At 56.3% G+C, this 56,458-nt stretch carries 58 protein-coding genes (1 of these 58 cut by a window edge); 20 read left to right on the top strand and 38 right to left on the bottom strand.

The annotated features are described in order from the left end of the window. Both ACB040_RS16385 and trmL read left to right on the top strand, forming a co-directional pair. On the top strand, positions 1-8 hold the 3' portion of the coding sequence (locus tag ACB040_RS16385; protein ID WP_245099239.1) for an ATP-binding protein. Its footprint begins 1,363 nt before the window's first position; only the last 8 of its 1,371 coding nucleotides appear in the window; the start codon falls outside the window, past its left edge; it ends in the stop codon at positions 6-8. 74 nt (positions 9-82) lie between these two features. Then, complete coding sequence (trmL, locus tag ACB040_RS16380) at positions 83-547, top strand: tRNA (uridine(34)/cytosine(34)/5-carboxymethylaminomethyluridine(34)-2'-O)-methyltransferase TrmL (protein ID WP_005339545.1); 465 nt, start codon at positions 83-85, stop codon at positions 545-547. 13 nt (positions 548-560) lie between these two features. On the opposite strand, the gene dinF is transcribed toward trmL, so the two are convergent. The 4 genes from dinF to lexA all read right to left on the bottom strand — a co-directional run bounded on the left by dinF (position 561) and on the right by lexA (position 4,085). Beyond that, positions 561-1,922 carry an MATE family efflux transporter DinF gene (gene dinF, locus ACB040_RS16375; RefSeq protein ID WP_371155603.1) on the bottom strand — a complete coding sequence of 454 codons (1,362 nt, stop codon included), beginning with the start codon at positions 1,920-1,922 and terminating at the stop codon, positions 561-563. Positions 1,923-1,924: 2 nt separating this feature from the next. After that, positions 1,925-2,551, bottom strand: a complete 627-nt coding sequence (locus ACB040_RS16370; RefSeq protein WP_279460172.1) for an SCO family protein — start codon at positions 2,549-2,551, stop codon at positions 1,925-1,927. Positions 2,552-2,761: 210 nt separating this feature from the next. Continuing rightward, positions 2,762-2,977 (bottom strand): hypothetical protein, encoded by a 216-nt coding sequence (locus ACB040_RS16365; RefSeq protein ID WP_019446524.1) that lies wholly within the window; start codon positions 2,975-2,977, stop codon positions 2,762-2,764. Positions 2,978-3,461: 484 nt separating this feature from the next. Further along, positions 3,462-4,085 carry a transcriptional repressor LexA gene (gene lexA, locus ACB040_RS16360; RefSeq protein ID WP_005339540.1) on the bottom strand — a complete coding sequence of 208 codons (624 nt, stop codon included), beginning with the start codon at positions 4,083-4,085 and terminating at the stop codon, positions 3,462-3,464. A gap of 204 nt (positions 4,086-4,289) precedes the next feature. Between lexA and plsB the strand changes: the two genes are divergently transcribed. After that, complete coding sequence (gene plsB, locus ACB040_RS16355) at positions 4,290-6,713, top strand: glycerol-3-phosphate 1-O-acyltransferase PlsB (protein WP_371155600.1); 2,424 nt, start codon at positions 4,290-4,292, stop codon at positions 6,711-6,713. A 68-nt stretch (positions 6,714-6,781) separates the two neighbouring features. Here the strand turns inward: plsB and ubiA are convergent, their stop codons facing one another. Beyond that, a complete protein-coding gene (ubiA, locus tag ACB040_RS16350; RefSeq protein WP_005339536.1) occupies positions 6,782-7,651 on the bottom strand; it encodes a 4-hydroxybenzoate octaprenyltransferase in 870 nt (289 codons plus the stop codon). After that, positions 7,648-8,184: a chorismate lyase gene (locus ACB040_RS16345; RefSeq protein ID WP_236382746.1), complete on the bottom strand. Its 537-nt coding sequence runs from the start codon at positions 8,182-8,184 to the stop codon at positions 7,648-7,650. Before ACB040_RS16345 ends, ubiA begins: the two co-directional genes overlap by 4 nt. Positions 8,185-8,329: 145 nt before the next feature. Here ACB040_RS16345 and ACB040_RS16340 point away from each other — a divergent pair, with 145 nt between their 5' ends. After that, positions 8,330-8,764: a flagellar basal body-associated protein FliL gene (locus ACB040_RS16340; protein ID WP_040069400.1), complete on the top strand. Its 435-nt coding sequence runs from the start codon at positions 8,330-8,332 to the stop codon at positions 8,762-8,764. Between the two features lie 112 nt (positions 8,765-8,876). After that, the gene (locus ACB040_RS16335; protein WP_005339525.1) at positions 8,877-9,041 is read left to right on the top strand and encodes a hypothetical protein; all 165 of its coding nucleotides are present in this window, start codon (positions 8,877-8,879) and stop codon (positions 9,039-9,041) included. Between the two features lie 20 nt (positions 9,042-9,061). Here the strand turns inward: ACB040_RS16335 and ACB040_RS16330 are convergent, their stop codons facing one another. The 5 genes from ACB040_RS16330 to waaF all read right to left on the bottom strand — a co-directional run bounded on the left by ACB040_RS16330 (position 9,062) and on the right by waaF (position 13,107). Next, a complete protein-coding gene (locus tag ACB040_RS16330) occupies positions 9,062-9,394 on the bottom strand; it encodes a DUF2799 domain-containing protein (RefSeq protein WP_005339523.1) in 333 nt (110 codons plus the stop codon). Positions 9,395-9,531: 137 nt separating this feature from the next. Beyond that, positions 9,532-9,657 carry a hypothetical protein gene (locus tag ACB040_RS16325; RefSeq protein WP_005339521.1) on the bottom strand — a complete coding sequence of 42 codons (126 nt, stop codon included), beginning with the start codon at positions 9,655-9,657 and terminating at the stop codon, positions 9,532-9,534. Positions 9,658-9,731: 74 nt separating this feature from the next. Then, positions 9,732-10,712: an MDR family oxidoreductase gene (locus ACB040_RS16320; protein WP_115522532.1), complete on the bottom strand. Its 981-nt coding sequence runs from the start codon at positions 10,710-10,712 to the stop codon at positions 9,732-9,734. Positions 10,713-10,805: 93 nt separating this feature from the next. Beyond that, positions 10,806-12,071 carry a lipid IV(A) 3-deoxy-D-manno-octulosonic acid transferase gene (gene waaA / locus ACB040_RS16315; RefSeq protein ID WP_371155596.1) on the bottom strand — a complete coding sequence of 422 codons (1,266 nt, stop codon included), beginning with the start codon at positions 12,069-12,071 and terminating at the stop codon, positions 10,806-10,808. A gap of 1 nt (position 12,072) precedes the next feature. Next, entirely contained in the window at positions 12,073-13,107 is a 1,035-nt protein-coding gene (gene waaF, locus ACB040_RS16310) for a lipopolysaccharide heptosyltransferase II (RefSeq protein WP_064335094.1), read from the bottom strand. A gap of 276 nt (positions 13,108-13,383) precedes the next feature. Between waaF and ACB040_RS16305 the strand changes: the two genes are divergently transcribed. After that, positions 13,384-14,160: a glycosyltransferase family 2 protein gene (locus ACB040_RS16305; RefSeq protein ID WP_005357395.1), complete on the top strand. Its 777-nt coding sequence runs from the start codon at positions 13,384-13,386 to the stop codon at positions 14,158-14,160. Between the two features lie 51 nt (positions 14,161-14,211). Here the strand turns inward: ACB040_RS16305 and ACB040_RS16300 are convergent, their stop codons facing one another. Continuing rightward, the gene (locus tag ACB040_RS16300; RefSeq protein WP_058059076.1) at positions 14,212-15,249 is read right to left on the bottom strand and encodes a glycosyltransferase family 9 protein; all 1,038 of its coding nucleotides are present in this window, start codon (positions 15,247-15,249) and stop codon (positions 14,212-14,214) included. 134 nt (positions 15,250-15,383) lie between these two features. Here ACB040_RS16300 and coaD point away from each other — a divergent pair, with 134 nt between their 5' ends. Further along, positions 15,384-15,866 (top strand): pantetheine-phosphate adenylyltransferase, encoded by a 483-nt coding sequence (coaD, locus tag ACB040_RS16295; RefSeq protein WP_040069411.1) that lies wholly within the window; start codon positions 15,384-15,386, stop codon positions 15,864-15,866. A gap of 106 nt (positions 15,867-15,972) precedes the next feature. On the opposite strand, the gene ACB040_RS16290 is transcribed toward coaD, so the two are convergent. The 6 genes from ACB040_RS16290 to radC all read right to left on the bottom strand — a co-directional run bounded on the left by ACB040_RS16290 (position 15,973) and on the right by radC (position 19,635). Next, positions 15,973-16,845, bottom strand: a complete 873-nt coding sequence (locus ACB040_RS16290; RefSeq protein ID WP_371155592.1) for a VirK/YbjX family protein — start codon at positions 16,843-16,845, stop codon at positions 15,973-15,975. A gap of 177 nt (positions 16,846-17,022) precedes the next feature. Next, positions 17,023-17,835, bottom strand: a complete 813-nt coding sequence (mutM, locus tag ACB040_RS16285) for a bifunctional DNA-formamidopyrimidine glycosylase/DNA-(apurinic or apyrimidinic site) lyase (protein WP_021231536.1) — start codon at positions 17,833-17,835, stop codon at positions 17,023-17,025. A 24-nt stretch (positions 17,836-17,859) separates the two neighbouring features. Further along, positions 17,860-18,315: a hypothetical protein gene (locus ACB040_RS16280; protein WP_371155590.1), complete on the bottom strand. Its 456-nt coding sequence runs from the start codon at positions 18,313-18,315 to the stop codon at positions 17,860-17,862. A 93-nt stretch (positions 18,316-18,408) separates the two neighbouring features. Continuing rightward, complete coding sequence (rpmG, locus tag ACB040_RS16275; protein WP_005307500.1) at positions 18,409-18,576, bottom strand: 50S ribosomal protein L33; 168 nt, start codon at positions 18,574-18,576, stop codon at positions 18,409-18,411. Between the two features lie 11 nt (positions 18,577-18,587). Then, complete coding sequence (gene rpmB, locus ACB040_RS16270; protein WP_005307492.1) at positions 18,588-18,824, bottom strand: 50S ribosomal protein L28; 237 nt, start codon at positions 18,822-18,824, stop codon at positions 18,588-18,590. A 136-nt stretch (positions 18,825-18,960) separates the two neighbouring features. Continuing rightward, positions 18,961-19,635: a DNA repair protein RadC gene (radC, locus tag ACB040_RS16265; protein WP_047434157.1), complete on the bottom strand. Its 675-nt coding sequence runs from the start codon at positions 19,633-19,635 to the stop codon at positions 18,961-18,963. A 147-nt stretch (positions 19,636-19,782) separates the two neighbouring features. Here radC and coaBC point away from each other — a divergent pair, with 147 nt between their 5' ends. The 5 genes from coaBC to pgi all read left to right on the top strand — a co-directional run bounded on the left by coaBC (position 19,783) and on the right by pgi (position 25,190). After that, on the top strand, positions 19,783-20,985 hold the full coding sequence (gene coaBC, locus ACB040_RS16260) for a bifunctional phosphopantothenoylcysteine decarboxylase/phosphopantothenate--cysteine ligase CoaBC (protein ID WP_371155588.1): 1,203 nt from the start codon (positions 19,783-19,785) through the stop codon (positions 20,983-20,985). Positions 20,986-21,066: 81 nt separating this feature from the next. Continuing rightward, complete coding sequence (gene dut / locus ACB040_RS16255) at positions 21,067-21,525, top strand: dUTP diphosphatase (RefSeq protein WP_005339498.1); 459 nt, start codon at positions 21,067-21,069, stop codon at positions 21,523-21,525. Between the two features lie 69 nt (positions 21,526-21,594). Then, positions 21,595-22,191 carry a nucleoid occlusion factor SlmA gene (slmA, locus tag ACB040_RS16250; RefSeq protein WP_005339495.1) on the top strand — a complete coding sequence of 199 codons (597 nt, stop codon included), beginning with the start codon at positions 21,595-21,597 and terminating at the stop codon, positions 22,189-22,191. 165 nt (positions 22,192-22,356) lie between these two features. Further along, complete coding sequence (locus ACB040_RS16245; RefSeq protein ID WP_005339493.1) at positions 22,357-23,193, top strand: mechanosensitive ion channel domain-containing protein; 837 nt, start codon at positions 22,357-22,359, stop codon at positions 23,191-23,193. Between the two features lie 347 nt (positions 23,194-23,540). Next, the gene (pgi, locus tag ACB040_RS16240; protein WP_005339491.1) at positions 23,541-25,190 is read left to right on the top strand and encodes a glucose-6-phosphate isomerase; all 1,650 of its coding nucleotides are present in this window, start codon (positions 23,541-23,543) and stop codon (positions 25,188-25,190) included. 56 nt (positions 25,191-25,246) lie between these two features. On the opposite strand, the gene ACB040_RS16235 is transcribed toward pgi, so the two are convergent. The 7 genes from ACB040_RS16235 to ACB040_RS16205 form a co-directional block, all read right to left on the bottom strand. Continuing rightward, a complete protein-coding gene (locus ACB040_RS16235; RefSeq protein ID WP_371155584.1) occupies positions 25,247-26,575 on the bottom strand; it encodes an IS4 family transposase in 1,329 nt (442 codons plus the stop codon). Positions 26,576-26,720: 145 nt separating this feature from the next. Beyond that, on the bottom strand, positions 26,721-27,233 hold the full coding sequence (locus ACB040_RS16230) for a cupin domain-containing protein (protein WP_236293487.1): 513 nt from the start codon (positions 27,231-27,233) through the stop codon (positions 26,721-26,723). A gap of 278 nt (positions 27,234-27,511) precedes the next feature. Next, positions 27,512-28,168 carry a DUF3313 domain-containing protein gene (locus tag ACB040_RS16225; RefSeq protein ID WP_021230722.1) on the bottom strand — a complete coding sequence of 219 codons (657 nt, stop codon included), beginning with the start codon at positions 28,166-28,168 and terminating at the stop codon, positions 27,512-27,514. Positions 28,169-28,558: 390 nt separating this feature from the next. Further along, positions 28,559-29,689 carry a spermidine/putrescine ABC transporter substrate-binding protein gene (locus tag ACB040_RS16220; protein ID WP_371155582.1) on the bottom strand — a complete coding sequence of 377 codons (1,131 nt, stop codon included), beginning with the start codon at positions 29,687-29,689 and terminating at the stop codon, positions 28,559-28,561. 57 nt (positions 29,690-29,746) lie between these two features. Then, entirely contained in the window at positions 29,747-30,382 is a 636-nt protein-coding gene (locus ACB040_RS16215) for a LysE family translocator (protein WP_058059345.1), read from the bottom strand. Between the two features lie 40 nt (positions 30,383-30,422). Beyond that, complete coding sequence (locus ACB040_RS16210) at positions 30,423-31,244, bottom strand: AraC family transcriptional regulator (protein ID WP_005357044.1); 822 nt, start codon at positions 31,242-31,244, stop codon at positions 30,423-30,425. Between the two features lie 60 nt (positions 31,245-31,304). Next, on the bottom strand, positions 31,305-32,003 hold the full coding sequence (locus ACB040_RS16205; RefSeq protein ID WP_371155579.1) for a substrate-binding periplasmic protein: 699 nt from the start codon (positions 32,001-32,003) through the stop codon (positions 31,305-31,307). Between the two features lie 316 nt (positions 32,004-32,319). On the opposite strand from ACB040_RS16205, the gene ACB040_RS16200 reads away from it, so the two are divergent. Further along, entirely contained in the window at positions 32,320-32,859 is a 540-nt protein-coding gene (locus ACB040_RS16200; RefSeq protein ID WP_371155577.1) for a hypothetical protein, read from the top strand. Positions 32,860-32,902: 43 nt separating this feature from the next. On the opposite strand, the gene ACB040_RS16195 is transcribed toward ACB040_RS16200, so the two are convergent. The 11 genes from ACB040_RS16195 to rfaD all read right to left on the bottom strand — a co-directional run bounded on the left by ACB040_RS16195 (position 32,903) and on the right by rfaD (position 45,248). Then, positions 32,903-34,102 carry a 3-deoxy-D-manno-octulosonic acid transferase gene (locus ACB040_RS16195; RefSeq protein WP_338773104.1) on the bottom strand — a complete coding sequence of 400 codons (1,200 nt, stop codon included), beginning with the start codon at positions 34,100-34,102 and terminating at the stop codon, positions 32,903-32,905. 198 nt (positions 34,103-34,300) lie between these two features. After that, entirely contained in the window at positions 34,301-35,899 is a 1,599-nt protein-coding gene (locus ACB040_RS16190) for a phosphoethanolamine transferase (RefSeq protein ID WP_338773105.1), read from the bottom strand. 38 nt (positions 35,900-35,937) lie between these two features. Beyond that, positions 35,938-36,873, bottom strand: a complete 936-nt coding sequence (locus ACB040_RS16185; RefSeq protein WP_371155574.1) for a WavE lipopolysaccharide synthesis family protein — start codon at positions 36,871-36,873, stop codon at positions 35,938-35,940. Then, the gene (locus ACB040_RS16180) at positions 36,860-37,615 is read right to left on the bottom strand and encodes a glycosyltransferase family 2 protein (RefSeq protein WP_338773107.1); all 756 of its coding nucleotides are present in this window, start codon (positions 37,613-37,615) and stop codon (positions 36,860-36,862) included. Before ACB040_RS16180 ends, ACB040_RS16185 begins: the two co-directional genes overlap by 14 nt. Further along, positions 37,615-39,189, bottom strand: a complete 1,575-nt coding sequence (locus tag ACB040_RS16175) for a hypothetical protein (RefSeq protein WP_338773108.1) — start codon at positions 39,187-39,189, stop codon at positions 37,615-37,617. Before ACB040_RS16175 ends, ACB040_RS16180 begins: the two co-directional genes overlap by 1 nt. Beyond that, complete coding sequence (locus ACB040_RS16170; RefSeq protein ID WP_338773109.1) at positions 39,180-39,560, bottom strand: capsular biosynthesis protein; 381 nt, start codon at positions 39,558-39,560, stop codon at positions 39,180-39,182. Before ACB040_RS16170 ends, ACB040_RS16175 begins: the two co-directional genes overlap by 10 nt. 54 nt (positions 39,561-39,614) lie before the next feature. Next, positions 39,615-40,328 carry a glycosyltransferase family 32 protein gene (locus ACB040_RS16165; protein WP_371155571.1) on the bottom strand — a complete coding sequence of 238 codons (714 nt, stop codon included), beginning with the start codon at positions 40,326-40,328 and terminating at the stop codon, positions 39,615-39,617. A gap of 10 nt (positions 40,329-40,338) precedes the next feature. Next, positions 40,339-41,061: a glycosyltransferase family 25 protein gene (locus tag ACB040_RS16160; protein ID WP_136502392.1), complete on the bottom strand. Its 723-nt coding sequence runs from the start codon at positions 41,059-41,061 to the stop codon at positions 40,339-40,341. Then, positions 41,058-42,374, bottom strand: coding sequence for an O-antigen ligase family protein (locus ACB040_RS16155; RefSeq protein WP_338773111.1), 1,317 nt, complete (start codon positions 42,372-42,374; stop codon positions 41,058-41,060). The genes ACB040_RS16160 and ACB040_RS16155 overlap by 4 nt, the downstream gene beginning before the upstream one ends. A 38-nt stretch (positions 42,375-42,412) precedes the next feature. After that, the gene (locus ACB040_RS16150; RefSeq protein ID WP_338773112.1) at positions 42,413-44,173 is read right to left on the bottom strand and encodes a polysaccharide deacetylase family protein; all 1,761 of its coding nucleotides are present in this window, start codon (positions 44,171-44,173) and stop codon (positions 42,413-42,415) included. A gap of 118 nt (positions 44,174-44,291) precedes the next feature. Then, complete coding sequence (gene rfaD, locus ACB040_RS16145; protein WP_338773114.1) at positions 44,292-45,248, bottom strand: ADP-glyceromanno-heptose 6-epimerase; 957 nt, start codon at positions 45,246-45,248, stop codon at positions 44,292-44,294. A gap of 158 nt (positions 45,249-45,406) precedes the next feature. Here rfaD and ACB040_RS16140 point away from each other — a divergent pair, with 158 nt between their 5' ends. The 5 genes from ACB040_RS16140 to ACB040_RS16120 all read left to right on the top strand — a co-directional run bounded on the left by ACB040_RS16140 (position 45,407) and on the right by ACB040_RS16120 (position 51,455). Further along, on the top strand, positions 45,407-46,051 hold the full coding sequence (locus tag ACB040_RS16140) for a TetR/AcrR family transcriptional regulator (protein WP_005340848.1): 645 nt from the start codon (positions 45,407-45,409) through the stop codon (positions 46,049-46,051). Between the two features lie 115 nt (positions 46,052-46,166). Further along, the gene (locus ACB040_RS16135) at positions 46,167-47,357 is read left to right on the top strand and encodes a glycine C-acetyltransferase (RefSeq protein WP_005342487.1); all 1,191 of its coding nucleotides are present in this window, start codon (positions 46,167-46,169) and stop codon (positions 47,355-47,357) included. 55 nt (positions 47,358-47,412) lie between these two features. After that, positions 47,413-48,441, top strand: coding sequence for an L-threonine 3-dehydrogenase (tdh, locus tag ACB040_RS16130; protein ID WP_338773115.1), 1,029 nt, complete (start codon positions 47,413-47,415; stop codon positions 48,439-48,441). Positions 48,442-48,638: 197 nt separating this feature from the next. Beyond that, a complete protein-coding gene (locus ACB040_RS16125; protein ID WP_323876011.1) occupies positions 48,639-49,094 on the top strand; it encodes a c-type cytochrome in 456 nt (151 codons plus the stop codon). 84 nt (positions 49,095-49,178) lie between these two features. Then, positions 49,179-51,455 (top strand): bifunctional diguanylate cyclase/phosphodiesterase, encoded by a 2,277-nt coding sequence (locus tag ACB040_RS16120; protein ID WP_019444986.1) that lies wholly within the window; start codon positions 49,179-49,181, stop codon positions 51,453-51,455. A gap of 2 nt (positions 51,456-51,457) precedes the next feature. On the opposite strand, the gene rep is transcribed toward ACB040_RS16120, so the two are convergent. Continuing rightward, on the bottom strand, positions 51,458-53,470 hold the full coding sequence (gene rep, locus ACB040_RS16115) for a DNA helicase Rep (RefSeq protein ID WP_371155566.1): 2,013 nt from the start codon (positions 53,468-53,470) through the stop codon (positions 51,458-51,460). Between the two features lie 180 nt (positions 53,471-53,650). Between rep and ACB040_RS16110 the strand changes: the two genes are divergently transcribed. Both ACB040_RS16110 and ACB040_RS16105 read left to right on the top strand, forming a co-directional pair. Beyond that, the gene (locus tag ACB040_RS16110; RefSeq protein ID WP_371155564.1) at positions 53,651-54,871 is read left to right on the top strand and encodes an aminotransferase class V-fold PLP-dependent enzyme; all 1,221 of its coding nucleotides are present in this window, start codon (positions 53,651-53,653) and stop codon (positions 54,869-54,871) included. Positions 54,872-54,884: 13 nt separating this feature from the next. Then, on the top strand, positions 54,885-55,319 hold the full coding sequence (locus tag ACB040_RS16105; RefSeq protein WP_201948443.1) for a SufE family protein: 435 nt from the start codon (positions 54,885-54,887) through the stop codon (positions 55,317-55,319). A 21-nt stretch (positions 55,320-55,340) separates the two neighbouring features. On the opposite strand, the gene tcdA is transcribed toward ACB040_RS16105, so the two are convergent. Beyond that, positions 55,341-56,177 carry a tRNA cyclic N6-threonylcarbamoyladenosine(37) synthase TcdA gene (gene tcdA / locus ACB040_RS16100; protein WP_040069899.1) on the bottom strand — a complete coding sequence of 279 codons (837 nt, stop codon included), beginning with the start codon at positions 56,175-56,177 and terminating at the stop codon, positions 55,341-55,343. Positions 56,178-56,458 lie beyond the last annotated feature (281 nt).

Below are 56,458 nucleotides of genomic sequence, written 5' to 3'. Positions count from 1 at the left end.
TCGCCTGATCCTTTTCATCCGGACGGGCGCTGGGTATGCTGGCGCCCCTTCTTGGCTTTACATCTCTTTGCAGGAGCTCGTCATGCTCGATATCGTCCTCTACCAGCCGGAAATTCCGCCCAACACCGGCAATATCATCCGGCTCTGCGCCAATACCGGTTACCGGCTCCACCTGATCGAGCCGCTGGGATTTGAGTGGGATGACAAGCGGGTAAAGCGGGCGGGACTCGACTATCACGAGTTTGCCGAGGTGAAGCGCTGGCCGAGCTATGAGGCTTTTCTGGCCGCCGTGGCGCCCAAGCGGGTGTTTGCCTGCACCACCAAGGGGCGCACCGCGCACTCGGCAGCACAATATGCCCTTGGCGACGCCCTGCTGTTTGGCCCGGAGAGTCGCGGCCTGCCCATCGAGATCATCGAGAGTCTGCCATTCGAGCAGCGGCTACGCATCCCTATGGTGCCCCAGAGCCGCAGCATGAACCTCTCCAACGCGGTATCTGTATTTGTCTACGAGAGCTGGCGCCAGCTCGGCTACGACGGTGCCATGTAAGCGCCACCGATGATCAGTGGCGGGCGTCGAGCAGATGCCCGCTGCGCTCCAGCCGCCAGCAAGTGACCCCCAGCGACAGACCGCGCCCCACCATCAGCGCCGCCATCGCCGCCCATAACGCGGCCACGCCCCACGCCTGACAGAGCCACCAGATCGGGAAGAAGCCGCCAAACGCGGCCAGCAACATGCTGTTGCGCATCTCCCGTGCCCGGGTCGCCCCGATGAATACACCATCCAGCAGGAAACACCAGACCGCCAGCAAGGGCATGGCGATCAGCCAGGGAAGCTGACGATTTGCCTCCGCCACCACGGCCGGAATGTCGGTGATATAGCCGATAAGGTGGGCACCAAAGAGGGCAAACACCAGGGTAAAACCACTGGCGATGAGGACGGCCCAGCCTAGATTGAGCACGATGGCCTCCTGCAGTTTCTGCCGATCCCGCTGACCGATGGCTCGTCCTACCATGGCCTCCACCGCATAGGCAAAACCATCGAGCCCGTAGGAGATGAGCATCAGGAAGTTGAGCAGCACCGCATTGGCGGCCACCGCCACATCCCCCAGCCGTGCCCCTTGCAGAGTCATGAAGGCGAAGCAGAGCTGCAAACAGAGGGAGCGCAGGAAGATATCGCGGTTGAGGCCGAGCAGCCGCACCATGGGCGCAAGCTGCCGCCAGCGCTGCCAGCCATCCTGCCACACCGTCGGCGCCAGTTGCCCCAGCTGACGGCGTACCAGCCAGATACCGACTGCCAGTGCGCAGTAGTCCGCCATGACCGAGGCCGCCGCCACACCCCGCACCTGCCAGCCGAGCCCCAGCACAAACAAGGCATCGAGCGCCATATTGACCAGATTGGTGAGGATCAACATCACCATGGGACTGCGGGCATCCTGCATCCCCAGCAGCCAGCCCATGATCACCAGATTGCAGAGCGCCGCCGGGGCGCTCCAGATCCGTACCGCCACATATTGGCCCGCATAAAGCTGCACCTCGGGCGAGCCGCCACTCAGGGCGATCAGTCGTGGCAACAGGGGGAAGAGCAACAACAGCAGCGCCAGACCGAGAGCAATGGCCAGCCCCAGCGCCCGCAGCAGGGTATCGAGCTGGGCACGACCATCAGCTGCGCCGTGCGCCTGCGCCGTCAGGCCGGTGGTCGACATCCGCAAAAAGCCGAGCAGCCAGAAGATGAGGTTGATCAGGGTCGCGCCGACCGAAACGCCCCCCAGAAACCAGGCCTGACCGAGATGACCGATCACCCAGGTGTCCACCAGCCCCAACAAGGGGGTGGTGATATTGGAGAAAACCATGGGCAGGGCGAGCGCAAAAACAGCGCGGTGGCGAGAGGGATCTCGCCACCAGGGGGCAACAGCTGGGGTCACGCTCAGTAACCTGCCAACTTCAGGATGCGGGCGAAGTCAGAGAGCATGGTGGCCATCTGCACCCGTGGCACCTGACCCGGCGCCACTTGCGGACGGAATACCGCCTGCAGCTTGCCCTTGGGATTGATGAGCACGATAGAGGCGGAGTGATCGATCAGGTAATCCTTCTCCCCCTGATTGGCGATGGAGTAGATCAGCCCCAGATTGCGCACGAACGGGAACAGCTTGTCGTGGGGGGCAGTGGCCGCCTTGAATTCGGGATTGAAGAAGGCGGTATAGGTCTTGAGGCGTGGAATGTCGTCACGCTGGGGATCCGCCGAGATAAACACTACCTGACTGTCGGGCGCCATCTTCTTCAGCTGGTCATAGACGGAACGCATATCTGCCAGGGTGGTGGGGCAGATATCGGGGCAGAAGGTGTAGCCGACAAACAGGAAGGTCCAGTGCCCCTTCAAGTTGGCAGGAGTGAACGGCTGGTTGTCCGCATCGGTAAAGGCGAAATCATTGATGTCCCGCCCCGCCGGATAGTAGTCAGCCTGTTCCGGCTGCTCTGGCTGCGTGGCGTAGAACACCAGGATCAGGCAGGCTGTCAGCAGCAGAAAGAGCAGGGGATAGCGGAGCTTCATCATAACAAGAGACCCTTTCAGTTCGAGGCAGATGGCCAGCAGTGACCGGACAAGAGGGGGGCATTGTACCCCAGCGAGCCGCCAAGGTGGTTCAACCTTGTGCAACGCCCTGTCAGGAGTCGACCATTTGGCATAATTAATCGCCAATCTCAACCATAAAAAAACCGGCCCCCTCGGGTGCCGGTTATGGGTGGATTTTTTTGTCTCTTCTGCTCAGGGGCGAGCGTTACGCCCCTGCTGCAACATCTTGCCGATGGCCCGCACGCCGATGGGAATCACGGGGGCCAGCCAGCCCTCTTCCCCCTGGCGATCACCGTGACCACGCTTGAACAGCAGCACCAGACGCACCACCTTCTCTTTCGGGCATCCCAGCCAGAGCGTCCAGTGCGAACCACGATGGTGCAGCCAGAGACCGTAAAACCAGGTCATCCGGCTACCTTTGACGAAACGGGTGATTGACGATTCCGCTGGCGCAGCCCCAGCCTCTGAATCCCATGGCGATCTTGATGCCATACCAGTCCTCCTTGACCGACAGGTCATGTTGCTTCGTCGGCCTGAACTGGGAACAGGCCCGTCACGACTATCTGCAACCATTACGAGTGGTCCCCTTTGCCTGACAAGGCTCGGGATCTCCCCACTCTCCCTTCATATCCCGTGAAGGTGTACTGCCCGATTCTCGTTGTTACCGGCCCTCCCGTCCCGGCGCATTGCGATGGTCAGAGGGAGGCGCCAAGGCCTGTCTCGGCGACAGGGCACTGATCTGAGCATATATCTGAAATGGATGATTGGTAGCCGGTCGCGCAGGACAAAAATGCCGCCGCCGATGATCTGTTTGATATGACAGGGAAAGTGCGCCAGAAACAGCACGGCCTCCCGAAGGAGGCCGTGTGGCAAACGCAGTTGGCGGGGATGATTACATCCAGTCAGCGTTGCGGATCACCCCGACAGCCAGTCCTTCGATGGTGAGCTGCTGGCAAGAGAGATCCACCTCGATGGGGGAGAGCTCTTCATTCTCTGGCAGCAGCCATACCTGACTGCCCTTGCGCTGGAAGCGCTTGACGGTGACATCCTCATCGAGACGGGCGACCACTACCTGACCGTTGCGCACTTCCTGGGTCTTGTGCACCGCCAGCAGATCGCCATCCAGAATGCCGATGTTCTTCATGCTCATCCCCTGCACCCGCAGCAGAAAATCTGCGCGCGGATGGAACAGGGCGGGATCAACCTGATAGTGGCTCTCGATATGCTCCTGAGCCAGGATGGGTTCACCGGCGGCAACCTTGCCGATGAGCGGCAAGCCGCTCTCTTCCAGCACCTCTTCCTCTTCGAGCAACAGGCGAATGCCGCGGGACGTGCCCGGCATGATCTCGATGACCCCTTTTTTGGCCAGGGCCTTCAGATGTTCTTCGGCCGCATTGGCCGACTTGAAACCAAGCTTCTGGGCGATCTCGGCACGAGTCGGCGGCATACCGGTCTCGCTCATGTTCACCTTGATCAGCTCCAGCACTTCGGCCTGGCGGGGGGTAAGGGGTTTCATAGAATTGGCACCTGTCTTTTTATACAGCACACTGGCAGTATATACAGTGCAGTGGCCAAGGCAAGGCGCAGCTGACATTTGTCGCGACCAACCCCTCATTTACTGCTGTTTTGATCCTGCGCAGCTGACTCATCGTACCTCTCGGCGACAAGGGGCTGTCGATTTGCTATGCTCACGCCGCATTTTTTTGGAGAGCAGACGCACATGTCCCTAGGACAGAAGATTTCCAGAGCCATCTTGCAATGGCCGGTCAGCGGCTTGGTCAATCACAAGAGCCTGCCGGAAAATCCCATCACAGAACTCAATCTGGATCCGGCCAGACCCATCGTCTATGCCCTGAAAACCAGTTCGATCACCGACCTGATGACCCTGCAGCAGTGCTGCGAGGATCTCGGTCTGCCCGGCCCCTTCACGCCGCTGGAACTGAACGGCCAGCTGCTGCCGCGCTATGTCTGTCTGGATCGTCCGCCTCCCCTGTTTGGCAAACGCAGCAAACCGCTCCCCTTCCTGCAGGAGTTCCACCAGCTGCTGGATCTGCACAAGCAGGATCCCGAGCTGGATATCCAGGTAGTGCCCGTCACCCTGTTCTGGGGCCGCGCTCCGGGTCGGGAAGGGGAAGAAGCCTCCGGCCTCAACATCATCAGTAGCCTGGCGCCGAACCGGCTGAAGAAGGCACTCATCGTGATCCTCAAGGGTCGCGAAAATCTGGTGCGCTTCTCGCCGCCGCTCTCCCTGCGCTACATGGCGGACAAGCACGGCACTGACGAGGCCATCGCCCACAAGCTGGCACGAGTGGCCCGTACCCACTTCAGCCGCCAGCAGCTGGCTGCCACCGGCCCGAAACTGCCGAACCGCAACCTGCTGTTCAAGCAGCTGCTCGACTCCGCGGTGATCCAGCAGGCGATTGAAGAGGAGGCCCAGCGCGAAGGGATCAGCCTCGAGAAGGCGCAAAAGCGTGCCCATGGCTACATGGACGAGATCGCCTCCAACTTCTCCTACCGGCTGATCCGCCTGGGCGAGAGCTTCCTCGGCTGGCTGTGGAACAAGCTCTACCGCGGTTTGTCGGTCAATGGCGCCGAGAAGGTGCGCCAACTGGCGCAGGAAGGGCACGAGATCGTCTACGTTCCCTGCCACCGCAGCCACATGGACTACCTGCTGCTCTCCTACGTCATCTACCACCAGGGGATGGTGCCGCCCCATATCGCGGCAGGCATCAACCTCAACTTCTGGCCGGCGGGCCCGATTTTCCGCCACGGCGGCGCCTTCTTCATTCGCCGCACCTTCAAGGGCAACCCGCTCTACAGCACGGTATTCCGGGAATACCTCAACCTGCTGTTTGCCAAGGGTTACTCGGTGGAGTTCTTCACCGAAGGCGGTCGCTCCCGTACCGGTCGCCTGCTGCCGCCCAAGACCGGCATGCTGGCGATGACCCTGCAGGCGATGATGCGCGGGCTGGACAGGCCGGTCACTCTGGTGCCGGTCTATCTGGGTTACGAGCACGTGATGGAGGTGAACACCTACCACAACGAGCTCAAGGGGAGTCGCAAGGAGAAAGAGAGCCTCCTGCAGGTGCTCGGCATCCTGCGCAAGCTGCGCAACTACGGCCGTGGTTTCGTCAACTTCGGCGAGCCGCTGACCCTCAACAGCTACCTGAGCGAACATATCCCCGACTGGAAAAAGCACATCGGGGAAGAGGAGCGTCCGGAATGGATGGCGGGCACCGTCAACAATCTGGCCGAACTGCTGATGACCCGCATCAACGGCGCGGCCGCGGTCAACGGCCTGACCCTGAGCGCGCTGGCGCTGCTGGCCGCCGAGCGCCACGCCCTGACCCGCGACGAGTTGCAGGCCCAGCTCAACACCTATCTGGATCTGCTCAAGGCGGTGCCCTACAGCCCGCAGAGCACCATTCCGGATGAGGATGCCAAGACCCTGCTGGATCAGGCGATGGAGCTCAACAAGTTCGAGGTCAGCGAGGACAAGCTGGGGCAGATCATCAGTCTCGACCGCTATCAGGCGATCCTGCTGACCTACTACCGCAACAACATCCTCCACCTGTTTGCCATGCCCTCTCTGGTGGCGGCGCTGATCGAACGGTGCGAGGGGATCTCCCGCAGCGAGATCATGGCCCGCTGCATCGACATCTATCCGCTGCTCAAGACCGAGCTGTTCCTGCGTTATGAAGAGGATGAGTTGCCGGCGCTGGTCGACAGCCTGCTCGATGCCCTGCAGGCCCAGCAACTGATCGAGACCCGCGATGACGGCTACTGGGTCAATCCGGCCAACCAGATGCGCCTGCTGCTGCTGGCGGAGAGCATTCAGGAGACCCTGCAACGCTACGCCATCGTGCTGACCCGGGTGCTGGCCCAGCCTCATATCGAAGCAGAGCAACTGGAAGCGGACGGCCTGATGATGGCAGAGCGCCTCGGCACCCTGCACGGCATCAACGCCCCCGAGTTCTTCGACCAGAAGCTGTTCAGCACCCTGATCCACACCTTGCGCAAAGAGGGTTACCTCTCTCCCGAGTGCAAGCCGGATCTCGGCCGCTTCCAGGCGCTGGCCGACAACATAGTACCGCTGCTGAGCAACAAGATCCGCCGCACCATTCAGGCGGGCAATCAGCTCTAATCTGCAACGCAAACAAAGAAGGCCGCATGATGCGGCCTTCTTTTTATCCAGTTTTACTCGGGGCGCAATCACGCCAGCAGGTAGTCAAGCACCAGACCGGCAAACACCAGCGCCCCCACATAGTTGTTGTTGAGAAACGCCTGGAAGCAGGCTTCCCGCTGCCGCTCGCGAATGAGCCGCTGCTGATAGACAAACAGCACCGCCGCCCCCAGCAATCCCCAGTAATACCAGCCCCCCAGCGTCATCAGCTGCCCGACCGCCAACAGCAGCAGCAAAGTCGAGAGTTGCAATGCGCCGATGATCCGTTTGTCGTAACGACCAAACAGGATGGCGCTGGATTTGAGGCCGATCTTGAGGTCGTCATCCCGATCCACCATGGCGTACTGGGTGTCGTAAGCCACGGTCCAGAGCAGGTTGGCGAAGAAGAGCAGCCAAGCCACCAGCGGCAGGGCATCCGCCTGCGCCGCATAGGCCATCGGGATCGACCAGGAGAAGGCCATCCCGAGCACCAGCTGGGGATTGGAGATAAAGCGCTTCATGAAGGGGTAGCTCACTGCCAGCAGCAGGGCGACAAACGACAGACCGATGGTGAGCGGATTCATGGTCAGCACCAGACCAAACGAAATAAGCGCCAGCACGAAGAAGAGCGCCAGCACCTCCCACGGCTTGACTCTGCCCGTGGGCAAGGGGCGACCAGCGGTGCGTTTGACATGACCGTCGAAGTTGCGATCCGCATAGTCGTTGATGACGCACCCTGCCGAGCGCATCAGAAAGACGCCGACCACAAACACGGTCAGCACCCAGAGATTGGGCAGGCCACCAGCGGCCAGCCAGAGCGCCCACAGGGTTGGCCACAGCAGCAGCAGAGTGCCTATGGGTTTGTCGACGCGGGCCAACTGCATATAGGCAAGTCCCCGCTCCTTGGTTAACAGATTCACTCCAGCTCCTTGTCACAGACGAGAGAGGGCAGAAACAGCTCGTGCACCAGCAGTGGCCACTGCCCCAGAAACAGACGGGAACGACGCCCCCAGACAGTGGCGGCCGGACAACGGGGATTGGCGGCAATATCGAAACGGGCCAGTTGCAGGTGATCGCGACGGGCAGGCTCGTGGCCAAATACCCGCTCACCCAGTGGCTGCTCGCCAAGCTCGGCAATGCCGCTCTCTTGCAGTGCGTCATCGGCAAACAGGGTCCAGCCCAGCACGGCGGGCCCACGATCCCCATGCAGGATCACCTCGCGGCAGGTACCGGCCGGCGAGGCCGAATCCACCAGCCACTGTTCATCGGCAGTAAGGGCGACCGGGTGATTGCCCAGCCACTCCACCGAAAAGTGGCGATTGTGCTGACGCAGCCGCCGGGTCATGGAGCCGGGCTCCAGCAGCCAGGGGCGCAAGCTGGCGGGCAATTCGCAACATTCGGGGGCCAGCCACCCGCTTAACTGCGTGAGGGGAACAGTCAACTCGGACTTCACAGCTTCACCATCCAGAGATTTCCGTGTTCAGGTTAAAATCCGGTTTATTATCCGTAAATCAATAGCGAAATGTAAGAACATCCGTGCTTGACGGCCCCGATGGCAACATCAAAAATGGGTTATCTCTTGCTGATGAGCCATCTATATGAAGATATTCAAAATTCTGCTGGTGTTGTTACTGAGCTGTGGCGCCCTGCAGCAGCAAGCTCTGGCTGAAGATGAGCCGCCCGCCGAGGGCACAGAGGGGGCTGCCAAGCCCGGTTTCTCCTACCATGCACTCGATCCCGACATCATCACCAACTACCTGAGTGATAGCAAAACCCTCGGTTATATCCGGGTCACAGTAGAGCTGATGGCGGAAAACGAAGCCGATCTCAAGCTGCTGGAGCAGCATGACCCGCTGATCCGCGATGCCATCATCCGCCTGATTGGCAGCAAAAATGCCGATCAAGTGAAGTCCCTGACCAACCGAGAAGAGCTGCGCAAGGAGTGCGAGACAACCGTCAACGAACTGCTGGTGAAAGAGACCGGCAAGAAAGCGGTACGCGAGCTTATCTTCACCAAGTTCCTCTACCAGTAATCCCTCTCGAAACAATCGCTTATTGGCATATCGGCCAATAAGCGAGCTTTGTCGGTTTATTCGAAATGAAAATCGATTACAATACGGCCGTCAAGTCGTAGAGGTAGTCGTTATGGGCAGCAAAACCCTGTGTGAATGGCGCCGTCACGAGATCCCCACCGATCTCAAGGCGTTGCGCAAGATAGTCCGCAAACCCAAGTTTGTCTGCAGCAAGTGCGCCCGCAGTGCCAATGACAAGGGTTACCTCTGCCAGCCGCTGCGTTTGAAAGAGGAGTAACGCCCCTCCCTGTCAGGGCGTTATTGATCGGTCCACCCCTGACGCCCCTGTTCGAACAATCTGCGTGCCTGGGTATCATTCGGGCAAACGCCGCGATACTCCTCGCCTGAGCGGCCAGCCAGATAGAGATGCTCAGGGCGGCAATACCATGCCAATCCCTTCTGATGTCCCTGCTTCCACAGTTCGGCATCCACCTTCTTGCCACATTGCCCCTGATGGAACTCGATCCGCTCGGTGGTGAAGCCCAGCTTGCCATCCGCCTCCCCCACCTCACTCCACACCTTCTCGCAGGGATCATCGTTGGAGACACAGCCACCCAGCAGGGCAGCCAACAATATGATGGTGAGTCGCATAGTCATCCTTGAGCGTCATTTGGGCAGTTCATTCTACCCAGCGCCCCGCCCCTGACCAAGGACGAACGCTCAGCCATGTGAGCGCGGCAAAAAAATCAGGCGGGCCCAAAGCCCGCCTGTTCGTTCAATGCCGTGGTTCACTGGTCATCGAAAGTGTCATCATCTTGCCAGCTTTCATCTTCCCACTGATCCAGCTCTTCTTCCCAGGAATCCGGCTCCCAATCATCATCAGAGGAGTCGTAATCCGGCTTGTGTCCACCCATCTTCACTCTCCTTGGATAGTTCACCCGCACTCCAATTTTATCCGGAATTGTCGGGCTCGCCAGTCAGAGAGAGTTCAAAGTTTGACCAGAGTGCGACCTGCGATCTGGCCTTGCGTAATGGCCTCGGCGGCCTCCACTACCTGCTCCAGCCCAATCTCGGTAACCGCCTGCTCAAAGAAGCTGGCGGGCAGATCCCGTGCCAGTCGCTGCCACGCCAGTTGACGACGTTCAAACGGGCACATCACCGAATCGACCCCCTGCAACCGTACATTACGCAGGATAAAGGGCATCACACTGGTCGGCAGATCGAAACCGCCCGCCAACCCACAAGCTGCCACAGCGCCGCCATAGTTCATCTGGGCCAGCAGCTTGGCCAGCACCTGACTGCCGACGGTATCGATGGCACCGGCCCATAGCTGCTTCTCCAGCGGTTTGGCGGGCACCAGCAGTTCGCTGCGCGGCACGATGCGGCTGGCACCCAGCGCAGTGAGCATGGCGCCCTGCTCTTCGGGCCGACCGGTCAGCGCTGCCACCTGATAGCCAAGGGCCGCCAGCAGGGCAACCGAGGTGGAGCCAACACCGCCTGCCGCGCCGGTGACCAGCACCTCGCCACTTGCGGGAGTAATGCCCGCCTCTTCCAGCGCCAGCACGCAGAGCATGGCGGTGAGACCGGCGGTACCGATGCACATGGCCTGGCGCTCATCCAGCCCGGCGGGCAACGGCACCAGCCAGTCCCCCTTGACCCGCGCCTGTTCGGCCATACCGCCCCAGTGGCCTTCGCCCACGCCCCAACCGGTCAGCACCACCTTGTCGCCGGGCTGATAGCGGCTGTCGGCAGATTCGAGCACGGTACCGGCGAAGTCGATACCGGGCACCAGCGGCCACTGGCGCACGATCTTGCCCTTGCCGGTGATGGCCAGCCCATCCTTGTAGTTGATCGAGCTGTAAGCGACCGCCACCCGCACTTCACCTTCCGGCAACTGGCTTTCGGCCAGCCGGGTCAGAGTCGGTACAGTCTTGCCGTCTTGGTTTTCCAGTAACAGAGCCTTGAACATGGTTGCCTCTTTGATGACGTGTGAAACGGGGATCAGCTGCTTTGACGCTTTTGCAGTTGAAAATCGAGAGCCAGTGCGGTGCTCATCATGGGTTCAGTCGTTTTCCAGCGCAGTGAGGCAGTGCGAGAGGGTGCGCGCCAGCGCACCCTGATTGCGCAGCACCACGGCGCGGGCCTGCTCGCCCATCTCGCGGCGGGTGCTCTCGTCGGCAAACAGCTGGCTCACCTGCTCGCCCAGCTCGGCGGCATCGGCCACGATGGCGGCGCCCCCCTGAGCCACCAGCTGGCGGGTGATGTCGCTGAAGTTGAAGTAGGCGGGGCCGGTAAGGCAAGGCTTGCCGAGCGCTGCCGGTTCCAGCAGGTTGTGACCGCCGATCTTCACCAGACTGCCGCCGACGAAGGCCACATCGGCCGCCGCCAGCATCAGCGGCAGCTCACCCATGGTATCGCCGAGATAGACCTTATCCTGTGCTCCAACCGCAGCATGACTGGTGCGCCGCACGCAGCCGTAAGGGGCACAAAGCTCGGCCACCCGGTCGAACCGCTCGGGGTGGCGTGGCACCAGAATGAGCAGCGCATCGGGATGGCGTTTGAGCAGCAGATCGAAGGCGGCCAGCACCTGCTCGTCCTCACCCAGATGGGTGCTGGCGGCGATCCAGACCGGCCGCTCGGCGCCCAGCTGCTGGCGCAGGGCGCGCCCCTTGGCCTGCACCTCGGCACCAAACTGGATATCGAACTTGATGGAGCCGGTCACCGCCAGCCGCGAACGATCGATGCCGAGGCGGGCGAAGCGGTCGGCGTCATCCTGATGCTGGCAGAGCAGATGGGTCAACGGCCGGCTCAGGGCGTCGAAGGCGCCGTGGAAGCGGGCATAACGCTGGCAGGAACGCTCGGAGAGGCGGGCATTGATGATGGTCACCGGCAGATGGCGCGCCTCGCAGGCGGCCAGCCAGTTCGGCCACAGCTCGGTCTCCATCACCCAGAGCGCGCGCGGCTTGAAGGTGTCGAGAAAGGCGGCAATGGCCCAGGGGTAGTCGAGCGGCGCGTAGCGATGGATCACCAGCTCCCCCAGCTTGGCAGCCTGATCGGCACCGGTGCGGGTGGTAGTAGTGAGCAGGATCGGCAGATCGGGCCGCTCCGCCTTGAGGGCACGAATGAGCGGTGTAATGGCCAGCGTCTCCCCCACGCTCACCGCATGGATCCAGAGCGGCGCCTCCTGTCCGGTGACGGGCAGCCGCCCGAGATGCTCGGCCCAGCGCTTGCCAAAGCCGGGCTTGCCTTTCTTCGGCTTGTAGAGGGCCAGCAGCGCCAGCGGCAATCCCAGATGGATCAGCAGGTTGTAGAGCAGACGGTAGGGCATCTTACTGACTCTGCTCCAGCTTCTTGCAGGCATCGACCACCTGCTCCGGCGCCAGGTCGATCAGGCACTTGAGATGGCCGAACTTGCAGGTGCGCTTGAAGCAGGGGCGGCACTCGATGTCGGTGTGAACGATCTCGACCCGATCCGCCAGCGGCGGGGTGTAGAGCGGCGAGGTGGAGCCATAGACGCCCACCAGCGGCCGGTTGAGGGCGGCGGCGATGTGCATCAGGCCGGAGTCGTTGGAGATGACCCGGCTGGCCAGCGCCATCAGATCGATCGCCTCGTGCAGGCTGGTCTTGCCCGCCAGCACGTGGCAGTTGGGGCGAGTCAGCAGGTTGACCCGATCCCGGATGGTGTTGGCCACCGGCACATCCTTGTTGGAGCCGAAGATCCACACCTGCCATCCTTCGTCCAGATGCTGCTGGGCCACCACGGCGTAGTGCCCCTCCGGCCAGCGCTTGGCCGGGCCGAACTCGGCGCCGGGACAGAGCACCAGCACCGGGCGGGCGCGATCCAGCCCCAGCCGCTCCAGCGCCTTGCTCTGGTTTATCAGATCGACATGGAGCGCCGGATGCGGAATGGTCGGAATATCGGCCCGGCTCTTCATCTGCTCCTTGGGATAAGCGAGCGCCAGATAGCCCTCCACCATCAGCGGGAAGGCGGACTTGTTGCTGCGCAGGTCGTTGAGCAGGCCGTAGCGGCTCTCGCCCTTCCAGCCGGTACGCACCGGAATGCGAGCAAACCAGGGGATCAGCGCCGACTTCATGGAGTTGGGCTGGACGATGGCCTGATCGTATTTTTCGGCGGCCAGCTGCTTGCCGAGGCGGCGGCGTGCCACCAGCTTGAAGTCACCGTGGCCAAGGGGCATGGTGATCGCCTTGTCCACCTCCGGCATCCGCTCCAGCAGGGCGCAGCACCAGGCGGGGGCCATCACGTGCAGTTCGCACTCCGGATGGTTGGCCTTGATCGCCTTGTAGAGGCTCTGGGACATCACCATATCGCCGACCCAGGAGGGGCCGATCACCAATATTTTCATTACGCGTCTTCTCTCGGGTCTGGCCCGGCTGTTAATCATCACTGGGCGAGATTATGCCCCAAGAATGACTGGATAAATAACAGAAGATCCTTGGCAATCCCCCCTGCCGTCTCATTTTTCCACAGGTCTTCTGAAGAGATGCAACGCCAGCCGAGCAGGCAAACAGCTGATAGAAACGGGCAATGGCGGCTCTCTCTTTGGCCCGTTTTTCCGTTAGAATGGCCCATCAATACGCATTCGACCCGCCAGCCGGGCAATAACCGTGAGCCCACATTCGTGAAAAAACCGACTCTGGCTGCCGTTCTGATCGTCAAGAATGAAGCCGACAACCTGCGCAAGTGCCTCGCCTCCCTCGACGGACTGGTGGACGAGATCGTCATTCTGGACTCAGGCAGTCAGGACGAGACCCCGGCCATCGCCGCCGAATTTGGCGCCCGCTTCTTCGTCAACGCCAAGTGGCCGGGCTTTGGCAAACAGCGCCGGCTGGCCCAATCCCACGTGCAATCCGACTGGGTGCTGTGGCTGGATGCCGACGAGCGGCTCACCCCCGAGCTGAAAACCGCCATCGCTGAGGTGATGGCCAATCCGGCCAGCGATACCATCTACTCGATCCCGCGCCTCTCCTGGGTGTTTGGCCGCTTTATCCGCCACAGTGGCTGGTATCCGGATCGGGTGCTGCGCCTCTATCCCAAGGCACTCACCAGCTACAACGAGGCGCTGGTGCACGAAAAGGTGGAAGTACGGGCCAACATGAAGATCGTCAATATTCATGGCGACCTGCTCCACTTCACCTATCGGGATCTGGAGCACTATCTGGTCAAATCGGCCGGTTATGCCCGCGCCTGGGCCGATCAGCGCACCGCTCGCGGCAAGAAGGGCTCCCTCAGTCAGGGGCTGATCCATGCTGTTGGTTGCTTCCTCAAGATGTACCTGCTCAAAGCGGGCTTCCTCGATGGCAAGCAGGGGCTGCTGCTGGCGATCCTCTCCGCCCACTCTACCTTCGTCAAATACGCCGACCTCTGGGTGCGCCAGCAACCGCAGCAGCCGGAATAACCGTCATACGAAACAGGGCCCCGAGGGGCCCTGTTTGCATTGCTGCATACGTTATTTGCGCCAGAAAGGCGCCGCCCAGCGGGCCATCACCGGCACCATGGTCTTGGGATCGAGCTGACTCATATCCTCAGGATGGTCGCTATCCTCCGGCGGGCTGAAGGCGAGGTGACGACCTTCGCTGTTGAGGGGCTTCCAGCGCAGCGGAGTAGCGGAGCGGCGCATCGGGAAGAAGCCGATGGTCGGCACATCGAGCGCGCCAGCGATATGGAGCGGGCCAGTACTGCCAGCGATAAACAGGGCGGCGTTGGCCAGCACCTGACAGAACATCGGCAGACCATCGCTGGAGCGGTAGATCCAGCCGTTGCCACCGTGGGCCAGCAACTCGGCCGCCAGCTGTTCGGCCATCTTCTCCTCGCCCGGGCCTGCGGTCAGCACGCACTGCAGCTCGGGGCAGGCCTGGTTCAGCTTGATGATGATGCGGGCGTACTGCTCGATGGAGAGGTTGTTGGCCGAGCCACCGCTGCCGGCGTGTACCATCAGCCAGGGGCGGCTGGCATCGAGCTTGAGCTTGAGTGCCAGCTGTTCGCGCACCTGCCGCAGAGTCTCCTCATCGAACTGCAGGAAGGGGGTCTTGGGCTCCACCACGGCCACCTGCTGATCGGCCAGGAAGCGGCGGATCAGCTCCAGGTTGTACTCGGACTCCGGCTTTTGGGAGCGGGAGCGGCGCTGTACCAGTCGCTGGTTGTAGAGCACCTGCGCCAGCTTGGTCGCCGGTGCCAGCCGGTAAGGGATGTGCGCCTTCCACACCAGCATGGCGTTGCGGGAGTTGGAGAAGAGGCAGATGGACGCGTCGAACGCCGCCGCCTTGATCCGCGCCAGCAGCGCTCGCTGTTGCTCCTTGTCGGCCCGCACGCCCGGATCGATGATCACCTCGTCAATCCAGGGGCAGAGCCGGGCCAGCGGCGCCGTGTAGGCCGGAACCAGGGCAGTCACATGACACTCCATGGAGCCTTTGAGCATGGCGAAGCTAGGCCACGCCAGCATGAAGTCACCAATCTTGTCATTGCGAACGACCAGAATACGTTTCATAAAAAATCCCTTTGCTCCCTGTCACCAATGCAAGGAGGCTTGATGCGCGATGGCGTATTCTTGCCTGATGCACTGCTATTCTCAAGCGACGACCTTATAATGCGACCAAATTTCCAGGTTGCAGGACCACAAAGATGACTACCAGGGTGATCTATCCCGGGACGTTTGATCCCGTTACCAATGGCCACGCCGATCTCATCGGCCGCGCCGCCAAGCTGTTTGACGAGGTGGTGGTCGGTGTCGCCAACAGCCCGAGCAAGCGCCCGCTGTTCGATCTGGCAGAACGTGTCCAGCTTGTCCAGCAAGTGACCAGCACGCTTCCCAACGTCAAGGTGGTGGGCTTCTCCGGTCTGCTGGTCGATTTCGCCAAAGAGCATCAGGCCAACGTGCTGATCCGCGGCCTGCGCGCCGTCTCCGACTTCGAGTACGAGTTCCAGCTGGCCAATATGAACCGCCGCCTGATGCCGGAGCTGGAAAGCGTCTTCCTCACCCCGGCGGAGGAGAACTCCTTTATCTCCTCCACTCTGGTGAAAGAGGTGGCGCTGCACGGTGGCGACATCCGCCAGTTTGTCGATCCCGTGGTGGCCCAAGCCATCGCCGCCAAACAGAAAGGGTGATCCCCTTCCACACTGGCCATTCCCGACGGCAACAACGAACAAGGGCTACCCACGGGTAGCCCTTGTTGTATCTGTCTCGTTATAGAGAGGTCAGCCTGCTTGCCGGTTACTGACGGGCAAACCGCTCATTCATCTCCTGCACCAGCAGATCGAGCCACTCGTAGCGGCGCCGATACATGGCCCGCTTCTTGGAGGCGATCTCCTCCAGCGGCTTGCGCGGCTGGGCTTGCAGAGCGACGAAGTTGGCATCCACATCCTGCGCGCCGAACTCCTGCCACAGCTCGTCGTAATCGGCCTGCAGGTTGGCTTTCTGCTTGCTGCTGTAGCGCTTGGCCTGAAACACGTGGGCCCGCTTGCGCACCGCCAGCACCTCTGCCGCCCCCATGGCCTGCGCCAGTTGCAGCACCAGCTGCACCAGCAGGGATTTGGGCCGCAGGCCGTGTCCCTCTTTGGTCAGCTCGCGCACCCGATCCTGGGCATTGTCGACCGCAGGCTCCGGCCCCTGCATGGAGCCGATCATCAGAATCAAACGATCCACGCTGCCCGCCAGCGAAAAGGCACAGCTGTAGAGGCGCTGTCCCTCGCCATTGACGATGGATAGCGCCAGCTCGGCCTCGCGGCGGAAGGTGCCATCGTGGCGCAGCAGAATGCGGCAGCCGCTCTGGGGATAGTGCCCCAGCGCGATCCCCTCGCCCAGATAGAGGGGGTCGATCAGCTGCGGGTAGCACTCCAGCAGCAACCGATAGTGATTTTCCAGCATCTCGGCCCGCTCACGGGCGCTGGCACAGGCGAAGCGATAGGGTCGCATCGGCTTGTCGAGCAGCTCGGGATAGACCGCTGGCAGCGCCTTGAGCGAGTCGCACTGAAACAGACTGAAGACCCGACTCAGCGACTTGCGATAGAGCAGGCTGCGCAGCACGAACTTGCCGCGATTGAAGGTTTTCCGGTCACATCCCTCGGGGTAGAGGAAGCGGGCCATGGATTTTGCGCAATAGCGCTCCTGCCGGGATAAATATTCCCAGTCTATTGATTTAACTGTCATTTTTATATTCTCAAACCGCCTGAACGGTCGGGATACTAGTGACAGCTGTGCAAATCTTCAACAGAGTGGAAATACGCTGTTACAACTTCCCCCGGATCGGGGCAAAAAGTGCGCTCAGCGCTGGCAATGACTGCAAAAAACCGTGGTGCGCTGGCCCATTCTTGTCTCGGTCAGCAGGGTGTGGCAGTGGAAACAGGGCTGACCGCCACGACCATAAACCTGCAACTGCTGCACGAAATAGCCCGGCTTGCCATCGGCGCTGGTGAAATCCTTGAGGGTAGTGCCGCCCTGGCGAATCGCCTCGGCCAACACGCGCTTGATCTCGGCCACCAGGGTTCCCAGCCGCTCGGCACTGATATTGCCCGCCGCCCGTTTGGGGTGAATGCCGGCAGCATAGAGCGCCTCGTTTGCGTAGATGTTGCCCACCCCGACCACCACCTGATTGTCCATCAGGAACTGTTTGATGGCGGTGCTGCGTCCCTTGGCGCGCTCACGCAGGTAATCAGCACTGAAGGCATCGGTGAGCGGCTCGGGCCCCAGCTTGGCGAGCAGCGCATGGGCTTCGGCCGGTTCCCTGGTCCAGAGCAGGGCGCCGAAGCGGCGCGGATCGTTGAGCCGCAGCAGCTTGCCATTCTCCAGCTCGATATCCACGTGGTCGTGCTTCTCGGCCGGGGTGCCGATATCCAGTACACGCAGGCTGCCGGACATCCCCAGATGAAGGATGGCGGTGCCGAAATCGGTCTCCAGCAGCAGGTATTTGGCACGGCGACGCACCCGATGGATGGTGAGGTCCACCAGCTCCTGAATCTCACCGGGGATCGGCCAGCGCAGGCGGCCATCCCGCACCACCACGCGCGTCACCTTGATACCGGTGAGCCAGGGGGAGATCCCCTGACGACTGACTTCAACTTCTGGCAATTCAGGCATTGGCACCTCGCAAGGAAAAGGAACTCAGGGGGCAGGACGCAGCAGATCGCGATACTGTTCGGCAGTGAGGGCGAGCCAGAGACCGGACGGCAGCTGGGCGCCATATTGGCCGCTGTTCTGATAGAGGCCGATCTCGACCGGATCGCTCTGGCCGGCAATCCACACCTTGATGGTCACCGGGGTACCGCGCACCACCTCGCCGGGGGGCATCAACCAGCTCTGCCAGCGTGCCAGACGGGCATCCAGCTGAGCCGTGTCGAGCCCCAAATCCGGCACGCTGCGCCAGCCCTGACCGATCCGCTCAATCTGCCAGCTCGGCCCCTGCCAGGTGAGCACCACGGACGCATCCGGCAGCAAGGGGCGAGCCCGCTTGGCGCTGTTCTCCTGCTGGGCAGTCTCCATACGATGCAACAGGGTGATCACGATCAGCACCACCACGATGATCACGTTATTCCAGCCTTTGCGGCTCAATTTGAACATGGCAAGCCTCCCTTTGAACCGGCAGTGTACTGAATTCGGCGCATAAAAAAACCCGGCACGAAGCCGGGTTTTTGGGAATGCAGCATCAAGTAATTACTTGATTTTGCCTTCCTTGTAGATCACATGCTGACGAACAACGGGATCAAACTTTTTGATCTCCATTTTTTCGGGCATGGTGCGCTTGTTTTTGGTAGTGGTATAGAAGTGACCAGTACCGGCGCTGGAGTTCAGGCGAATTTTCTCGCGAATACCTTTAGCCATGATCTAATTCCTTATACCTTAACACCGCTGGCGCGCAGTTCAGCCAGAACCACTTCAACGCCACGCTTGTCGATGATACGCATGCCTTTTGCGGATACGCGCAGGCTTACGAAGCGTTTTTCACTCTCAACCCAGAAACGGTGAGTGTGCAGGTTCGGCAGGAAACGACGCTTGGTGGCGTTGTTAGCGTGCGAACGGTTGTTACCAACTGCCGGGCGCTTGCCGGTTACTTGGCATACTCTAGACATGTCAGTCTCTCCAAATCTTACTTCATTGCTCGAGCAAATATCTGCCCCGCTGGCCTTCGATTGCGGGGCAAACAGAAGGCGGCATTTTATACAGCATCCGTGATCAAAGATCAACTAATACGGTGCCAGAGCACAGTTATAGCCAACCGCGCTCGGCAAAAGAAACCGTGATGCCATCACCGATCACCAAGTGATCCAGCACTCTGATATCGATCAGGGCCAAAGCGGCCGTGATCCGATCCGTGATCTGGCGGTCGGCCCTGCTGGGCTCGGCGACGCCGGACGGGTGATTATGCGCCAGAATCACCGCGGCTGCATTATGTTTGAGCGCGATCTGCACGATTTCTCTTGGCCAGACGCTCGCCGAATCGATTGTGCCGAAAAAAAGCTCAACAAATTGAATGACTCTGTGCTGATTGTCGAGCAACAGCAGGGCAAACACCTCGCGCGGCCGATCCCGCAGTTGGGCCTGCAGATAGTCGCGGGTCAGCTGGGGCGAGGTGAGGGCATCACCCCGTTGCAACTGCTCGGCCAGATGGCGTCTGGCCATCTCCAGCACCGCCTGCAACTGGGCATATTTGGCCGGGCCAAGGCCGTGCGCCTCGCAGAATGCCCGTTGATCCGCCCCCAGCAAACTGCGTAAAGAGCCGAATTGATTCAATAGATTACGTGAAAGATCCACTGCACTCAGGCCATTGACGCCGGTGCGCAGAAAGATGGCGAGCAGCTCGGCATCGGAGAGCACAGCAGGCCCCTGACGCAGCAGCTTCTCTCTGGGGCGTTCATCTTCCGGCCACTCTTTGATGCTCATTTGTCTCTCCCTCATCCCTGTTGAGAAAAAACATAGCAAAAAATTGCGCGCGCCCGACCACACCCCTTGATGCCAACCCCTGTCGTCATCCATTGCCTGTGGTATCTTAGCCGACCAGTCAGAATGAGCCGGATAGAGAAACAGCAGATGAGATTGGCCGATAAACGCATCCTGTTGGGTGTCAGTGGCGGGATCGCCGCCTACAAGAGTGCCGAGCTGGTACGCCGCCTGAAAGATCAGGGCGCCGAAGTGCGGGTGGTGATGACCCGCTCCGCCAAGGAGTTCATCACCCCGCTGACCCTGCAGGCGGTCTCCGGTCATCCGGTGGCCTACAGCCTGCTGGATCCCTCTGCCGAAGCGGGCATGGGCCATATCGAGCTGGCCAAGTGGGCCGATCTGGTACTGATCGCCCCCGCCAGCGCCAACCTGATGGCGCGGATGGCTGCAGGCATGGCCGACGAACTGCTGACCACCCTCTGTCTGGCCACTCCGGCGCCCATCGCGCTGGCGCCCGCCATGAACCAGCAGATGTATCTCAACGCTGCCACCCAGGCCAACCTCAAGACCCTGGCCAGCCGCGGCATTCTGCTGTGGGGACCGGATGCCGGCAGCCAGGCCTGTGGCGATGTGGGCCCGGGCCGGATGCTGGACCCCCTCGAACTGGTGGAGCGCTGCTGCCAGCAGCTGGCCGCCGAGCCCTTGCTGGCGGGCGTCAAGCTGCTGCTGACCGCCGGCCCGACCCGCGAGGCGCTCGATCCGGTCCGCTACATCAGCAACCACAGCTCCGGCAAGATGGGCTACGCCATCGCCCGCGCCGCTCGTGAAGCGGGCGCAGAAGTGACGCTGGTGAGCGGCCCGGTAGCGCTGGCCACTCCGGCAGGGGTCACCCGCGTCGATGTCGAGAGCGCCGAGCAGATGCACCAGGCAGTAATGAGCCGGGTGGGCGAATGCGACCTCTTCATCGGCTGCGCCGCGGTTGCTGACTATCGCCCCGAGCAGGTCGCCAGCCAGAAGATAAAGAAGAGCGGTGACAACGATCAGATGGTGGTGAAGCTGGTGAAAAACCCCGACATCATTGCTGCCGTCGGCGCCCTTTCAGATAAACCCTTCACTGTCGGATTTGCCGCCGAAACCGTGGATGTGGAACAATACGCCCTCGATAAATTGCAGCGAAAGCGGTTGGACATGATCGCCGCCAACGATGTATCCCGCGAGGGGCAAGGCTTCAACGCCGATGACAACGCCCTGACCGTGTTCTGGCAAGGGGGCCAGGCGCCTCTGCCGCTGGCCGACAAGCTGACGCTGGCCCGTCATCTGGTTGCCCTGATTGCGTGTCACTATCGGCGCTAAGCGTCCCGAAAGAACAAGACTCACGGCGCCCCGCCTTGCCAAGAGGGGCGCCAACACAAGATCCAACTGAAAAAGCGATTCATGACAACACAAATTGAACTGAAGATTCTGGATGCCCGTATCGGTACCGAGTACCCGCTGCCCGCCTACGCTACTCCCGGCTCTGCCGGCATGGACCTGCGCGCTCTGCTGGATGCACCGCTGACTCTGGCTCCGGGCGATACAACTCTGGTACCGACCGGTCTGGCCATCCACATCCAGGATCCGGGTCTGTGTGCCACCATTCTGCCCCGCTCCGGTCTCGGCCATAAGCACGGCATCGTGCTGGGCAACCTGGTCGGTCTCATCGATTCCGACTATCAGGGTCAGCTGATGGTCTCGGTCTGGAACCGCGGCAAGGATGAGTTCACCATGCAACCCGGCGAGCGCATCGCCCAGCTGGTGATCATGCCGGTAGTTCAGGCCAGCTTCCAACTGGTCGATGAGTTCAACCAGAGCGAACGGGGTGAAGGTGGTTTTGGTTCTTCTGGTCGCCAATAACAGACCACACCAGCCTGATGGGCGGTGTCTAATAACAGAATCAAGCCATTGTTTTTTTTAGGGGAATCCATGGCAAGCAGTAATCAGAAACAGAGTCGGCGCGATCAGATCCTGCAGGCGCTCGCCCATATGCTGGAAACCAGTCCCGGCCAGCGCATCACCACGGCCCGTCTGGCGGCCGAGGTCGGCGTCTCTGAAGCAGCCCTCTATCGACACTTTCCCAGCAAGGCGCGGATGTTCGAAGGGCTGATCGACTTTATCGAGGATTCCCTGCTGTCACGGGTCAATCTGATCATGGCGGAAGAGAAAGACACCATGGCGCGCTGCCACCACATCCTGCAGCTGCTGCTGGTGTTCGCCGAGCGCAATCCCGGCATCACCCGCATCCTCAATGGCGATGCCCTGCTGGGCGAGCACGACCGGCTGCGGGATCGCATCAGCATCCTGTTTGACAAGCTGGAGACCCAGATCAAGCAGGTACTGCGCGAAAAGCGGCTGCGCGAGGGTCAAGGCTTCCAGCTCGACGAGACCATGCTGGCCAATCTGCTGCTGGCCTACACCGAAGGCCGCATCAGCCAGTTCGTGCGCTCCGAGTTCAAGCTCAAGCCGACCGCCGGTTTCGAAGATCAGTGGCAATTTATCCGCAGCCAATTGCTGCAGAGCTGATGGTTTTTTCGCATCATTCAGCAAAAAGAAGGGAGGCTTTGGCCTCCCTTCTTTTTTGTGTCAGGTTTTTATGGCAGAAAAGAAGTACCAGATGCGACCCGTACTGTCGCGCTGCGGTGTTAGATTTATCCACCATAAACCTTTTAGAACCTGACAGGACATCCTATGGAACCCGAAATCATTACCGAAGCGCAGACCTGGCTGGTCAATAATCAGGGACTGCTGATCGAATACGGCGTCAATATCGCCGCCGCCCTGCTGACCCTGCTGGTCGGCTATATCGCCGCCAACCTCATCAGCGGTGGCGTGGTCAAGGTGATGCAGGCCCGCAAGCTGGACACCACAGTCACCCACTTCGTCGGCAGCATCCTCAAATACGCCATTCTGGTGTTCGTAGTGATCGCCGCGCTGGGCCGTGTCGGCGTGCAGACCGCCTCCTTCGTCGCCATTATCGGTGCCGCCGGTCTGGCCATCGGTCTGGCGCTGCAAGGCTCGCTCTCCAACTTCGCTGCCGGCTTCCTGCTGATCATCTTCCGCCCCATCAAGGCGGGCGAGTTTATCGAAGTGGCAGGTACCGCGGGTGTAGTACAGTCCGTTCAGCTCTTTACCACTACCCTCACCTCAGGTGACAACAAGATGGTGGTAGTCCCGAACTCCGCCATCCTCAACGGCACCATCGTCAACTACTCGCGTATGGATACCCGCCGCGTCGATATGACCTTTGGCATCGGCTACGGTTCTGACCTGCGCAAGGCCAAACAGATCCTGGAGCGTCTGGTAAGCGAAGAGCCGCGCATCCTGAAAGATCCGGCCGCTACCATCGCCGTTGCCGCGCTGGCCGACTCCTCGGTCAATATCGTGGTGCGCCCCTGGGTGAAAACCGCTGACTACTGGGGTGTCTGGTTCGACTTCCACGAGAAGGTGAAACTGACCTTTGATGCCGAAGGGATCGAAATTCCCTTCCCGCAGATGGTGATGCACATGCAAAAACCGCAGGCGTGATCGCGGTTCTGCTGCAACAGACAATGCCAGCCCTCGGGCTGGCATTGTCGTTTCTGGCCCCAGCCCATGGCAATGTCGATGCATAACCACGCCAACCGGATGAAAACAATTTCAGGCTATCGGGGTGGCCCCAATCATGAGCAAGCGCAAGATCCGCCTTGCTTTCGTGACACATAATCCCAATGTTCTGGTTGTATGCTCCCGACAGTGACCCATTGCGGTAAAAGACAATCGGTAAAACTCTGTTACACGGGCCGCCCGATCGGCTCGCTATAATGCTCGGATAATAAGGTTTGGCGGGACCTTGCCTGCAAGGTTCAAACACAACTTGGCATTTCAGGAATCCTATGAAAAATATCAATCCAACCCAAACCCAGGCCTGGCAGGCACTGGAAGCCCACTTTGCAGCAAACAAAGAGACCCGACTCAAGGATCTGTTCGCACAGGACCCGAAGCGCTTTGACAAGTTTTCCCTTACCTTCGGCGGCGACATCCTGGTTGATTACTCGAAGAACCTGATCACCGAAGAAACCCTCAAGTTGCTGGTTGATCTGGCCAAAGAGACCGATCTTCGCAGCGCGATCGATGCCATGTTCAATGGCGACAAGATCAACATGACCGAAGGCCGCTCCGTACTGCACGTGGCCCTGCGCAACCGCTCCGACCGCCCCATCGAGTGCGATGGCAAGGACGTGATGCCGGAAGTGAACGCCGTACTGGCCAAGATGAAGGGCTTCTGCGAGAAGATCATCTCCGGCGAGTGGAAAGGCTACACCGGCAAAGCGATCCAGCATGTGGTCAACATCGGTATCGGTGGCTCCGATCTGGGCCCGGTAATGATCACCGAGGCACTGCGCCCCTACAAAAACCATCTGCAGATGCACTTCGTCTCCAACGTCGATGGCACCCACATCGCCGAGACCCTGAAGAAGATCGATCCGGAAACCACCCTGTTCCTGGTGGCCTCCAAGACCTTCACCACCCAGGAGACCATGACCAACGCCCTGACCGCCCGCGACTGGTTCATCAACATCGCCGGTGACAAGGCCCACGTTGCCAAGCACTTCGCAGCCCTCTCCACCAACGGCAAGGCCGTGGCCGAGTTCGGCATCGACACCAACAACATGTTCGAATTCTGGGACTGGGTTGGCGGCCGCTACTCCTCCTGGTCTGCCATCGGCATGCCCATCGCCCTGTCTGTCGGTTTCGAGAACTTCGAAGCCCTGCTGCAAGGCGCTTTCGAGATGGACATGCACTTCGCAACTGCCTCCTATGAGCAGAACGTGCCGGTACTGCTGGCGCTGATCGGCCTGTGGTACAACAACTTCTACGGTGCCGAGTCCGAAGCCATTCTGCCGTACGATCAGTACATGCACCGCTTCCCTGCCTACTTCCAGCAGGGCAACATGGAATCCAACGGCAAGTACGTGGATCGCAACGGCAAGCCGGTTGACTACCAGACTGGCCCCATCATCTGGGGTGAGCCGGGCACCAACGGCCAGCACGCCTTCTACCAGCTGATCCATCAGGGCACCAAGTTGATCCCCTGTGACTTCCTGGCACCAGCCATCAGCCACAACCCGATCGGTGACCACCATCCGAAACTGCTGGCCAACTTCTTCGCCCAGACCGAGGCACTGGCCTTCGGCAAGAGCAAGGAAGAGGTTGAAGCCGAGTTTCTGGCGGCTGGCAAAACCCTGGAGCAGGTCAAGGATCTGGTGCCGTTCAAGGTGTTCGAAGGCAACCGCCCGACCAATTCCATCCTGTTCAAGAGCCTGACCCCGAAAACCCTGGGTGCCCTAATCGCCATGTACGAGCACAAGATCTTCGTACAGGGCGCAATCTGGAACATCTTCTCCTTCGACCAGTGGGGTGTGGAGCTGGGCAAACAGCTGGCCAACAAGATCCTGCCGGAGCTGGGCAACAACGAGGCTGTCACCAGCCACGACTGCTCCACCAACGGTCTGATCAACACTTGGAAAGCGTGGAAAGCCTGATTTATCCGGCCTTTCTGAATGCAAAAGCCCCGCTCGATGAGCGTAATGCCAGTCAGTTAAGCCTGACTGGCATTGTTTTTATTGGCTTTTTGCACCGCATACTTTTGTGGTCTTGCCTTCACACTGCGGGGGTAACTCCGCTCCCTTCGGGTCGGTAATACAAACTGCCCCGCCTGCTTATCCAGCTCCGCCACCTGCTTCGGGATACTCCCCGGTGACAGGTACGGCATGCAGCTCAGTTCATGGATAAGATAGACCGACGCCATGTGAAAACTCAGCTGACTCACCGTGTATCCCTTCAGACTCGCCGCCATTTTTACCATCTGGCTGCGCAGCAGGTTGTACGCCAGCAGCACGCCCCACAGCTCTTGCCGTATCCCCGCCGCCTTCTTGCTGCGCAGGGTCAGCCGGTGTTGTTGCAGGCTGTGCCTCATCTCCCGATAGCCCAACTCGATTTCCCAGCGGTGGCTGTAGAGCTCAACGATGTCGGCCCCCGGGAAGCGCATCGGGTCGACCATGGAGGTCAATACTTGGCGCTCCTTGCCGCTGGTGTTGCGGGTCAGCAAACGGGCTTCTAGCGTCTCTGGCAGTTGCGGCCACTTCTTCCTCGCCTGTGGGCTGGTTTTCAGTAAGACCAGTGCATCCTGACGCCCCAGCTTGCGCACCATCTCGTATTGGGTGCCTCTTTTGAGTGGCAGCAGCCAGTGCCGCTCGCTGCCAGTGGTTTGCCAGGTGTGGAGCAGACCGAGGGAGTAGAACCCCTTGTCGAACGGAGTCAGCGAGTGGTCTGGTGTGCGCGCGACAAGCTGCTCGGCCAACACCATCTCGTTGACGGCGCAGCTCTCCATGACCGCCTGAACAAGCAGGTGGCTGGTCAGCCCCATCTGACAGAGCATGCGCACCTGCGGATAGGCGGTCTCGCCATGCAGGGTGCCGGGCTTGGCAAAGGCGGCGGCATTGTCCGGGGTATCGGGTGTGCGCCACATCACGCCATCGACGGCGAGCAGTTGCAGCCCGGCCCAACCGGGATGATTGGCCTGCTGCTGCCAGCGCGAAGCGGTCTCGTGAAACAGGCGTTCGATGCTCTTGTCCCCCAGTTTTTGGCGAGCTTGCAGGAAGGCGCTGGGGGCGACAAAGGGGCGGTCGCCGGGCAACAGGATATCGAGCTGATTGACCAGCTGAGTCATGGGAACGTGGCGGAAGATAGCCATGCCGATGATGGCCCAGACCAGACGCTCCATGGGCATGCGGCGGCGACGCAGGGTCACGACATTCTCTTCGGCGAGCTGCGTCGTGATGAGCTCGGGAGGAATGAGGTCTGAGAGTGACTCAAACTGAGCAGCATTGCTGGCGTGCAGGAAATCGAGAGCCTGGTCGATACGCATAAAAAATCCGAAACCAATCAACAGGTTTCGGATTTTCACACAACAGAAGGATCGGTCAATGGCTCCTTAACTGATCAGAATTATGCCAAGCGGCAGGCTTTTTCATATCGGGTGGTGCTGGGCTGGTGCGCAGAAAAGCTCCGCCCTAGAAGGGGCCGTTGCTCTCGCGCAGCTTGTCGGGCAGGCCGTCGTGATCACCCAGCTCGCGCGCGGGTACGTCATCCCAGTGCAGCTTGCCGAGGGTGATATTGCGCTCGGGATGCACGGCGTAGTGGATGCGGTTGTCCTCCCGATCCGTATCGCCGATGCAGAGCAGCCGGACAGTCTCTTCGGTGTTGTTGATAAAGGCGTGGGCCAGCCCGTCACCGGCCTTGAAACCGACCGAGTCCCCCGGTTGCAGCCGATAGAGCACACCATCGAGCCAGACATCCGGCGTCCCTTCCAGCACGTGAACAAACTCGTCCTCGGTCTTTTCGGCATGGGGCCAGCTGGTGCGATGGCCCGGCTCGACAATCTCGTGGTGAATGCCGATGCGGCTAAAGCCGAAGTGCTTGCCGAGGGCGCAGCCGCGAGAAAGGGGCTCCTGACTGCCGGAGTAGTAGCGCGGCGTCTGCTCTTGCAGCTCGCTCCAGTGTTTGATGCAGGGGTGGCGATTCATAGCGGTTCCTTTTCTATGCGGATGCAGTCACGGGAAGGGTCATCCTAACTGCCTGAATGCGGATGAGAAAAGCAGAAATCGGCTGCCAGTTTCCCCGCTGACGGCGAAACGGCGGACTCGGCTGCGGGCAGATTCCCCATTCGGCAAGGGCTGTGCAGCCATATCAGCAACCGTGGTGATGACGAATAATGGAGACAAAATAGGGAGCCGCAGGCTCCCTCTCTCGATCTGTCTGCACCGGTTTTCTGAGGCTGATTTTCCGCTCTTGTTTCCCGCTCTTATTTCCCCAGATTGTCCGCCAGCTGTTTGGCGCGGCTGGCCGCCCACTGGTCGATCATCTTCTCCATCTCCCCGGCGGTGATGGGCTCATCCTTGTGGGTGGTATCCGTGCTCTCGCGGGCATCCATCACCCGCACCAGCAGCTTGCCACTCTGGGAGTCGAGCAGCTGGGCCATGCTGCCCACCTTGAGCAGATAGGGCTCCTTGCCGATCACTTCGCGGGTGACATTGATGGCGATCTTGGCCGGCAGCAGGTCACGCAGCTTGGGGTCGGGGCGGGTCAGGTCGAAGTTGGTGACGGCGGCCTGGATCCGCATCACTTTCGGGCCGGGGGCGGTGGCGATCTTGACGCCCTGCTTGATTAGCTCGCTCTGGAACTTGTCGTGGTAGTAGCGGCCAATCTGGTTCTGTTCGTTGGCGGTCAGCAGATACCACTGGCCGTTCTCCTGCCGGATAAACTGCAGCGGATCGAGCAACACCTCATTGTATTGGCGCAGGTCAACGCCCGGCTCCTTGTAGACGCGCTGATTGGGGTTGCTCTCGCTCTGCTGGAAGGCAGTCAGCGGGATCGCCTGCAAGCTGTGGGAGACCTGATTCTTGACGGCGCAGCCACCCAGCAGCGCCGCGGCCACGGCAACCATCACGACCTTTTTCATATTTGCTCCTGCATTTTACTGTTTGTTTTTGCTGTGGATTTCGCACCACATGGCTGGAGAACCCGTGCCGGATGCCGCCAATGTCACAGAGAAATAACCTATTCATCACCTTCCCACAAGCAACAGATCAGGATTGTTCAGCTCACATCCAAGTTGTCACAATTGAGGCACTTTTGTACAGGGTCAGCCAGGATATGGACGGCAATCTGGCGAGGGTTCGATTGTTTAATCCGGCTCAATGGGACTGCGGGAAGCGCACAGTTTTTTCAAACGATGCGAGCCCGCGAGCGGCGTGAGTTGAACGGGGAAATGCCCTGGAACGGGCGATGACCGATCATCATCCATCTTGCGCAAACTTGCCTGCCACCGGAGAAGCGGCAGGCTCATTCATCAGTTATCGAGATCCCAGGGGCACTGCTTGACCAGCCCCTCTTTGCCGCTGGCGACGATCGCCTGCTGCACCATCCGTTTGTAGCGATTCTTGATATGGGCGGGCAGCGCGGGCACCAGCAGCCGCTCGTCAAACTCCGGCAGCGGGCGATCCGGCAGCACCGCCTGCTCCTGCGGGCTGAGGGGCGGCCGGGAGGCCATATTGCTGGCCGAGATGGTGGGCGTGCCCACCAGCATCTGGCGTTGCAGCGGCGCGCTCAGCAGAAAATCCACCAGCAGGTAGGTGGCCTTGAGCCGAGCGGGATCATCCCCGACATGGCGGGCGATGGAGATCGCATCGAGGGCATAGATGGCCCCCTCCTGCACCATAGCGATCCGCCACTGCTGATCGTTCTGCTTGTTGCACTCCACCAGCTCCAGCCCCCAGGTGGTGGCAAAGGTCTGCTGGCGCAGATCCTCGCAGCGGTTGGCCTGATTGAACCAGAAGCCGCGACTGGCTCGCAGCCGCTGCGAGAGCTGCTGCTCCACCTCTTGCTGCAAGGTCTTGTCGGCCAGCATCTCGCCGCTGGCAAACAGGGCGGGCGACTTGCCCAGCGAAAGCAGCACCGAAAAGAGCAGCGGCTCGAACTGGTCGCAGAACTCGGCAAACTGGCCTGGCGGCGAGCTGTTGGCAAACACCTGCCAACTGGTGGGCGCTTGCGGCACCTGCTTGCTGTCATAGGCGAGGCTGAACATGGCGTAGGAGAAGGGCACCGAGTAGTTGCGCTCCCCCTGCTTGTCATACTCGGTGTTCTTGAGGGCAGGCTTCACCTCGGGGTAGTGCTGCAGGCGGCTGAAATCGATGGGGAGCAGCAGCTTGAACAGCGGCTGGTGATGGGCCTTGTAGAAGTAGCTGGTCGGCAGCACCACATCGGCGCTGCGGGTGCGCAGGGCGCGGTAGACGCTGTCGAAATCGGTCAGCAGCGGCTCGATCCGGCTGACCGTCGCCTCCACCCCATGGGCTTTGGCGTAGTCGGCAAACTGTTGTTCATAACCCGCAGGCAGATAGCCCCACTCCAGCAATTTGAGCTGAACCGGGGCCGCCAGCGCCGGGGTCATCCCCAGCAACCAGCAAAGAGGCAGTAGACGCATGGCCGGGCACTCCTGACAGGTAAACCTTGTTGGAGTATAGGCCCATGCGCCGACACGTCAGGCCACCAGCTCGGCCCCCATGCTCGCCAGAATGGAGAGGCTGACCACCGCAAACAGCACGCCGGTCACCAGATTGAGCGGCCGCTGTACCCGCAGCAGCAGGCGCTGGGCACGATCGGTGGAGAGGCTCCACGCCAGCAGCCCGAACCAGCAGAGGGAGATGATGAAGAGCTCGCCCACCAGCAGGCTGCGGGTCATTCCATCCACCTCTGGCGTCACCATGGCGGCCAGCAGACCGATAAAGAACACCAGCGCCTTGGGGTTGAGCAGATTGGTGGCAAGGCCAGTGCGCACGCCCCTGCCCCAGCCGCGCAGCTCGTTGGCGGCGCTGGCCATCACGGTACTGCTCTGCTGGCGAGCCGCCATCAGGGCGCCCCACCCCAACCAGCCCAGATAGAGGGCGCCGCAGCACTTGATCACCATAAACAGCAGCGGGTGACTGGCGATCAGCATGCTGATCCCGGTCAGGCTCAGGGTGGCGTGCACCATGATCGCCAGCGAGATGCCCAGCGCAGCGCCAAGGGCGGTCGGCCGGTGCAGGCTGGTACGCAGGATCAGGGCGAAATCGGGGCCGGGGCTGGCCAGTGCAATCAGGTGCATCAGGCCGAGGGTAACGAACAGACTGGTCAGCATAACAACTCTCGCTTTAACGACGGAGAGCCAGCATGGCGGATCAGCGGGGGGCGCGGCTTGTAAAAGATTGCATCTGGGCACGAAATTCGGCGGGTGTCAGACCGAATGCCTGGCGAAAACCGTGGTGGAAGTGACTCTGATCGAAGAAGCCGACCGCCAGCGCCACCTCGCTCACCGCCATGCCGCTCGCAAGCAACCGCTTGCCCTGCTCCAGCCGCAGCCGTTTCAGCCAGGCGTAGGGGGTCATGCCGCTACGCTTCTTGAACTGGCGCAGGAAGGCGAAACGATCGAGCCCGAGCAGCCCCGCCAGCTCTTCCAGCGAGTGGGGCTCGTCGAGGGCCGCCATCAGGTAGTCGCGCAGGAATCGCAACTGGGGATCGGCCAGCTGGTGTACCTCGGGGGCCAGATGCAGCAGCTCCCCCAGCAGGGCAAGCAGCTGGCTCTCGATCAGCAGACCATCGGCCTTGGGGTTGTCGAGATAGCCGTGCAGCTGGGCAAAACCCTGATAGAGGTCGGGGCGGCTCTGCAATCCCTTGTCGAAGAAGGGTTCCGGCTGCTCCGGCAGCCAGAGCGCCAGCTGCTGCGGATCGATGGCGAAGACCCGCACCTCATACCCTTCCGGCAACAGGCTGAGGCCGTCGTGCACCTCGTCCGGGTTGACGGTAGAGAGCACCCCGCGCACCAGATGGTGGCTGTTTCCCTTGTGGATAAACTTCTGGCCACCCCGCTGCACCAGCCCGATATGGTAGTCGAGATGGACATGGCGGCCATAGCTGAACGCCCTGTGGTGGGAGTGTGACAGCTCGACCCCCGGCAGGTGCGGGGATTGCCAGTAGCGGATAAGGGAATCGGTGGTATTCATGGGTTATAGATACACCAGAAGCGGGCCTTGGACTTGTAGATTATTGCACGCAACCCCCTCTCAACGCCCCCACAGCCGCGGGGTTGGCTCCACCAGCGAGGCGAGCGGCACCCGCTCCACCATCTGACGCATCTGTTGCACCAGCTCGGGATTGCCATCCCCCAATGACTTGTTCAGCACGATATGCACCTGCAGCGGGGTGACCGGCAGGTAGATGAGGCGGGTCGCCGCAGGGAGCTTGGCACGAAAATGGTTGGCGGAAATATCGTTGGAGAAGAGCGCGGCATCGATGCGCCCACGCAGCAACTTCTGCATGTTGCCATGCTCCCAGCTGAGCTGGGAGAGGGTGTCGATGTGGATCTGCGGATGCTGCAACAGCGGCGGCACGATCGCCTGACTCGACCAGCCGATGGTAGTGCCGTAGAGATCTTCCTGCCGCTCGACCGAGTGAAGTCGCGATGGCACCAGTACCACCAGCACCGGCCGCAGCAGCAACAGGTGGGGGTCGATATAGCGAAAGTGACGGGCACGCTCGGGGCTGTAACTCAGCAGCGGGGTCAGATCGCACTCGCCGCTCTCGAGGTTGCTGAGCAGCCGCGCCACATTGAGCCCCTGCCACTCGATGGTACGCCCGATCGCGGGTTCGATATGACGGCGAAAGTAGTCGATCACCGGCCCGGAGACCTCGCCCTGCTGATCAATGATGACCAGCGGCGCCAACTGGAAGACACATCCCCGCAGGGGCGCGTTGATCGCCACGGCTTGGCTGATGGGTATAAGAGGGAGAAGAAGTGTCGATAGCAGTAATACCAAACGCGTGCCCGAACGAGAGATGCCCATAAGTGCCGACCCGATGCCCTGATAGCCATCAGCATGGCACAAGGCAAATGAGCGGGCTATCCGCTCCCGCCGCGCTTCGACCTCTTTCGCCCCCGACTCCCATGACCAATGGGCCCCGTTTTATTGAAGTGAAAATCAATAATTCCGCTGCTTTGATGGATTTTGGTCTCTTGAGATATAGTGCGGCCCCATTCATCAAACCGGCGGATGAGCGCCCCGCCGGACAGGTAGATTCATGAGACTGTTTTTGCTGTTGTTGTCGTTGTTTGCCACGAGCGTAAATTCTGATGAAAAGCCGCGCCTGCCCTATTACGACTGGGGGCGCAGCCCGTTTGAAGGTTGCACCTATAAGACATGGACCACCAAGCAAGAGGTGATCGTCAGAGCCGAACCATCCCTGACGGCCAAAGCACTGTTCCGGCTACCCCGCGGCCAGCAGGTGGAAGGACTGACCGGGGTCGTCATTACCGAACAACCGGGGATCGTCGAGATACTCAGGTCGGTCAAGCTGGGCTACAGCAAAGAGGGCAAAGGGCCGCTGTTGAATATGAAGGCAGGGGAAACGCTTTATATCCTCGGCGGACTGGGCGAAGGCAATAGCCTGTTCTGGTACAAGGGCAAAACCTACATTCTCGATTATGACTATGCGCGCAAAGAGATCAGATACGGCCGGTCACCGCAGAACCAGTGGTGGGTAAAAATTCGGGACAAGCAGGGGCGTGAGGGTTGGGTTGCCGAAGCCAAAAGCTTTGCCCATATGGACCGTTTCGAATAGTGATAGCCAGCCCCCCGAGATAGGGGAGCTGGCCTTGGATGACTCACTGTTTGGGTTGCAGCTTCATCTCTTGCAGATACTCCAGCACCTGGGTTTTGTAGTCCGCCTGATAGGAGAACTTGGTGCTGTCGCACGCCGCGATCAGGTTCACCGCGGTGCAGAACAGGGTTGCTGCCAGCAGCCCCTTGCCAACCCACTGCGGGTAACGGCGGCTCCAGCGCACCAGCAACAGCAGGATCGGGAACAGGGCGTAGGGGAAGATCAGCATCAGGTGCCAATAGTTGAAGATGATGGGCGAGAGCGCCGCACTCACCAGCACCGCCAGCACCGCCGCCAGCGCATAGAGACCGAGCCAGCTTTCACCATCCACTGGAGCACGGTCGCTGCGCAGCAGACGCGGCTTGAGTTCACACCACAGCTGCCAGTTGGCCTTGGCCGCCAGCAATACGGTCGCCGAGCCTACCCCGTAAATCACCACCCGCCAAAGCCAGACTACCGCCATCTGCAGATATTCGTGCCCCGCCAGCCAGATGAACTGGGTGTCATTGACCAGCTTGCTGGCAAACAGCCAGGAGCCGTAACGCAGCCAGTAGAGCACTGATTTCAGCACCGGATAGACATGCACCAGCCCCCAGCCGATATAGCGCTGGCGCGCCTCGGGATCGACGTTCTGGGTAATATGGCTGTTGCTCATCACTTCCATGGCGTAGGGGATCAGGGAAGCACCGATCAGCAGGGTAGCGACCACCACCCCGCTCCAGCTCACCTTGAGAATGCGGCGCCAGAACAGATAGGTGGACATCACCGCCAGCAGCGGCCAGGAGTAGTGCAGCTGCATCGCCATGCCGATGGCCAGCAGGTGGACGATCATGTGCCAGAAGGAGGCCCGCTCGCGCATATGCCAGGCCGACCAGCAGTGCATGGCCGAGAAGAGGAACAGATAGGAGGGGTTGTAGAGCAGGCTCTCGTACTGGAACCAGGGGTTGAGCCAGCAGAGCACCAGAAACAGCAGGCGCACCCTGTCATCAAACACCTGACGGATCACCGCATCAAACAGCAGGAATCCGACCAACCGCATCGCCAGCAGCAACACCATGGGGGCATAGGGAGAATCCCACAGCAGCAGCGGCCCGCCAATCAGCCAGGCCGACAAGCTCCCCGGCACATTGCCCACCGCACTCGCCGCATTGCCATAGCTGAGCCAGACCCCCTCATAGGCCCCAAGGTAACCTTTGTAGAGCATCTGGGTCTGGTCGCCACCAATTATTTGAGATAAAAAAAACAGTACGGATATCCCAATACCAAGCAATAATGCCAGATTATAGTTGACTTTTACCATATGACTTTCAAATGCCTACTTAATTATTTAAATAATTAACGCTCTACAACGTACCACCACATAATATTAATCACATTCACATATATGATTTCTACGCATAATCTATTGTCTTATAACTTTAAAGCCAGCAGAGCCATCAAGTCTAGAGCCATTAACGATACCAGTGTCACATTTTTTTATAGGCTCGATATATCCCATTGCGTTAACAATCAAGGATGATACTTGATGATGAAATATTCTATTACATGGCGATAGTTTTTCATTTATCATCCTAAATTTACTATTATGATTGCTAAAAATTGCTGTGGGTACTATGTAATGCGAGGAGTTGCTTAATGAACCATGACCAAATGCACCGTCCTTAACATATTGTCCATGATCTGATGTATAAATCAACAACCAATTATCACTTGTAAAAGTGATCAGCTTCTCATATACAGATCTAATTAAATTATCTGTTTTTAAAACACTATTATTATACTCATCCTCCAGACTTGCACTACCAAAATGCTTTTCATTGGTTAATGTTCGCGTAGAGTAAGGCCCATGGGAACCTATTTGGTGTATAATCACGAAATTCCGCCCCCCTGAGATATTAACATCATCTAGTAATGGTAATAGTTCATTATCTTGTGCACTTGAGTTAGCATCATATCCCAACCATAACGGATCCTTAAAATCATCAATATACTGTAGTCCTAAGCGGCTCATCAATGCCATGGTATCACGAGCTTGAGCACTAAAAAAATGAGTCTTGTAATCATGATTCTTAGCTAATCTAAACAGGTTAGACTTCCAAGAAAATATATGCTGAGTTCCATCAGGGGAATCAATCATATTGAAGAACGTAGGTAGTGACACATCCGTAAATGTGCCTGCTGCGTATGTTTTTTTTATTACAGCGACATCAGTCATTTTTGATAAAAATGGTGTGGTATTTTTCTTATAGCCAAAAACACCCATATTATCTGAATTTTGACTCTCCCCCATAATTATAACTATATTCTTTATGGAATTATCATCTTTCTCCCAGCCATTCATAGAGACAGGCTCATCCCTACTCCAAGAAGTATTCATTCCCATTCCAAATAACTGGTTTGGTAAAGTTCGTGCAAAAAAATATCCGTTAACTTTGTATTGAGCCTTAATAACAGAATATCTTAGACTTGGAGATGCGTCTTGCATACTATTAGAAAATAGCACTTGCAAGATAGGGATCAAGATAAAGATCACCAAGAGAATATCATAAAAATAACTTTGCCTCTCGGAGAGATTTCGTCTTAATTGAGAGGTATACAAGGATGAAAACAAGACCACTGCAGATATTAAGCATGGAAGAATTAGAATTTCGGTCAATTCGACTGCAGAAACAAAAACCTCATTAATCTTTTCGAAGAAAAGATAAATTTCAATCGCCGATAGCCAAGAGTGATATACTGCATAATGACACAACTGAAACAAAAAAGAAGATGTAATTATATATACTGAAATATATGTTGAGGCTTTATACTTAGAAAATCTCACAATAAGTAACAAGAGGAAAGCATATAATAGTGACTCTATTATTCGCCCCACAGCCTCCATAGAATAAATTTTTCTGAAAACAACTTCCAAAGAAATAAAAAAAACCGCCATAAAAAAACAAAGTGCCACTGATCTTATTTTTTTAAAACAAGTCCGCCGGTTAAAATAACTCACCATGAATAGTTTAGCCCCATTAGTTATTAATAAAATGTTTTTTAATTAAACTTAACGTTATCAATTAACAACCTAATTAAATACCCCGACACGTTTCTGTAAGACCTATATATTCGTTTATAATCAGTAGGTTTTTTAGCCAAACCAGCCAGAAATAACCAATCAGCCAAATCGATCTCTAGTGATTTATTACCTCTATTGTAAAATCGAGTAGTTACATCTAGTGATAACAAATCTGGAGTCGCAACAATAAAATTATTTACTAAAAATCGCGACCAAAAACTCTTACCCAAACCGGCATCATCATTAGCTTTATTATTTATTTTCAACTCCTTATTAAGCAATTTTGATAGCCAATGTAGTACAAAGTACTGTTCTGTTGCGGGATAGCGCTCTTTATATCCAGATTTTAAGTTGAATTTAAGTTGCCCAAGCAGTTTTTGAGGCCAAATTTTTAATAAATCGCTTGTCTGACCAAAATCGAAGAGATCACTCTTATGAAAAAAAACAGGCTTACCATAATGTGATGAAATAAAAAATGCACTACTAGTAATTACTCTATTCTCTAAATAGCAGAAATCACAATCCCGCTGAACATTTACATATTTCTGATACAATTCAAGAAAGCCACGCCCGGTAATTAAATTATCACTACGAATTTTCACGGCATAAGGGGTTGTCACCATGGCAAGCCCCATGTGTACGCCATATAGTTGCCTATTATTATTTAGTTTTATAACATCACCATCATTCATGATGATATTTTGACCAGGATCTTCCAATAGTAAAACCTGATCAAAATCCAAACCATCAATATTCTGACCTTTCCATGTAGACAATATGATTGTGGATGTAGGAAAGTGCGTTCTAATAGACTTCAGACACTGCGATGTGACCCCATCAATTTGAGAACGAGCCTTACTTGCCTGCACCGGACCTTGTACAACGAACGTAATATCTTGATCATTTATTTTCATTTACTGCATCCTGAGAAAGGAAATTAAGGTATTCGCTTGGCACGCCACAGAAAATAACCTCTTTTCGTTCGATCAAATTATAATGGATCTTTTTACCCTCTTTTATCATTATATTATACATTGGAGCTATATATAACTCCCCTCTATCCCATTGCGCTGTAGGCAACGCCTCATATTTTTTATAAGCATCTAAATAGTCATTGCATTTCGCAAAAAAATATAATCCGGTACTACACAAATCTGATATTTTATTTTTTTCAGCCGTCAGCACAACTTCTGTACTACCTTCTTTTAATGGCTTTGCAAAAGACCAATTATCACCATCACCTTTAAAAACCTCTAGATATCCATCACAATTCTCAATGATATCTGGAAAGGTGAAATTGTGACGGAAAGAGTCGATATTAAATATTGTGATAGAACCTAGGTATGGAGCATGATTTTTGATAAAATCAAGCAGTCCAATCGCTACCGTTTCAGCTTGCCCTCTTGTTTCTTTTGAAAGTGTAGAAATGAAAAAATTCTTGATCCCCATCTTGGTGGCCATTTCTTTTACAAAATATTCAGTATTGTAAACATCACGAACAATAAACAAAAAAGGCGTATCTTCAAAATACATATGAAAGCTATTAACTGAGTGTTCAAATAGCGTAGCACCATGTGCAGACAACATGTATTTAGGCTTATCATAACCCGCTTTAAAAAAGCGAGAACTCATTCCTGCCATTGGAATAACAATCATCAATTAAGTCCCTTTAATATGTGGAATAAACGGAATGCATTTGCGAATAGTGCATTTTGCCGTTTTTTACAATCAGCATGAAGTGGTAACATAGACAAAAACAGATGTATTTGCATCGCATAAAGAGTCTCAGGCCGCATACTAAATACCGAACCGACGCGAGATATATAATAAGATTGAATATCATCCACATAATTGCTGACTTTGATTTTAAATTCTATCTCCCTTGCAGAGATGTTTACATCATAATAACCAGCGATAATCCAATCATACAAACCAAGAATAGAATGACTAAGCTTGGCGATGTCATATGAAACATCTCCATATATCGTCATTTCATTGTTAGCAGTAATTCCTCTAGGATCAATCACTTTTATTTTTTGTGCACGAAAATCATATAATATATTACTGAAGCAGAAGTCTCCGTGCAGTACAGACGCTAACCCACAATCCTTTGGTAAATATACACTACATACATCTAATAAATCCTGAATGGATACAGGCTGAAAACCATTATATTTCCAATGTTCATTAAGTGATATATTTGTTGACTGGCAATAATCATTGATACGACTCAGTGTCTTCGCCCCAAATAACTCGCTCACTTGATTAGCAGGCTGTTTTTCAGTATTTTTAACACGTTGACAATCCAATAGAAAATCTAGGCAATTATTAATTATTGGTTTCCAGCAAAAGCTGGGTAACGCAGAGAAGACATAAACCTCATTTAGCGCTGTATTATGCAAATACTCTAGTCGATACGTAGCGCTACCATCATTTTTTGATGCACCCAAGAACTGAGGGATGTATCCACGTAAAGAAAAAGGAAGATTTTCAAACCACTCCGCCTCGGCCATAATTTTTACATTATGGACGCTAGATTTTTCAATAAAATATGGCGTAATCACAATCTCATTGAATGCACGTTGCGTGGTAAATTCAGCCTTTGATCTGTAGTATGTATTTACATGCCCAAAATCCAACCACCCATCTGATTTAACTATATTTAACCTAACTTTATGATGATACCGATTTAATCCTTCGAGAAAACTCCAGTTACATTGAGTAATACATCGAATTAGTTCCCTAGCGTCCTGGAACTTGAAATATCCATCTATTATTAGCCCTTCAACATCGCGGTTTTCATCTTCAATACAATCAATATTCTCATGCTCTAGAGTAGCCCAATTGTAATAATACTCAGTCTTTGAAACGCTAACTATATTCTCCCCTGTAGGGAGTCGGCCGAATAACGTATCGCCATAAAGAACATGTAGAGAACTTCCCTGGCGATACTCACTCAAATTAACAGCAGCAACCAGAGAAGCGCCAAGGCTAAGTCCGACGGGGATGTAAATAACCTTAACCCCCTGCTCAGTCAACCATGCAAGGTCACTATCTGACAATCTGTAACTTTCTGGAACAGACAAATAAATATCTGTCCCACTCGGGGCCAGCGCCACTTGATGTTTGAATAAACGACGATTACCCAGTGGCAAAAAACTGGGTGGGATTTTCCCGAATTCAGCCTCGAGGTCTTGATTCACATACGCTGCAGACATGATCAGGAACATATTTTTTCCTTTTCCAGCAATGTACTGATCTCGTCTGGCGAGAGTGTGGCAAATTCAGATGGTCTAATAGCACGATCATCGATATAAAAACCTGATTTACCACACCACGGCTTACCGACAATAATTTCATCATATGGAACCTGATGAGTATCAAGCCACTCTGTAATGATGGGCAATGTGTGGACATTTATTTTCCCAACATTACCATCAAAAGTTCTCATATTTCTTGCCGTGAAAATGACTATCTCAAATCCGTCATCTTTATAGGTTCTAAGCTGCTCAATAACATCAACTCGAGGCAGGACATGTCTATAATCTGGAGTATCAGCCATTGTCAACGTGCCATCTAGATCAACAATCAATTTTTTCATTATCTTAACCAGACAAAATTAAAAATAAATAAAATGTGTATTGAATGGTTTGTTTTACTTCCTTAATCTAAAAAGTTCTTTTTGATACTCATAAAGAAAACCCAAAATACCTTTACTCTTTGACTTAAGAAAAACCAATTCCTTGGAACGCTTCCAGCTATGCTGAAACCAGTGGGTCATATATCTTTGTGGATTGGGTAAATAACTTATTTTTTCACCACTATAATCATAAAAAAATGACTGTTCGAAGACTTTCAAGTTATCATTCTGTGCATCTTTTTCTATGATATATGTCATGATGTCAGGTCCCATATACAACTCAGACCCCATAATCTCATTTTCATAAAAATCAATTAAAGATGCTAAGTGAGTTGACTTTTTCTTGGCATAAATCATCGCGGTACCAACTTGACATTCAGATTCATAACCAACACAGAAATCATATTGTTTAAATAATGGAAAAGGATTTTTATCTATGGTTACATCCGTGTCCAGATAAAGCCCTCCCTCTTCTGCTAAAATTTTTAGCCGTAGATAATCTGTAACAAAAGCATACAATCCTTTGTCATAACATTTTTTGGCAAACTCACAACCATCAATCCAATATTTAATCTTTGAGTCGGTTTCTAGCCATAGTCTATATTTATATCCTTGTTTTCTCCAGTCATCGATACAAACGTGGGCCAGTGGTGGCAAGCAATCACCCAACCATATAGCATGAATTTCCTCAATATTTCCCAAATCAACCGTCTCATTTAACTTATTCATACTAACAACCTTATACTTTAGCTTTTAAGTTCCAAATTTGCATTCTCACAAATCTATAAAAACGATATATTTCTCGAGTTAGCTTGAAATGTAATGGAACTTTTTCCAAGATTACTTTATTTTGAATGCAACTTTCCATATCATCAGGGCTATATATAGCGTAAGGTAATATACCTGTCGCTTTAAGCCCTGTACGATATGATTCACCAATGAAATTATCAACCGAGCACAACCATTTTTTACTATGATTAACAAGCCGCATTGCGCCACTCGGACTAATACTGTAACCGGTCGTAGATCTAACATTGTTGTGCCAAAATAAAATTTGCAGACCATCAAAAAACTCCAAAGCGGTTGCATCTCCAATCTGTGGCTCTAATCGCAAATATTCATATTTATCATGCAAGCAAGAGAGTACTGGAAAAATGCTCATGAAATACTTTGTCGGTAAAAAGTCATCTTCCAGTATCATGATCGGCTCATTTAACTCGATGCATTTTTCCCAGAGCAAATAATGACTGGCATAACACCCTTTCTCACCTGGTGTAAGAGGGCGACTGCGGAATATTTTACGATGAGTATCATCGGGACATTCTAATAAGAATTCAGGAAGTCCATTAAAACCATTTATAGCATCAAAAAATTCAAATTCAATACCTAGGTCATTCATGACTTCCTTAACCCTATTTCGACGTTGAGTTGCATTATTTAAACTAACAATAAAGACTTTCATATGTCACCAACCCTATTTTTTTTATTTTGATACTCAACAAAATCGCTATGCAATGAGAATGTATATATGGCACCAAAAAATGTATTGAACACCCACTGCCCAGAACGCATATATAAAAATGATTCAAAATTATTAATTATCAACCAGTATACTAAGAAACTTATTGAAATTGCTTTTATTAATACGGGAGCATTGCTCTTCATTGTTTTGTATACAGGGTAAATCATCAGAAAATAAACATATACCAAACCAACTACACCATATGAAACAACAGTTTCAAAATTTGAGTTATGGAGATGTCTAAACTCTGACTTAATATAGTCAGGCAAGACATGCGATTCCGTAATCACCAATGAACGACTTCCATCACCTGTACCAAACCATGGATTATCGAAAAACCAATTAATTGCCTCAAGCCAAGTCTGCAATCTGATGCCGATACTCAAATCTTTGACCTCCCGCCAATTTCCGGAGATTATATTATGTAGGTCATCTGGATGTGAAAAACCTGCAGATACACGGCCCATAACAAAGCTGACATGATAAATGGCAAAAAACACAATAATTATTGATATATATACAACCATTGTTTTTCTAAACGAAACATCATCACTCAAATAGGCATAAAGCAATGGTGATATAAGGAGGCTTATCATCACAGCGACCCAAGACTGCCTAGACTGGAGCATCAGTAGTAAGCAACCAAGGAATATTAATAATATTGATGTGGTTGTTATCATCAGATAGTATATATTTCTGCTTTTTTCTGGTTTGGCAGCATAGATACGCCAGAATATAAAAATAAATGCGGCACCAATAATCAATGAGCCATGTTGAGAATTACGATAACCAAAATCAACTCGAATACCATGCATGCCCGAAATAATTTGGGAAAAAAAGTCAGAATGATAAATGAGAGTAAATATACTTCCAAGTGAAAAAGATAATAAAACAAAGAGAGAGCGTTTCGCTGAACCTTTAAGCCAAAATGCGATTACTAAAAAGACCAATAGATAAGAAAATGGTTTTATATTTGGGTAGGTTTGTGCCAACTCAGGAATACTAATGGTAGACATAAACCAGCTTACTGTCTGAACCAGAGCGCCGATAAAAATCAGCAAAAAAACAATATTTCTTAAGAAAAAATCTTTATATAAATATATTGCGATCAGCCCACCAACAATCATTATTGTTTGAAATATATCGCCAATCAATTGAACTGAATCTTTAAAAAAGACATAAAAAACCACGGAAAGAAACATCAACGAAGAACAATACTCGCTCTCCAAATATTGCTTTAGGAACTTAGTCATACCAATATATCGCCTGTAACATGGAAGAAGCTAAACTCTTACTTCCTGAAAACATAATTCCCACGGATCTTGCGCCACAGCCCGAATACATCTGTGCGGGGGAAGATGGCGATCCGGCGGATCTGGAAAGGGTCCTGGTGCATCGCTTTGGGGCCGCTATTGGTAGCAACGGCAAAACGATACCCGGCAGCGATAGCCTGCTCCTTGGCACTCTCGTTCATATCTCCGTAAGGGTAGGCAAACGAGAGCAACGGATGGCCAAGCAGGGCCTCCAGTTGGCGTTTATTCTCCTGAATTTCATGGGCTTGTTGTTCGGGTGTGAGCTTGCTCAAGCGGGGATGGGTCAGGGTATGACCACCAATTTCCACATGACCGCTGGCGGCCAACGCCTTGACCTGCTCACCACTCATCAATGAAACCTTGGTGTCCGGATTGGTCGGATGCTCCACATCCCAACGGTTATAGCCTTCACCGGTGACCACGTACACCACGGCTTTATAACCATATTTTTCCAGCAGCGGCAGCATGCGGGTCAGGTTGTCCTGATAGCCGTCATCGGCGGTGATCATCAGGTACTTCTTGCCGTATTGCAGACGGTGGATAAAGCCTTTGTCCGCCAAATCGCGGAAAGTCAGGGTTTCGTAGCCGAGCCACTTCATCAGTCGCAGATGCTTCTCGAACATGGTGATCGGCATCCAGGTGCCATGCACCCCTTTCTCGCTATCCTGTTCGATAAAACGGTGGTACATGATGACGGGCATCTCGCGGCGCAGGGTTTCGACTACGGCATCCTGATAGATGGTTTCGAGGCCGGATACTACCCCCTGCAAGCCATACTCATCCTGAATGCGTTGGCGAATGGCTTCCGGCACCACCTTGCTTGTGAGGGCCGATTCGATTTCGCCCTTCAGCGCGGCAAAATCGATGGCCAGATCCTTGGGGCCGATATCGCCAAAATTACTCGCCAGAGCATCATCCAGATTCTGTTCGGTCACCAGGCCAATGGCCCTGGCTTCACCAATGGCAAAGGCGGGCCGACCACAGAGCAGTGCTTCCATCGCCACCCGACCGGCACCTATCACCAAATCGCTGCCAGCCAGCAGAGCGGGAACATCATCGACGTACCCAACAAACTCGGCACGGCCTTCGAAACGGGCAAAGCGCTCCGGCACCTTGGTACCGCTGACAATCCGCACCTTGCAGGCATCCAGATCGAGTACCTCGTCGAGCAGACGGTAACAGAGCTCCCCTTTGGGGCCGCTCAAACGGCCAATGATGGCGATCACCGGCTTTGGATTATCCGGCGCAGGCACAGGCTGGAATTTGTCGGTTTCGATACCGTTGCGCAGAACCTGCACGATAGCGGGATCAACCCCCAGATTGTCGACTATCTGATGGGCAATATCTTCACAAACGGCAACCGCCCGATAGCCGAGTGCATGGAAGGCCTTGCGCGAAGCGTGCACCGGCTGGCGACCATGCACCGTGGTGATCATCGGGGTGCCAGTCAACTTGCAGGCCACATAACTGCTCCAGCCGGAGGCGCGGGAGTGAGCATGCACCAACTGAATATGATGCTTCTTGATGAGATAGATGAGGTAAAAGACGTGCCAGAAGCGGCGCAGAATGCTGCGCTTGTTGAATCTCAGCTTGAAGACGGGGCCAAGGGTCGGCTTGGTCAGGGTATCTGACACATAAAAGACGTGGTGACCACGCCGGGTCAGTTCGTTACCGACCGTGGTGGCATAGACCTCAGCTCCCGTTACCTCGAGCTGGGAGAGTGCCATCAATATATTCATCGCGCGGTTACCCGGTAGAGAAGAGAGGAACGGCAAGCAGCCACAGAGACCAGAAACCGGAAGCAGGCGAGTGCCCACTTCCGGTTTTGCGCTCAAACTGCCGCGTTGTGCTCACCTGTTAGCGGTTGAGCCAAGCCATGTAATCCGCTACCCCTTCGGCAACGGTTTTAAACTCGGCGTCATAACCCACGCGGCGCAGCTTGGTCATGTCAGCCTGGGTGAAGCTCTGGTAGCGACCCTTGAGGTGATCCGGGAAGGGAATGTACTCAATGGCTCCCTTCTGATGATGCTTGATCACCGCTTCGGCCACGTTCTGGAACGGCTCGGCACGACCGGTACCGCAGTTGAAGATGCCGGAGTGCTGCGGGTTCTGCCAGAACCAGAGGTTTACCTTGCAGACGTCGTCGATATAGATGAAGTCACGCATCTGACCACCGTTCGGGAAGCCATCGCAACCTTCGAACAGCTTGGGATTCTCGCCCTTCTTCACCTGGGTATTGAGGTGGAAGGCAACGGAAGCCATGGAGCCTTTGTGCTGCTCGCGCGGGCCGTAGACGTTGAAGTACTTGAGGCCAACGACCTGAGAGTTGATCTCCGGCATCCAGCGGCGCACGTACTGGTCAAACAGCTGCTTGGAGTAGCCGTAGACGTTGAGCGGCTGTTCGAACTTGGGATCTTCGATGAAGTTGTCGTTGCGGCCACCGTAGGTCGCGGCAGAAGAGGCGTAAATAAACGGAATTTCGCGCTCGATGCAGTAGTGGAACAGATCCTTGGAGTACTCGTAGTTGACCTCCATGATGAACTTGCCGTTCCACTCGGTGGTGGCAGAGCAGGCACCTTCGTGGAAGATCACCTCGATGCCGTTGTCCCACTCTTCAAACTCGTCGCCGGAGACGATCCGAGCCTGAAACTCGTCCTTGTCCATGTAGTCAGCGATGGTCAGATCGACCAGGTTGACGAACTTGGTGCCGTCGGTCAGGTCATCAATGACCACGATATCGGTCCGTCCTTGAGCGTTCAGCTGCTTGACCAGATTGCTGCCGATAAAGCCAGCACCGCCAGTTACTACGATCATGGAGTTTGCCTCTCGTACGTTGATGGCTACATGTGACTGCTTGTTAAAGCTGTGTATAGTGAGCCAATTTGAAATTGCCGAAAAGTTTATCACGGGCCGTCCGGGGATTCGACCTTGTTCAAAACTGCCCCGAGCGGAACCTGTTGGAGGAATGAGTGATGAAAACCAGAGACAGGATCATTCACAGCGCGACCGAGCTGTTCAACGATCAGGGTGAACGCAACATCACCACCAACCATATTGCGGCGCACATGGGTATCAGCCCGGGCAACCTCTACTACCACTTCCGCAATAAAGAAGACATCATCCACTCCATCTTCGACCAGTATGCCCGTCACCTGAGCGAGAGCTTCGTGCCGACCCGCAACCGTGAAATCACCCTGCAGGATCTGATGGGCTATCTCGATGCCATCTTCTATCTGATGTGGCAGTTCCGCTTCTTCTACGCCAATCTGCCGGACATCCTGAGCCGTGACGAGCCGCTGCAACAGAAGTACCTCAAGGCCCAGGAGCAGATGCGTTCTTCCGTGGTCGCCCTGCTCAGAAGCCTGCGCGAAGGGGGCATCATAGATGTCAGCGATGAAGACCTGCCGGATCTGGGCCAGACCATCAAGATGGTGGTGACCTGCTGGATCCCGTTCCAGATTGCCCAGGCCCCCAACACCCGCATCACCAAACCGCTGCTCTATCAGGGCGTGTTGAAGGTGCTATTCCTGCTGCGCCCTTATGTGCAGCCCCAGGTGGCCGGACAGATCCAGCAACTGGAACAGCACTACCGTCAGCTGGCCCAACCAGCTGGGTGAGATCTGTTTCACATTTGTTGAATATCAGCACAATCATTTGAATTTACCGCAACAGATTGCAGTAAAATGTCGCCTTCTGTTGATACGCAGCTGAAATAGCCACTAAGGATCGAGGATGTCTAACGGATTCTATCGTCACCTGACCGAGCAACTGAACCAGGTGCAAGCTGAAGGGTTGTACAAGCAGGAGCGCATCATCACCTCCGCCCAGCAGGCCAGCATCGCCGTCGGCGGTGAGCAGGTACTGAACTTCTGTGCCAACAACTATCTGGGGCTGGCCAACCACCCGGATCTGATCGCCGCCGCCCATCAGGGGCTCGACAGCCACGGCTTCGGCATGGCCTCGGTACGCTTCATCTGCGGCACCCAGGATCAGCACAAAGCGCTGGAGCAGAAGATGTCTGCCTTCCTCGGCACCGAAGATACCATCCTCTACTCCTCCTGTTTCGATGCCAATGGCGGTCTTTTTGAAACCCTGTTCGGCGCCGAAGATGCCATCATCTCCGATGCCCTCAACCACGCCTCCATCATCGACGGCGTGCGGCTGTGCAAGGCCAAGCGTTATCGCTACGCCAACAACGACATGGCCGAACTGGAAGCCCAGCTCAAACAGGCTGACGCCGATGGCGCCCGCTTCAAGCTGATCGCCACCGACGGTGTCTTCTCCATGGATGGCGTCATCGCCGACCTCAAATCCATCTGCGATCTGGCGGACAAATACGATGCGCTGGTGATGGTGGATGACTCCCACGCCGTCGGCTTTATCGGCGAAAATGGTCGTGGCACCCACGAATATTGCGGCGTGATGGATCGGGTCGACATCATCACCGGCACACTGGGCAAGGCGCTCGGCGGCGCATCCGGCGGCTATACCTCCGGCAAGAAAGAGGTGATCGACTGGCTGCGTCAGCGCTCCCGCCCCTACCTCTTCTCCAACTCGCTGGCCCCCTCCATCGTTGCCGCCACCATCAAGGTGATCGACATGCTGGCCGAGGGTCACGACCTGCGCGCCCGCCTGAAAGAGAACAGCCGTTACTTCCGCGAACGGATGAGCGCCGCTGGCTTCACTCTGGCTGGCGCCGACCACGCCATCATTCCGGTGATGCTGGGGGATGCCAAACTGGCCTCCGAAATGGCAAGCCGCATGCTGGCAGCTGGCATCTATGTGGTGGGCTTCTCCTTCCCGGTCGTACCCAAGGGTCAGGCCCGCATTCGCACCCAGATGTCTGCCGCTCACACCCGCGAGCAGCTGGACAAGGCGATCGACGCCTTTATCCGCATCGGCCGTGAACTCGGCGTTATCTGATTTGAATCAAGGGGCTGCAGCCCCTTTTTTCTGCATTCATATTGAAGGAACAGCCATGAAAGCACTCTCCAAAATCCACAAAGAGGTCGGCATCTGGATGACAGATGTGCCGGCCCCCGAGCTCGGCCACAACGACCTGCTGATAAAGATCCGCAAAACCGCCATCTGCGGCACCGATATCCACATCTACAACTGGGACGAGTGGTCCCAGAAGACCATTCCGGTACCCATGGTGGTCGGCCACGAATATGTCGGCGAAGTGGTCGCCATCGGTCAGGAGGTGCGCGGCTTCGCCATCGGCGATCGGGTCTCCGGTGAAGGGCATATCACCTGCGGTCACTGCCGTAACTGCCGCGCTGGCCGCACTCACCTCTGCCGCAACACCATTGGCGTTGGCGTCAACCGCCCGGGCGCCTTTGCCGAGTATCTGGTGATCCCCGCATTCAACGCCTTCAAGTTGCCGGACAACATCCCGGACGAGCTGGCCGCCATCTTCGACCCGTTCGGCAATGCGGTGCACACCGCCCTCTCCTTCGATCTGGTGGGTGAAGATGTGCTCATCACCGGGGCAGGCCCCATCGGCATCATGGCCGCCGCCGTCTGCCGCCATGTGGGTGCGCGCCACGTGGTGATCACCGACGTCAACGAATACCGGCTGGAGCTGGCCCGCAAGATGGGCGCCACCCGCGCGGTCAACGTGGCCGAGGAGAAGCTGGCCGACGTGATGAGCGAGCTGGGCATGACCGAAGGGTTTGACGTGGGGCTGGAGATGTCAGGCGTCCCGAGCGCCTTCCAGGAGATGCTCGACAAGATGAACCACGGCGGCAAGATCGCCATGCTCGGCATCCCCCCCTCCACCATGGCCATCGACTGGAACAAGGTGATCTTCAAGGGGCTGTTTATCAAAGGGATCTATGGCCGCGAGATGTTCGAGACCTGGTACAAGATGGCCAGCCTGATCCAGTCCGGGCTGGATCTCTCCCCCATCATCACCCACAGATTCCACATCGACGAATTCCAGCAAGGGTTCGATGCGATGCGCTCCGGCCACTCCGGCAAGGTGATCCTGAGCTGGGATAAATAACCCTTTTCACCCTTTGGTTACTCGAAACCCGGCGAATGCCGGGTTTCTTTTTATCTCCACCACCCAAATTGCCGTGATATCGCCCAAAACTTTGTGCGCAGAGTGTTTAACACTTCACACACAAGCGTTTAAATGGCTGTAACTATTCGGTTATAATCTCGTCGTTTACATGGATAATAAAAGACTGCTGGGAGTATATGAGCGTGTTGAAAAAACTGAGCTATTTGCTGGCTGTCGGGATGACGGCCGCCAGCTTGTCTGGGGCAGTGCTTGCTGCCGATGAAATGTCACCGGAAGCCATTGCCGAGCGGATAAAACCAATCGGTCAGGTCTATACCGCCAAGGATCTGGAAGGTATTGCCGGCGCGAGTGCGGCTCCGACTGCGACCGCCTCCTCCGGTCCCCGCGATGGCGAAACGGTATACAAGGGCGCCTGCTTTGCCTGTCACGACACCGGCGCCGCCGGTGCCCCCAAACGGGGTGACAAGGCAGCCTGGGATCCTCGCATCGCCCAGGGCATTGATACTCTCAAGAAACATGCCATTGAAGGCTTTACCGGCAAGTCCGGCATGATGCCTCCACGCGGCACCTGTGCGAACTGTAGTGATGAAGAGATTGAAAACGCCATCCACTACATGATCGACAAGCTGTAAGTATTTGAAAGGGCCGCAATTGCGGCCCTTTCAATCTATCGGCTTCCGACTACTCTTGTAAGGTAGACATATCGGGAGTTGCACATGTCGGCCCAATCCATCGAACCCCACTACTCAACTCCTCTGTTGGCGTTGGTCTCTGCCATTATGGACTTCCCGGCGCCACAAACCGCCACGTCTGACGATTACGATGCCCTGATCCAGCAGATTGACCAACTCTGCCCGCTGCAACATTTCGGCATGCTGGGCCTCTCCGATACCGGTCTAAACTGGCTTTACGCCTACAAGGTCAGCGATATCTTCAAGCAACAGCTGGGCCGTGAGCAGTCCCGCATCACCGATCAACTCACCCAGCTGGATGAAGCCGAAGGGTGGTGCGTCTTCCCCATCGAGCATGGCCAGATACAGTGGTTACTGGCGCGCGGCACCCCTGCCGACCTGCCGACCCTGCGTCTGCTGCTGGAGTGTCTGGCCAAGCGGCTGACCGAAACCCAGGCGGGATCCCATCTCACCGAGCTCCCTTCACCGCTGATCCGCAAAGACCCGAACTGGAAAAAGAAAATCGAGAGCATCAGCCGCATCATGCGGCTCGCCAATACCCTGCCGGCCCAGGCGCTCTTCTCCCAACTGGAAGCGGTACTGCGCCAGATGCTCACCATTGAGGACATGCTGCTGGTCAGGTTAACCAGTCAGAAGCTGGAAAAGATCTACCCTGCCCATCCCCATCAGGGAGACGAGTTCATCAGCGGCTTGTGCCACAGCACCAGCAATATCGAGGTGAGCAGGGAGTCACGCTACTGGCACAGCATGCCGCTGCGGCTGCAACAACAGTACTTCGCCCACTTCATCATCAGCACGGCTCAACCGCTGGAGACCGACGACAAGCTGTTTCTCGACTTCCTGCGTGGTCAGCTCACCCTGCTGCTGGAGCTGAGACGGATCCGCCAGCAGCTCAACGACATCAATACCGAAGACTCCATCAACCAGCGGCTGCAACAGCTGCGTCAGACCAACCTCAGGCTGCAAAAGCAGCTCAAGCAGCATCAGGAGCTGGAACGGCGGTTGCAATTCGATGCGCTTCACGACCCGCTGACCCAGCTGCCCAACCGCGCGCTGTTGATGAACCACCTCAACCACGCCATGACCCACTACAACCGCTACAAATCGCCGGGATTCGCGGTGATTTTTATCGATGTGGATCACTTCAAGCAGATCAATGACACCCTGGGCCACAGTGCTGGCGATCAGCTGCTCAAGGAGGTCAGCCGCCGCCTGCAGACCTGCATCCGACAAAACGATTTGGTGGCCAGACTGGGGGGCGACGAGTTTGTCATCTATCTGGACAGCAGCAAGAGCGACGATGACATCAGCCCGGTGCTCAACCGTATTATCAGCCGTCTCTCCTACCCGTTCCGGCTACTCGGCAACGAGTTGAGCATTACCGTCAGCCTTGGGGTATCGAGCGTCTCCGAGCAAACCTCAGATATCAGCCAGCTGCTCCATCAGGCCGATCTGGCCATGTATCAGGCCAAACGCAATGGTCGCAGTCGCATCGTCAGCTACTCGGATGATTGCATCAACCAGAACTGGAATTCGCCGGAAGAGATGCTGGCCAGAGCCCTGCGGGAGGGGCGTATCGTCCCCTACTTCCAGCCGGTGATCCGGCTGCAGGATAGCCGCCTGACCGGACTGGAGGTGATGGCGCGCTGGCTGACCGAGGAGGGGATTCTGAAGGATGCGTTCGACTTTATTCCGCTGGCAGAGCAGTGCGGCCTGATTCTGGAGCTGGATTACCAGATCCTGCGCCACACCTGTCAGCAACTGAAGAACTGGCTACCAATCTCCGGGCAGAGCAAGTTCAAGGTCGCCATCAATCTGTCGGGCAAGCATCTGGTCAACCATGATCACATCATGCGGCTGATGGGAATTATCGAAGAGGAAGGGGTCGCCCCCGGCTATCTGATTTTTGAATTCAACGAGCGGGAGCTGTCGCGGCAAGATTCCGATGCGCTGGCATCCCTGCATGACCTGAGGGCCAAGGGTATCCAGATCAGCCTCGATGATTTCGGCACCGGCTTCTCCTCCCTCAACGCCCTGTTCCACTTCCCGGTGGATTACATCAAGGTGGATGACAGCTTTACCCAGCGGATGCTGCAATCGCCCAAAGATTTGGCGCTGATCCGCGCCATGCGGGATATCTGTCAGGATCTCGATTACACCCTGGTGGTCGAGGGGATCGAGAACCAGCAGCAATTGCAGAAGCTGATTGATATCGGCTGCCGGATGGGGCAAGGGCGCTATATCTCACCGCCCATGCCGGGAGCAGACATAGTACCGCTACTGACCCCGGCCAATCCTTAGGGTTAATCCTTCTTGAACAACGCCCGCAGGTTGGCAACACCGACCTGCCCCTTCTGCTGGCGCTCCTCGGCAGTCACCTTCTTCTGGTTTTCCCATTCAAGATCATCCTGCGGCAGCTCCAGCAGGAAGCGGCTTGGCTCCGGACGTACCGACTCGCCAAACTGACGCCGCTCCTTGCAGAGGGTGAAGGTCAGCTCGGTCTGAGCCCGGGTGATCCCCACGTAGGCGAGACGCCGCTCCTCCTCCACGTTGTCTTCATCTATGCTGGTCTGGTGGGGCAGCAAGCCCTCCTCCATCCCCACCATGTAGACATAGGGGAACTCCAGCCCCTTTGAGGCGTGCAGCGTCATCAACTGCACCTGATCCGCATCATCCTCACCTTCGTTGCGTTCCATCATGTCGCGTAGGGTGAGGCGAGTGACCACCTGAGCCAGCGTCATCGACTCCTCCAGCTCATCCCCTTCCAGCATCTCGGTGATCCAACGATACAGGGTGGAGACGTTCTGCATCCGCATCTCGGCCGCTTTCGGGCTGGGGGATGTCTCGTAGAGCCACTCTTCGTAGTGGATCTCCTTGATCATGTCCCGCACCGCCTCCACCGGATTGCCACGCTGCGCCTGATCACCAAGGCGAACCAGCCAGTTGGTGAAGGCCTGTAATGCAGTGAGGCCACGGCCGGATAGGTGCTGCTCCAGCCCCAGCTCGAAGCTGGCGGCAAACAGGCTCTTGCCGCGTTGATTGGCATACTGACCCAGTTTTTCGAGGGTAGTGGGGCCAATCTCGCGGCGCGGCAGGTTGACCACCCGCAGGAAGGCGGTGTCCTCATCCGGATTCACCAGCAGCTTGAGGTAGGCCATGATGTCCTTGATCTCGGTGCGGGAGAAAAACGAGGTGCCGCCGGAGATGCGGTAAGGAATCCGGTTGGTCATCAACGCCTTCTCGAAGATGCGCGACTGATGGTTGCCCCGATAGAGGATGGCGTAATCCTTGAACCGGGTGCGGTTCATAAACTTGTGGCCCATCATCTCGGCGGCAATCCGCTCCGCTTCGTGCTCCTCGTTCTTGGCGAACAGCACCTTGAGCTTCACCCCCTCATCCAGCTCAGAGAAGAGCGCCTTGTCATAGACGTGGGGATTGTTGGCGATCAGGATGTTGGCGCACTTGAGGATACGCCGCTTGGAGCGGTAGTTCTGCTCCAGCTTGATCAGCTTGAGGCTGGGGAAATCTTCGCTCAGCAGCACCAAATTCTGCGGCTTGGCCCCACGCCAGGAGTAGATCGACTGGTCGTCATCCCCCACCACGGTAAAGCGGGCCCGCTCGCCGACGATCTGCTTCACCAGTTCGTACTGGCTGGTGTTGGTGTCTTGGTACTCATCGACCAGCAGATAGCGGATCTTGTTCTGCCAGCGCTCGCGCACCTCCTGATTGCTCTTGAGCAGCAGGGTCGGCATCACGATGAGGTCGTCAAAATCCAGCGCGTTATAGGCCACCATCTGGCGGTGATAACGCTCGTAGAGCTGGGCCATCAACACCTCTTCCGGCCCGCGAGCAATACGCATGGCGCGGGCGGGCAGGATAAGATCGTTCTTCCAGTTGGAGATTTGGCTGATAAGGGCCGAGAGCTTGTCCTTGTCGTTGTCGAGCTCGTCTTCAGTCAACTCTTTCAGCAGCGCCAGCTGGTCGGTGTCATCGAACAGGGAGAAGTTGGCCTTGAGATTCAGGCTCTTGTGCTCCCGACGAATGATATCGAGACCCAGGGTATGGAAGGTGGAGACCATCAGCCCCCGCGCCTCCTTGCGACCCAGGGTCTGGCCGACCCGCTCCTTCATCTCCCGCGCCGCCTTGTTGGTAAAGGTGACCGCAGCGATGTTGCGCGCACTGTAGCCGCACTGCTGCACCAGATAGGCAATCTTGTTGGTGATGACGCGGGTCTTGCCCGATCCGGCACCCGCCAGCACCAGGCAAGGGCCGGAGACATACTTGACCGCTTCGTTCTGATTGGGGTTGAGCTTCATGGGCCGGATCTCTTGGCTTATGATGAGGGGCGGCATTGTACCAGAAATCACCCGATGAGCCGTACCTGCTGCACGGCAAGCAACCGCCATTCCGACTTATCGCACCTTGTGTTCGGGCGCTATTTTCAGGATCATGGCCGACCTTCGAAATGATGACTTTTTCCAGATAGTGAGGGGAGCATGAATCAGCAACAGCACGCCCAACTGCGCAGCCAGTTTCCGGCCTTGGCGCAGGAGGTAAACGGCCACCCTCTGGTCTATCTGGACAACGCCGCCACCACCCAGAAGCCGCGCGCGGTACTGGATGCCATCGCTCACTACTATCGGGTCGACAACGCCAACGTGCACCGTGCCGCCCACGCCTTGAGTGGCCGCGCGACCCGCGCCTTCGAAACAGCCCGCGAGACGGTCGCCCGCTTTATCAATGCGCCCCGCAGCCACGAGGTGATCTGGACCCGTGGTACCACAGAAGCGATCAATCTGGTAGCCCAGAGCTGGGGGATGAGCGAGCTCAAGGCGGGGGATGAAATCATCCTCAGCTCGCTGGAGCACCACGCCAATATCGTCCCGTGGCAACTGGTCGCCCAGCACACCGGCGCTGTGATCCGGGTCATCCCGCTCGATGAGCGGGGCGATCTCGATCTGGCCGCCTATCACGCCATGCTGGGACCACGCACCCGGCTGGTGAGCGTGGCCCACGTCTCCAATGCCCTTGGCACCGTCAATCCGGTCGCCCAGATGGTGGCGGCCGCCAAAACGGTTGGCGCTGTGACGCTGATCGACGGCGCCCAGGCAGTGGCACATCTCGAGGTGGATGTGCAGGCCATCGGTTGCGACTTCTACGCCTTCTCCGGCCACAAGCTCTATGGCCCGACCGGCATCGGCGTGTTGTGGGGACGCACCGAACTACTGGAGCGGATGCCGCCCTGGCAAGCCGGTGGCGAAATGATCGATCGGGTCAGTTTCAGCGGCACTACCTTCAATACCCTGCCCTTCAAGTTCGAGGCGGGCACCCCCCATATCGCTGGTGCTATCGGCCTCGCCGCCGCCATCGACTTTGTGATGGAGCAAGACCGGCAATGGCTCGCCAACCATGAACAGGCACTGACCGACTATCTGGTCGCAGGTCTGCAACAGGTGCCGGGGCTGCGTCTGATCGGCGAACCCAATCAGCGCGCCGGTGCGCTCTCTTTCTTGCTCGAGGATATCCACCCGCAGGATGCCGCTACCCTGCTCGATATGCAGGGGATCGCCCTGCGAGCCGGCCATCACTGCGCCATGCCGTTGATGGAGTCGCTCGGGATCGGCGGCACGATGCGCGCCTCGCTGGCCTGCTACAACAATCGGGACGATGTCGACGCCCTGCTGGCCGCCCTGTACAAACTCAGTGACTTCTTCTAAGGCAGATAACCGAATGAGTGACCTCGCAAGCTATACCCAGATTGGCCTTGAGCCCAACGCCGACACCATCCGCCAGCAGTTTGCCGCTGCCCACGGCTGGGAGAACCAGTACCGGCTCATCATCCAGCTCGGCAAACAGCTGCCAGCGCTACCCGGCGAATGGCAGCAGGAGGAGTTTCGCCTCAAGGGGTGTGAAAGCCAGGCTTGGCTGAAGGGAGAACAAAGCGAGGATGGCTGCTGGCACTTTGCCTGTGATTCCGATGCCCGCATCGTACGGGGCCTTATCGTCATCGTGCTGGCGGCGCTTAACCATCAATCGTCTGCGGCGATCCAGGCTTTTGATATGGAAGGGTATTTCACTGAACTGGGGCTGGAAAAACACTTGAGCCCGTCACGAGGTAACGGGCTCAGAGCGATCGTGCTGGCGATCCGGGAGCAAGCGGTCTAACCCGCCTTGTTCAGTGGTCGATTAGGCTTCGCCAATCGAGCCCGCGTTTTCATTCCCTGCCTCTTTCTCGGCTCGGGCGCCCCGTTCGGCAATCTTCTTTAATACCCGGGATGCGGCAACTAGCCCGAAGGTTGCCGTCACCGGCGTCACAGCGCCAAAGCCGGAGGCGCAATCCATCTTCATGGTGCCATCGCTGGCCGCCTTGGCCTGACAGGTACCGCCATTGCCATCCGGATAACTCAACTGCTCGGTTGAGAAGACACACTCCACCCCGAATTTGCGCGCCGGATTCTTGCTGAAGTTGTGCAATCGGCGCAGGTCGGAGCGCACCTTGGCGGCCAACGGATCCTGAATGGTCTTGGCCAGATCGGCTACGGTGATTTGGGTCGGGTCCATCTGCCCGCCAGCACCACCCGCGACAATCACCGGGATCTTGTTGCGCTTGCAGAAGGCAATCAGCGCCACCTTGGCCTTGACCGAGTCGATGGCATCCACCACATAGTCAAACTCTCGCTTGATATGCTCGGCCAAGTTGTCGGCGGTGACGAAATCGTCCACCTCGATCACTTCGCAATCCGGATTGATGGCGCGAATGCGCTCGGCCATCACCTCGGTCTTGAGGCGACCAACCGTCCCCTGCATAGCGTGGATCTGGCGATTGGTGTTGGTGATGCATATATCATCCATGTCGATCAGGGTGATCTGGTTGATACCGGCGCGGGCCAGCGCCTCGGCCGCCCAGGAGCCCACGCCGCCGATCCCCACCACACAGACCTTGGCCTGGCTAAAGGAACGCAGTGCGCTCTGACCATAAAGACGGGCAATGCCCCCGAATCGCTGTAGATATTCTGCTTTCATACCACCACCTTGCTTGAGGGCGGCCATTATAACGACAACCAACGCCAGCGGCGATGGCAGAACCGGAGAAAATCGGGGAGGAAAAACAGAGAAAACGGCAGGGAAGAGAGAATAAAAGGTCAATTATCAGACGATTTGCTGATTTTCAGGCAATTAAAAACCCCGCTCATTGAGCGGGGTTTCTTGTATTGGGTGCCTGGCAGTGTCCTACTCTCGCATGGCGAATGCCACACTACCATCGGCGCTACCGCGTTTCACTTCTGAGTTCGGCATGGGATCAG

The sequence above is a fragment of the Aeromonas sp. S11(2024) genome, from assembly GCF_041402345.1.
GTDB classification, from domain to species: Bacteria; Pseudomonadota; Gammaproteobacteria; order Enterobacterales; family Aeromonadaceae; genus Aeromonas; species Aeromonas veronii.
This window is presented reverse-complemented; position numbering and strand designations above follow the sequence as displayed.

Excerpts from the sequence above, each read along its gene's own strand:
- trmL (WP_005339545.1), top strand. The coding sequence starts at position 83 with ATGCTCGATATCGTCCTCTACCAGCCGGAAATTCCGCCCAACACCGGC.
- ACB040_RS16370 (WP_279460172.1), bottom strand. The coding sequence starts at position 2,551 with ATGATGAAGCTCCGCTATCCCCTGCTCTTTCTGCTGCTGACAGCCTGC.
- ACB040_RS16365 (WP_019446524.1), bottom strand. The coding sequence starts at position 2,977 with ATGACCTGGTTTTACGGTCTCTGGCTGCACCATCGTGGTTCGCACTGG.
- lexA (WP_005339540.1), bottom strand. The coding sequence starts at position 4,085 with ATGAAACCCCTTACCCCCCGCCAGGCCGAAGTGCTGGAGCTGATCAAG.
- plsB (WP_371155600.1), top strand. The coding sequence starts at position 4,290 with ATGTCCCTAGGACAGAAGATTTCCAGAGCCATCTTGCAATGGCCGGTC.
- ACB040_RS16340 (WP_040069400.1), top strand. The coding sequence starts at position 8,330 with ATGAAGATATTCAAAATTCTGCTGGTGTTGTTACTGAGCTGTGGCGCC.
- ACB040_RS16335 (WP_005339525.1), top strand. The coding sequence starts at position 8,877 with ATGGGCAGCAAAACCCTGTGTGAATGGCGCCGTCACGAGATCCCCACC.
- ACB040_RS16330 (WP_005339523.1), bottom strand. The coding sequence starts at position 9,394 with ATGCGACTCACCATCATATTGTTGGCTGCCCTGCTGGGTGGCTGTGTC.
- ACB040_RS16325 (WP_005339521.1), bottom strand. The coding sequence starts at position 9,657 with ATGGGTGGACACAAGCCGGATTACGACTCCTCTGATGATGATTGGGAG.
- ACB040_RS16320 (WP_115522532.1), bottom strand. The coding sequence starts at position 10,712 with ATGTTCAAGGCTCTGTTACTGGAAAACCAAGACGGCAAGACTGTACCG.
- waaA (WP_371155596.1), bottom strand. The coding sequence starts at position 12,071 with ATGCCCTACCGTCTGCTCTACAACCTGCTGATCCATCTGGGATTGCCG.
- waaF (WP_064335094.1), bottom strand. The coding sequence starts at position 13,107 with ATGAAAATATTGGTGATCGGCCCCTCCTGGGTCGGCGATATGGTGATG.
- ACB040_RS16300 (WP_058059076.1), bottom strand. The coding sequence starts at position 15,249 with ATGAAACGTATTCTGGTCGTTCGCAATGACAAGATTGGTGACTTCATG.
- coaD (WP_040069411.1), top strand. The coding sequence starts at position 15,384 with ATGACTACCAGGGTGATCTATCCCGGGACGTTTGATCCCGTTACCAAT.
- ACB040_RS16290 (WP_371155592.1), bottom strand. The coding sequence starts at position 16,845 with ATGGCCCGCTTCCTCTACCCCGAGGGATGTGACCGGAAAACCTTCAAT.
- mutM (WP_021231536.1), bottom strand. The coding sequence starts at position 17,835 with ATGCCTGAATTGCCAGAAGTTGAAGTCAGTCGTCAGGGGATCTCCCCC.
- ACB040_RS16280 (WP_371155590.1), bottom strand. The coding sequence starts at position 18,315 with ATGTTCAAATTGAGCCGCAAAGGCTGGAATAACGTGATCATCGTGGTG.
- rpmG (WP_005307500.1), bottom strand. The coding sequence starts at position 18,576 with ATGGCTAAAGGTATTCGCGAGAAAATTCGCCTGAACTCCAGCGCCGGT.
- rpmB (WP_005307492.1), bottom strand. The coding sequence starts at position 18,824 with ATGTCTAGAGTATGCCAAGTAACCGGCAAGCGCCCGGCAGTTGGTAAC.
- radC (WP_047434157.1), bottom strand. The coding sequence starts at position 19,635 with ATGAGCATCAAAGAGTGGCCGGAAGATGAACGCCCCAGAGAGAAGCTG.
- coaBC (WP_371155588.1), top strand. The coding sequence starts at position 19,783 with ATGAGATTGGCCGATAAACGCATCCTGTTGGGTGTCAGTGGCGGGATC.
- dut (WP_005339498.1), top strand. The coding sequence starts at position 21,067 with ATGACAACACAAATTGAACTGAAGATTCTGGATGCCCGTATCGGTACC.
- slmA (WP_005339495.1), top strand. The coding sequence starts at position 21,595 with ATGGCAAGCAGTAATCAGAAACAGAGTCGGCGCGATCAGATCCTGCAG.
- ACB040_RS16245 (WP_005339493.1), top strand. The coding sequence starts at position 22,357 with ATGGAACCCGAAATCATTACCGAAGCGCAGACCTGGCTGGTCAATAAT.
- pgi (WP_005339491.1), top strand. The coding sequence starts at position 23,541 with ATGAAAAATATCAATCCAACCCAAACCCAGGCCTGGCAGGCACTGGAA.
- ACB040_RS16235 (WP_371155584.1), bottom strand. The coding sequence starts at position 26,575 with ATGCGTATCGACCAGGCTCTCGATTTCCTGCACGCCAGCAATGCTGCT.
- ACB040_RS16230 (WP_236293487.1), bottom strand. The coding sequence starts at position 27,233 with ATGAATCGCCACCCCTGCATCAAACACTGGAGCGAGCTGCAAGAGCAG.
- ACB040_RS16225 (WP_021230722.1), bottom strand. The coding sequence starts at position 28,168 with ATGAAAAAGGTCGTGATGGTTGCCGTGGCCGCGGCGCTGCTGGGTGGC.
- ACB040_RS16220 (WP_371155582.1), bottom strand. The coding sequence starts at position 29,689 with ATGCGTCTACTGCCTCTTTGCTGGTTGCTGGGGATGACCCCGGCGCTG.
- ACB040_RS16215 (WP_058059345.1), bottom strand. The coding sequence starts at position 30,382 with ATGCTGACCAGTCTGTTCGTTACCCTCGGCCTGATGCACCTGATTGCA.
- ACB040_RS16210 (WP_005357044.1), bottom strand. The coding sequence starts at position 31,244 with ATGAATACCACCGATTCCCTTATCCGCTACTGGCAATCCCCGCACCTG.
- ACB040_RS16200 (WP_371155577.1), top strand. The coding sequence starts at position 32,320 with ATGAGACTGTTTTTGCTGTTGTTGTCGTTGTTTGCCACGAGCGTAAAT.
- ACB040_RS16195 (WP_338773104.1), bottom strand. The coding sequence starts at position 34,102 with ATGCTCTACAAAGGTTACCTTGGGGCCTATGAGGGGGTCTGGCTCAGC.
- ACB040_RS16190 (WP_338773105.1), bottom strand. The coding sequence starts at position 35,899 with ATGGTGAGTTATTTTAACCGGCGGACTTGTTTTAAAAAAATAAGATCA.
- ACB040_RS16185 (WP_371155574.1), bottom strand. The coding sequence starts at position 36,873 with ATGAAAATAAATGATCAAGATATTACGTTCGTTGTACAAGGTCCGGTG.
- ACB040_RS16180 (WP_338773107.1), bottom strand. The coding sequence starts at position 37,615 with ATGATTGTTATTCCAATGGCAGGAATGAGTTCTCGCTTTTTTAAAGCG.
- ACB040_RS16175 (WP_338773108.1), bottom strand. The coding sequence starts at position 39,189 with ATGTTCCTGATCATGTCTGCAGCGTATGTGAATCAAGACCTCGAGGCT.
- ACB040_RS16170 (WP_338773109.1), bottom strand. The coding sequence starts at position 39,560 with ATGAAAAAATTGATTGTTGATCTAGATGGCACGTTGACAATGGCTGAT.
- ACB040_RS16165 (WP_371155571.1), bottom strand. The coding sequence starts at position 40,328 with ATGAATAAGTTAAATGAGACGGTTGATTTGGGAAATATTGAGGAAATT.
- ACB040_RS16160 (WP_136502392.1), bottom strand. The coding sequence starts at position 41,061 with ATGAAAGTCTTTATTGTTAGTTTAAATAATGCAACTCAACGTCGAAAT.
- ACB040_RS16155 (WP_338773111.1), bottom strand. The coding sequence starts at position 42,374 with ATGACTAAGTTCCTAAAGCAATATTTGGAGAGCGAGTATTGTTCTTCG.
- ACB040_RS16150 (WP_338773112.1), bottom strand. The coding sequence starts at position 44,173 with ATGAATATATTGATGGCACTCTCCCAGCTCGAGGTAACGGGAGCTGAG.
- rfaD (WP_338773114.1), bottom strand. The coding sequence starts at position 45,248 with ATGATCGTAGTAACTGGCGGTGCTGGCTTTATCGGCAGCAATCTGGTC.
- ACB040_RS16140 (WP_005340848.1), top strand. The coding sequence starts at position 45,407 with ATGAAAACCAGAGACAGGATCATTCACAGCGCGACCGAGCTGTTCAAC.
- ACB040_RS16135 (WP_005342487.1), top strand. The coding sequence starts at position 46,167 with ATGTCTAACGGATTCTATCGTCACCTGACCGAGCAACTGAACCAGGTG.
- tdh (WP_338773115.1), top strand. The coding sequence starts at position 47,413 with ATGAAAGCACTCTCCAAAATCCACAAAGAGGTCGGCATCTGGATGACA.
- ACB040_RS16125 (WP_323876011.1), top strand. The coding sequence starts at position 48,639 with ATGAGCGTGTTGAAAAAACTGAGCTATTTGCTGGCTGTCGGGATGACG.
- ACB040_RS16120 (WP_019444986.1), top strand. The coding sequence starts at position 49,179 with ATGTCGGCCCAATCCATCGAACCCCACTACTCAACTCCTCTGTTGGCG.
- rep (WP_371155566.1), bottom strand. The coding sequence starts at position 53,470 with ATGAAGCTCAACCCCAATCAGAACGAAGCGGTCAAGTATGTCTCCGGC.
- ACB040_RS16110 (WP_371155564.1), top strand. The coding sequence starts at position 53,651 with ATGAATCAGCAACAGCACGCCCAACTGCGCAGCCAGTTTCCGGCCTTG.
- ACB040_RS16105 (WP_201948443.1), top strand. The coding sequence starts at position 54,885 with ATGAGTGACCTCGCAAGCTATACCCAGATTGGCCTTGAGCCCAACGCC.
- tcdA (WP_040069899.1), bottom strand. The coding sequence starts at position 56,177 with ATGAAAGCAGAATATCTACAGCGATTCGGGGGCATTGCCCGTCTTTAT.